Origin of the sequence: Rhizobium sophorae (genome assembly GCF_013087515.1) — a bacterium.
GTDB lineage: Bacteria > Pseudomonadota > Alphaproteobacteria > Rhizobiales > Rhizobiaceae > Rhizobium > Rhizobium sophorae.
Window position 1 is genome coordinate 170,750 of sequence record NZ_JABFCN010000003.1, and the last position, 57,671, is coordinate 228,420.

Consider the following 57,671-nt stretch of genomic DNA (forward strand, 5'->3'; position numbering starts at 1 on the left):
GCCGAGCGTCCGGCTCAGACTATAGTGAGTACCCTCCGATATCAGATGCAGATCTAGCTCTCCGAGCAGCAGACCGAAACTGTAGGGGTCCTCGGTGATTTGGACCGCATCGGGCCATGTGATCCGCAGCCGGTATCCCGTCCTAGAGGCGGCCGCCGCGGCAAACAGGCCGGACGGGTGGGCGATACTGAACGGCGTCACCACCCGGCCGCTTGTCGTATCGATGAGATCGACCGCTTCGGCGCCAGGCAGGTATACCCGCACGATCGTCATGCCGCCGCTTTCGTGAGGACCCAGGATCGAAAAGGGATCGCCGTGGCGGCCCTCTATCAGAGCCCAAAGCGCATCCTGTCCAATGCCTGCGAGAAGTTCCATGCGTTCAACATTCATGCCGTTACCCCCGCTAAGCGCGATGCGATTTCGGTAAGGCCGGCGAGCGGGATCGGCAGCCACTTCGGCCTGTTGCGCGCTTCGTAGGCGATTTCATAGGCAGCCTTTTCGAGAAGAAAGGCATCGAGGACCCTCCGTCGTTGGTCGGGCGGCATAGCGAGCGCCTTCGATGCGGCGACCTCCTGCCAATAGGCATTGAGAAAGGCTTCCTCGGCACCGCGCCCGAAGCGGGCGATGGCGTCCCGTCGCACCTCATTCTCGTGTTCGGTAACCGCGTCATTGTCGAGCTGCGCGGTGGCGACGAGATAGTTCAGTGATCTTAAAAGCCCGGCGACGTCGCGGAGCGGAACGGTCTTGGCTCGACGCTCGGCGAGATTTTTTGCGGGCTCGCCTTCGAAGTCGATGATGACGGCATCGCCTTCGCTGACCAGAATCTGGCCAAGATGGAAATCGCCATGCGTACGCGTCATCAACATGCCGCGAGTGCTCTCCGCCAGGCTTGCGCCAAGCTCGACGAGTTCGGCGCGGCGCTCCAAAAGCGGGTGAGCGAGCAGATCGACCGCGGGATCGGCATTTTCCTCGCGTTCGGCAAGCTTCGACATCGCATAGGCGATTTCGCCCGCCACCGCCTTCTTGATAGCCTTGACCTCGCCGTCGCCGGCGATGAGAGGGTTGAACGCCTCGTCCGCGCTCTCCCCCGCGAGGACAACATGCAATTCGCCGAGCCTCAGGCCCACCATTCCAACGAAGCTGATCAGTGACTGGAAGACATCATCACCTGGTTCCACCGCCGGATCGTTCATCACGAGCTCGTCGGCCGCGCGGCGCAGATTGCTCAACATCCAGTTCCAGGCGTCGCCCTGATTGCGAATGGCGCCCTGAACGATGATCAAAGTCGAGCGACGCCCGGTGGAATCAGTGTGCGCCACCTCGCCAAGCAGCGGCGCGGTGTGGTCGTAACCGGCGCTGGTGAGAAACCGTGTCATCTCGACTTCCGGATGGACGCCGGGGAAAATATGTCTGATTAGCTTGATCATTGCGACGTCACCGACGATCATCGAGCTGTTGGATTGTTCGGCTGAAAGCCAACGGACTGGCATATCGTCGGTGATATTAAGCCGGTCGAGCCGCTCGGTGCCGAGGAATTCGAGCGTGCCGGTACGCCCGGTTATGCTGGAACGGTCGGCAAGCCCGCGCAGGACGCCGCGCGCCATCGGCTCTACGGCAAACCCGTCCGTCAGGAAGCCGACCCGCTTGCCGTGGCGAATCCGCCCGAGCGCAAGCTGCTGCGTCAAAGCAGAGGGTTGCGCATCGTCCCACGCGACCGCGAGCGGCAGCTGATAGGATTCGGTATGATCCGGCAGCACCGCTTCCAATTCGCCGAGAACGACACCATCTGCAAAGGGGATCGGTGTTGCCGAGATCAGCCGCGCCGCCTGGAGCGGCTGGTCCTTCGCCCCGAACCAGCGGCGCCTGGCGAGGTAAGCCGGCAGAATTTCGTTGCTGAGGACGCGTCCCAGCCGCGGCTCATCGACGAGATCGAGCAGGCCGCGGCGAATGACCATCGTCGTGAGGTCGGGCAATTGCTCGGGCGGCGCGGTGCGCCATGCCGGCGGATCGGCATCGGCCTCCAGCTGGAACCAGAAGAAGCCGTAGGGCGGCAATGTCAGGAGATAGGTCAGCTGCCCGATCGGCGGAAAGGGCGACATACCGGTCAGCTCGATCGGCACATGGCCCTCGAAAGCCGAGAGGTCGAGCTCGACTGCCTGAGGCAACCGGGAAAGGTTTGCGACGCACATCAGCGTCTCGCCGTCATATTCCCTCAGATAAGCGAGAATCTTTCGGTTCTCAGGCGAGAGGAAACGCAACGAGCCGCGCCCGAAGGCCGGATGCCTGCCGCGCAGCGCCAGCATCTTGCGCGTCCAGTTGAGCAGAGAATGGGCATCAGTGCTTTGGGCCTCGACGTTGACCGCCTCGTAACCGTATAGCGGATCGGCAATCAGCGGGAGGACGAGACGAGCCGGGTCCGTGCGTGAGAAGCCGCCATTGCGGTCCGGCGACCATTGCATCGGCGTCCGCACCCCGTCCCGGTCGCCGAGATAGATGTTGTCGCCCATGCCGATCTCGTCGCCGTAATAGATGACAGGTGTTCCGGGCATCGAGAGCAGAAGCGCGTTCATCAGTTCGATGCGCCGGCGGTCGCGCTCCATTAACGGCGCCAGCCGCCGCCTGATGCCGAGGTTGATGCGGGCGCGTTTGTCCGATGCATAGGTCTCCCAGAGATAGTCCCGCTCGGCGTCGGTCACCATTTCGAGGGTCAGCTCGTCGTGATTGCGCAGGAAGATCGCCCATTGGCAATTCTCGGGGATTTCGGGCGTCTGGCGCAGGATGTCGGTAATCGGGAACCGATCTTCCTTGGCGATCGCCATATACATGCGTGGCATCAGCGGGAAATGGAAGGCCATATGGCATTCGTCGCCCTCACCGAAATATTCGCGCGTGTCCTCTGGCCATTGATTAGCCTCGGCAAGCAGCATCACGCCGGGATGAGTGGCGTCGAGGGCGGCGCGGATCCGTTTGAGGATCGCATGGGTCTCGGGAAGATTTTCGTTGATCGTTCCCTCGCGCTCGACAAGGTAGGGAATGGCGTCGAGACGGAACCCGTCGATACCGGTTTCCAGCCAGAAGCGCATCACCTTCAGCAGTTCCTCCATGACGAGAGGACTGTCGAAATTAAGATCGGGCTGGTGGGAATAGAAGCGGTGCCAATAATAGGCGCCGGCAACGGCATCCCACGTCCAGTTGGATTTTTCCGTGTCGAGGAAGATGATGCGGGTTTCAGGAAATTTCTGGTCGCTGTCCGACCAGACGTAGAAGTCGCGCTCCGGCGACCCCACCGGGGCTTGGCGCGCGCGCTGGAACCAGGGATGCTGGTCGGAGGTATGGTTGATGACGAGCTCGATGATGACGCGGATATTGCGCTGATGGGCGGCGTCGACGAAAGCCCGGAAATCCTCCATCGTCCCGTAGTCGGGGCTGACATTGCCGTAATCGGCAATGTCGTAACCGTCGTCTCGGCGCGGTGAGGGAAAGAAGGGCAGCAGCCAGATGGCGTTGACGCCGAGGGCTGCGATGTGATCGAGCTTCTGGTGCAGGCCGGCGAAATCGCCGACCCCGTCACCATTGGCGTCGTAGAACGACTTGATGTGCAGCTGGTAGATGATAGCGTCTTTGTACCAGAGCGGCTGGTTCATACCATCAGGATTCAACGTGTCCATTCATGCCTCCGCTACGCGAACGCGCCAGATGGCAAAGGGCAGGATCTGAGGGTTGAAGCTCACTCTCTGCCACTTGCCATTCCATCTGAACCGATGCCCAGTGACCAGATCTTCGGCGTCGAGCGCTCCGCCGTCTCCGAGCGACCACTTCCAGAGCGGCAGCTCGACGTCGCTTTCCTGAAAGTTGTGTGGATCGAGACTGATGGCGATCAACAAAACATTGTCGCGGGCGCGGCTCGCCTTCTCGAAGAACAAAATGTTGTCGTTCGCGGCGTTTAGCAGCGTTAGCCCGAGATGCGAATGCAGGGCAAGATTTTCGTTCCGGATGCGGTTGAGCATCCTGATCTCGGCGATGATATTGCCTGGACGGTCGTAATCCCAGGCGCGGATCTCATACTTCTCGCTGTCGGCATATTCCTTGCGCTTGGCATCGGGACGCCCTTCGCAAAGTTCGAAGCCGTTATAGACGCCCCACAATCCGGAAAGCGTGGCAGCAAGTGCTGCGCGGATCAGGAAGGCCGGGCGCGGGGCGTTCTGCAGGAAATCCGGATTGATATCATGCGTGTTGACGAAGAAATGCGGACGGAAGAATTCCTTCGGCGCCGTTTCTGTCAGCTCCCGCATATATTGCTCAAGTTCCCACTTGGCATTGCGCCAGGTGAAGTAGGTGTAGGACTGGGAGAAGCCGATCTTCGCCAAGCGATACATCACCTTCGGCTTGGTGAAGGCTTCCGACAGGAAGACGACATCGGGATGACGGGCCCTGATATCACCGATCAGCCATTCCCAGAACGGAAAGGGCTTTGTGTGCGGATTGTCGACGCGAAACAGCTTGACGCCCTGGTCCACCCAAAGCTGGACGACATCCCTGAGCTCCACCCATAGTGAAGGCAGCGCATCTTTTGTGTAGAAATCGACGTTGACGATGTCCTCGTATTTCTTCGGCGGGTTTTCGGCATATTTGATCGTGCCGTCGGGACGCCAGTCGAACCAGCCGGGATGCTCCTTCAGCCAAGGGTGATCCGGCGACGCCTGGATCGCGAGGTCGAGAGCGATCTCCAAGCCATGCCGCCCTGCCGCCTCGACCAGCCGCCGGAAATCCTCGAACTCGCCGAGCTCGGGATGGATGGCGTCATGGCCGCCGTCCTCGGAGCCGATGGCATAGGGGCTTCCGGGGTCGTCGGGCGCGGCTTTCAGGCTGTTGTTGCGGCCTTTCCGGTTGGTCGAACCGATCGGATGAATCGGCGGGAAATAGAGCACGTCGAAGCCCATGTCACGGATGGCGGGCAGTCGAGGAATGACGTCCTCGAACGTGCCGTGCCGGTCCGGATCGCCGCTCTGCGAGCGCGGGAAGATCTGGTACCAGCTGGCAAAGGCAGCCTCCTTGCGTTCGGCATCGACGGCGCTTGCCGTCGAGCGAAGCCGAAACGGCCGCCTGTCCGCCTTGTTCATCAATTCAGATGTTCCGGCATCGAGCAGGATCGCCGTACGCTCGGCATCTGAGGCGCTTTCGAGATTGGCGAGCAGCGCCTTTAATTCGGCGCGGAGCGTGTCACCTGCATGGATCTCGGCCGAACGGACGAGCTCTATCCCCTCCTGGAGCTCAAGCTTCAGATCCAGCCTGGCATCGTTCTTCTTCATCAGTTCGTAGCGAAAAATCGCAAACGGGTTCTTCCATGCCTCGACGGCAAACTCATAGCGTCCGACCCGTTCCAATAGGAATTCGGTGCGCCAGCGGTCATTCTCGACCAATTGCATCTCCGTCTCGTTCCAGTCCGCCGCATCGAGCGGCCGCCAGAGCAGGACCGCGGCGATCGGGTCGTGGCCGTCGGCGAATATATCCGCCTCCACGGTGACGATGTCGCCGACCACCCGCTTCACGGGAAAGCGCCCGTCATCGACCCGCGGCATGATGCGCTCGATCGCGAGGCGCGGCGAAGCGACCGCCTGCTCGACATCGAGGATCGGCCGCGATGTGATCGGAGCCGGCGCCTTGCATTCGACCACCAGGGTCTCCCCTGCCCGCAGTCGCAGAGCCGTACCGTCGGCTGCGGCGGGAAGAAAACCGGAGGCCGCTTCACGCAGTGCGGTTACCGGAGCGGGCGCACTTTTCCGAAGGTCCCTGTTGAGCAGGATGAACCGCACATTCTCGGCGCCGCGAAGGTCTTCCGCCGCCGATTGCAGCAGCGCAGAGACAGGTCCATTGGCGTTGCGGATGAGCCGAAGCGAGGCAAGCGCAGAGGGAGCCTTGCCGACCTCGGTGTTCGCAAGGCGAATTTCGGAGGAGATATCGAAAGCGAGGTCATGACGCAGCCCCCGCAAACCCGTTCCGTTCCCATGGGTCGGATCAAGCGGCGCGGCTGCGCCATATTCGAAGCCCATCGGAACCATCAGGCCGCCGCCGAGCGAGGCAGCTAGGCGTAGCGCCCTTATGGCGCGCCGTTCAACGATTTCGCGGCTCTCGGTTCCGTGCGCGATCCGCCTGGCGAATGGCGGCTCCGGAAAAGCGATCTGCCAGCCAAGCTGCTTCTGGACGCGGTGTTCTTCGACGAACCATCTCTCGTCAAAATCCCACCAGGCCATCGATGAAAAACATCCATCAAAGCCTGTATTCTTGACCGCGACTCTGGCTCCAAAATCAGTGCCGGGCGTCCAGGCGAAGAATTGCGCGTCCGCCTTCTCGCGCACCGCCGCAATCAGCGCTTTGAAAACCGCCGGCGCAATGCGATCGATCCCGAGGGTCCGGTAGCCGGAGAGGCCGAGACCGGCAAGTTCTTGCAACCGTTCTGTCCACTCTTCCAACAGCCGGGACTCCGCCTCCATCGCGATCATCGGCTCTGCCGGATCCAATGGTGAGCGTCTTGGGTCGACGGGGCGAAAGCCCGCCTCGGAATTCTGGGCCTTGCCGTCGAGCATCAGGTCCATCATCAAGGCGACGCCGCTCTTGCGGGCAGCCTCCGCCAGGCGTCCCACCCCGTCCTCGATTGCGCTTCCGAGCGACAGTTGAGGATCAAGGCGATTTAGATCCTGGGATGCAAAGATACTGCGCTCCCCGCCCCGATCGAAGAGAGGTGCCGTCAGCACGCGGTCGAAACCGGTATCCGCCGCATGGTCGAAAACCTCGCGCCACGCATCGATACCCTGAAGTAGGAGTGGATTGACATAATAGATCCGGGGTGGGGTGCTCAACACACCCTGGTTCGCAGAGAATAACATCGTCCGCCGCCTCGAGTTGGTTTTGAGGCAAACTTTTCTTGGCGGCGGTTGTTCCACCAAAACTGGCAATTCGCGATGCGCCAGATACCGTAGACCGCATTGGCGCGGGATCGATGGGGCGCGTTCCGAGGCGCTCGCACTGCGGTGAGGCCTTGAAGGTTCGTGCCGTATTTGGGTAGTCTTCCGCCTCCCGGGAGGGTGACTCATTTGGCTGCTGACGGCGCACCATTGCTTCGATCGATACTCTTTGGCACTGCCCTTTCGGCTTGCGCCTTCGGCCTGGCTTCCTGGGGCATCGAGACTGATCGCTCCACGGAGCACACGCATGGCCTGTTCGAAGTCCGCGCGGAGGCCAGGCGCTTCATTTCGCACGAAAACGCCAAGGGGCATCAGCAATGGGAGGTGCTGGAGCCCAACCTGAAGACACTGGTTCCCCGATGTAAGGTCTCGCTCGAAGTGGACGCCGAAGAGCTACGACCGCTCGAAACCGAGCGTGATGGTAATATGCACGGTCGCGGTGTCGAACGCCGTGATGAGACGCTGGGATGTCCACGTTCCCGTCGAGCCGAAGCCAAATCAGACGGGAAGCCCCGCGGCTGGCTCTCACCATTCTGAAAGAGCAGGCGCCCGAACGAGACTTGATGTATCCGAATGAAATCACTGTGATTGCAATAGAGGCGACCAGACGTGAATCCATCGGTGGAATTGTGTTCATACCCCGAACTCGATGATCGAATCGTGATCGTCAGGGCGGAAGACGAAGTTGATGCAGTGTTCGTCCGGACCGAGAGGTTCAATGTCCTGATCGACACGCTCGGCACGCCCGAACTCTGCAAGGCGGCGCTGGACCTGCTCGCGGTACAGACGAACGCCCGCCCGCTGATCGTTATCAATTCGCACATGGATTGGGATCATTTCTGGGGGAATGCCGCCGTTGCGGGGCGCGCGTCCATTATCGCGCATGCCGCCGCGCTCGACCGTTTACGCGACCCTTCCGCACGCGAAGTCCTGAGGGACAAGGCGAGCCAGGAGTCGAGGTTTCGGAATGTCGACCTCATCGGTCCCGATATCACGTTCGCCGGCTCGATGGCCCTCAACGGCGGCGATCTGACACTGGAGCTCATTCATACACCGGGACACACTCCCGACCATATCGCAGTGTGGATTCCCGAACTTCGCATCTGCCTAGCCGTCGATGCGGTGGAATACCCCATTCCCGAAGTCTGGAGCAAAAATGCAGGCGACCTCCGCCTGATCCGTTCCTCGCTCGAGCGGATACGTGACCTCAATGCCAGACTGGTCATCCCTGCGCACGGTCGGACCTACTCTCCTTCGGCGGTGGATGAGAACCTCGCCTATTTCCAAGCCCTGGCCGATCGTGTCGGCAGCTTGAGCGAGAGCCAACTGGCGGATCCGCAACTCGACGGTTCCAGCGGCCTGCGGCTTGAAGACTTCGTCCCCATCCCCGACGGAATGATTTCCGACGTGGTGGCTTTCTATCGGAAATGCCATGAGACAAACCTCGGCGCCACGGTTCAGGCCCATATCGCAAAGGCCGGACAATGAAACTGTTGGAGGGCGGGCGAACCGGGCAGATCTGGCTTGACGGCAACACCGTGATCAGGCCTTCCGGCGCATGGACGCCGACGGTCCACCGGTTCTTGCGCCATCTCAGGAACAGAGGTTTTCCGGGAGCGCCGGATCCCATTGAGATAACCGGAAACCAGGAAGTCGTCAGTTATGTCAGCGGGCGCGTCTGCGAAGACCTGAGCGACCAATTTGTCGGATCGGAGCGCATGCTGCTTTCCGCAGCCAAGCTCCTGCGCGAATTTCATTCGGCATCTCAAGGGTTTCTCGAATCGGATCGCGAGATCCAGACATGGATGCTGCCGCCGCGCGAACCGTGCGAGATCGTATGCCACGGTGACTATGCGCCCTATAACGTCGCCACGGCAGGTCATGCGGCTGTCGGGATCATCGATTTCGATGCCGCCCATCCCGCGCCGCGCATATGGGATCTGGCCTACTCGGTTTACCGCTGGGCGCCTCTATCCAATCCCGTCAACTCACATCTGGGGTTCAGCCTTGACGAACAGCTGCGGCGAGCAGAACTCTTCTGCACGGCATATGGAGCGACGGTGGAAGAACGGCTCCAGCTCCCCGAAATGATTTGCAGGCGGCTTGAGGCGCTCGTCGATTTCATGCTGGCGAGTGCCTCGGCGGGAGAGGCGACATTCGCGGAGGACGTCGCTACAGGAGATGCCCGGCTGTATTTGAGCGATACGGACTATGTTCAAAGCCATCGGGACCGGCTGCTGAAAGCCCTGTGCTGACGCGCCTTCGCCAAGCTCAGGCTTGATGTCTAGAGCCACTTCCTCCGACGGAAGAAAGTGAAGAGGAACAGGCACAAGAAGGCGATAACGCCGAGCACGACAAAATAGCCATATTGGAATTTCAGTTCCGGCATATCGTTGAAATTCATCCCGTAAATACCGGCAATCGCGGTGGGAACGGCGAGGATCGCCGCCCAGGCGGCGAGCTTGCGGGCGATCGCCGTCTGCTCCGTCTGGCCGATCATCACGCTGGCCTCGAAGGCAAAGGCGAGAACCTCACGCAGCGCGTCGATATCCTCCTGAACCCGGCGCACATGATCGGTTACATCGCGAAACAGCGACTGGAGCGTCGGGTCCATCCCGGGAAGATCGATATGCTCGTACCGCCGACAGACGTCGACGAGCGGCACCACAGCGTTGCGCAACCGCAGCAGCTTGCGCCGCAACAGGTAAAGCCGCTCGATATCGGACTTTTCCAGCTGTTCGCGCAGCACCAGATCCTCGAGCTTCTCGACTTCCTCCTGCACGACCTCGATCACCGGCATGTAGTTGTCGACGATGAAATCGAGGATGGAATAGAGAATATAGTTCTCGCCGTGGGCAAGTGCCGCCGGCGTGGCCTCGCATCGCTGCCGCACCGCCAGATAGGAGGATGAATCCCCGTGGCGAACGGAGACGACGTAACCGCGACCGACGAACAAATGCGTTTCGCCGAAGACGATTTCTTCATCCTTCATATGGGCAGTCCGGGCGACGATGAACATCGCGTCCCCATAAATCTCCAGCTTTGGGCGCTGGTGAGGCTGTGCTGCGTCCTCGATCGCCAGAGCATGGAGATTGAACTCGGCCTGAACCTGGTGCAGCAGCACTTCATCCGGCTCGTGCAGGCCAATCCAGACGACGGCATTCTCCCGGCTTCGCCATTCGCCGGCCTCTTCTATCCTGATGTCGCGAATGCGTTGCCCATGCTGGTAAACGGCGGCGGCCACGACGCCGGGCCGTTCATACGGAGGCGATGTGGAACCGCCATCTGCCCGCGCGAGAGCACTATCCAGATCCTTCAGCCGTTCCAAATCCAGCTATCCTCTCCATTCCCGCACGGGATCATATATCCGCGGGCCAATCCCTTCGCCGGTCAGGCGCTCAGCCGATCATAATGCTATTTCGTAAAACATGCATCACCGCGTCGGTGCGGGGTCTCACCAGCCGTGGCCAGGCGCCAGCCTAGCATCACGTGTCCGTGGAAATATCGTCCACCATATGGATTCGATCGCCACCTCTGCGGAAGTGCAGCCGATGGACCAGGCCACGCAGCAGAATGCAACCAAAGTGCAACAATTGACCGAAGCATCCGATTCTCTCGCCCAGGAAGCCCCGATGCATCGCGAACTCATCGCCCAGTTCAGCTCGACGATGCGGTCAGTCATTCCTCGGCCCTTCGCTCGACGGCGAGAACGATGGCGCAGCCCGCGGCCCGTGCAGCCGTGCATCCGGTTGCCGCTCGCCGCTGAAGCGGGCGGCGACAGGAAACCCCGACTTAAAAGGCGCCCGGCCATTGCCGGGCGCTTTTCATTCGGTCAGGACGCGAAGGCCGGATTGCGCCGCGCGCCCATTCTCAACACGAAACGCCGATCACGACGCCGAAGGACCAGCCGTAGGTGCCCCACCATGCAGGCAGGATGGTGGTGAAAGTCGGCAGGATCGAGGAGAACAGCGCCTAGCTCTCGTCACTGCGAGCCGACGACACGCCCGGCCAGACGAAACGGACTTGCGACTGCGGCGCCGGCGGCATTGAAGACATAGGCGCCAACATCTCCGGCGGTCGACCGTCTTCCGCTTTCGAAGGAGGCAAGCTGCGCTCCGAACTTGGCGAGCGATGCGTAGCGGTCATGCCCCAGCCCGTCGGATGCGTGGATCGACGTGATGTCGATGACCCGAAGCCTTTCCTTCAAAGCAGCCTCCCTGATGACGGGATCGTCGATATCGAGGCGTCCGACACGCGCCCGCTCTCCCGCTATGAAGCTCGAGGCCACCAGCGCCCGGTCGTCCTTCGAAACGAGAAGGGATATGGGGATAGGCATCCGCCCGATATCCTTCAGCTGGGACCGGAAAACATCGACGTCAATGTCAGGGGCTGCCAGGATCACCGCCAGTTTGCCGATGACGTCGTCGCGATGCTGCAGTTTGAGCTGGCGCACCGTTTCCATCACCAGGAAGCCACCCATGCTGTGGCCGAAAAGGATGATGCGTTTCACCTTCCGGGAAGCCGAAAGCGATCTGACGAGAGAGTCGAGGTCGCTGCGCGAGGAGAGCGCCGCATCGCGGTCGGCGACATAGCCGGCGACGGCCGCGGCCGAAGGCCACGAAAACAGAATCGGAGAGCCTGGAATATTGGCATCCGCGGCGATCTGCGCGGTGCGAAACAGTGCCTCCTGATAGCTATAGTTATAGCCATGCACGAAGATGCCGACGGTGCCGTCGGACTGCGTGGAGCGGAGCGCCTCCTCTACGAAGGCGTCCCTTGCAAGCTGCTTGCGCCTGATGACGGCAAATTGGCGCTCGGGATCCGGCCTCGAGGTCGGATATGTGATCGCGGTGTCCTTCCGGTCGGGAGGGACCGAAAACGCATATTGCTCGTAGGTGAGATTGTCAGCCCAGGTGCTCCCGAACCCGCCGCGCGCGGTGTCGAGGCTCCTGTTCGTCGCGGCGAGCACGTTCACCCGGCTTGGGGCGGCTTTATCGGAATGAAGCGATGCATTCAGATGAGCTGGGAGATGAACGGGCTGATGGACCGGGTTCAACACATCAGGCGACGGTCTCGTGGCGCAACCGGCGAGCATCGCCAGGCCGATTGCGACCAGCATCGCCTTGGCTCCCATTGGAAACCCGTTCAAACGCTGTTCCGTCATCGAGCTCTCTCCTCGGAGACCAGGATATGCAGCGGCGGCCGCCGCGGCGGCGGCCGCATGTGATGGATGTCGAAGCCTGTCCTCATGCCTTTGCCACAGCATCAGCCTGAACGCCTTCATCCTTCGGAATCCTGAACCACGCGACGTAGAGAGCCGGCAGGAACAGCAGGGTGAGCGCGGTTCCGACGACGATGCCGCCCATCATGGCGTAGGCCATCGGCCCCCAGAAGATCTCGCGCGAGATCGGGATCAGCGCCAGCGTGGCTGCCGCCGCCGTCAGCATGATCGGCCGCATGCGGTGTTCGGTGGCCTCGATGACCGCCTGCCAGGGCGCCATTCCTTCACTTCGCAGATGTTCGATCTGGACGACCAGAATGACGGAGTTGCGGATCAGGATGCCGATGAGCGCCAGCACGCCGAGGATCGCGACGAAGCCCATAGGAGCATTGCTCAACAAGAGTGCTGCGACCACGCCGATCAGAGCCGTCGGGGCGACGGCGAATACCAGGAAGAGGCGGCTGAAGCTTTGCAGCTGGATCATCAGGATCGTCGCCATCGTAAACAGCATCAGCGGTGCGACCGCTGCGATCGGCCCCTGGGCTTCAGCGCTGGATTCGACCGCGCCGCCCACTTCCACCTTGTATCCCACTGGAAGGCTTTTCTGGAACTCTTCCACCTTGGGCTTCAGCTGGTCGACGATCGTGGCCGGTTGCGTCGGACCGACGACGGCTGCCTTGACCGTTATCGTGGGTTGCCTGTCGCGACGCCAGATCGTCGGCTGCTCGAGCTCGTAGCGGAAATTCGCCACGGCAGAGAGAGGCACGACCTTACCGTTGGAGGTGGAGAGCTGCAGGTTCTGCAGCGTTTGGATGGAGTCACGTTCGGATGCCCTGGCGCGGCCGATGACGTTGACCAGGTAGATGTCGTCTCGAACCTGGGTGGCTGTCGAGCCTTCGACGATGCCGTTGAGGGCGGTGGCGATGTCTTCGGAGGATACGCCGAGCTGGCGCGCCTTGTCCTGCAGGACATCGACCTTCACCACCCGAGAGGGCTCGTTCCAGTCCAGGACCATGTTTGCCAGAAGCGGGTGCGATCCCATGACGCCGGCAAACTGCTGCGAGAGGTCGCGGACCTTTTGAATATCGGGACCGCTGATCCGGTACTGGACCGGCTTGCCCACCGGCGGACCGATGTCGAGAAGCTTGACGAAGGCGTCGGTGCCGGGGAAGGTTTTCGTCAGATAGGCCTGCAGTTCCGCCCGCACCTTGTCGCGCACGTCAAGCCCATTCGTGACAATGATCGTCTGTCCGAACGACACGTCAGGCGTCTGCACGTCAAAGGACAGGATGAAGCGTGGTGCGCCTTGGCCCACATAGGTCGTCCAGTGATCGATATCCTTGTTATCGGCCAGCATCTCCTTTTCGAACCTGGTCATCTGCCTATTGGTTTCGGCGATCGAGCTGTTGTGGGGAAGGCTCCAGTCGATGACGAGCTCGGTCCTGTCCGAGTTGGGGAAGAACTGTTGCTGCACCAGCCCCATGCCGCCGATAGAAAGGCCGAAGACGCCGACCGTCAGGATGATAGTGACCCAGCGCCAGCGCATCGCCAGCCCCAGAAGCCAGGAGAAGATGGAAGCGAAGCGGCCCTTCTTCTCGTGATGCGATTTCATCGTCTTTGGCAGGATCGTAACGCCGAGAAGCGGCGTGAACAGCACCGCCACCACCCAAGAGACGATCAGCGAAACTGCGATGACCACGAAAAGCGTGAAAGTGAATTCACCGGCAGCACTGTTGTTGAGACCAACCGGAATGAAGCCGGCAACGGTGACGAGCGTTCCCGTCAGCATCGGGAAGGCGGTCGATGTATAAACGTGGGTGGCGGCTTTCCTGAGATCGTCGCCCGCCTCGAGGCGGGCTACCATCATCTCGACGGCGATCATGGCGTCGTCGACAAGCAGTCCGAGCGCGATGATGAGCGCGCCGAGCGAGATGCGCTGAAGCGAAATGCCGGAATATTCCATCACCACGAAGGTGATGGCGAGCACGAGAGGTATGGAGATCGCCACCACCATGCCGGCGCGCAGGCCGAGGCTGATGAAGCTGATGACGAGCACGATGACGATCGCTTCGAAGAGCGCCCGCGTAAAGCCCGAGACGGCTTCGTCGACGACATGTGGCTGGTCGGAAACGCGGTGGACATCCACACCAACAGGAAGATCGGCAACGACACGTTTCATCTGCGCGTCCAGCCCCTCGCCGAACTCCAGCAGGTTGGCGCCCTGCTTCATGCCGATGGCAAGACCAATCGCCGGCTCTCCGTTGAAGCGGAACAGTGCCGAGGGTGGATCGACATAGCCGCGCTTGATCGTAGCGACGTCGGTCAGCGGGAAGAAGCGGTCGTTGATGCGAAGGTTGATCGAGCGCAGACTCTCCTCCGAGGAAAACTGTCCGCTCACCCGCAAGGCAATGCGCTCCGGCCCGGCATCGACGAAGCCGGACTGGGTGACGGCATTCTGGGCCTGCAGGGTCTGGATGACCGACTGCTGGTCGATACCGAGCGCTGCGATCTGGCGCGTGGAGAATTCCAGATAGATCGCCTCGTCCTGGGCGCCGATCACGTCGACCTTGCCGACGTTCGGCACCGTCAGGACCTCGGAGCGGGCATTTTCCACGAGATCGCGAAGCTGGCGCTGGGTCAGCCCGTCGCTCGTGAAGGCGTAGATGTTTCCGAACACATCGCCGAAGCGGTCATTGAAGAATGGACCGACGACCCCACTCGGGAAATCGCCCTGGATATCGGCGATCATGTTGCGGATTCGCAGCCAGGTCGGCGCCACGTCTTTCGCCTTGGTCGTCGGTAGCAGCTCGACGAAGACGGTCGTCTGGCCGGCAACGGTCTGGCTTTTGGTGTAGTCAAGCGATTCCAGTTCCTGGAGCTTCTTCTCGATCCTGTCGGTCACCTGCCGTGTCACTTCCTCAGCGGAAGCGCCCGGCCACTGAGCGGTGATGACCATGGTCTTGATGGTAAAGTTGGGATCTTCCTCGCGGCCGAGGTTCAGATAGGAGAAGGCGCCTGCGAGAATGAAGACGATCATGAAGTACCAGACGAGCGAACGGTGTTCGAGCGCCCAGTCGGAAAGATTGAAGGACTTCACTGGCTGATCTCCTGGTCGATCCTGATGGCCTGGCCATCTTCAAGTTTATGCACGCCCGCTACGACCACCCGCTCTCCCGGAGCGAGCCCTTCAGTGACGCGGACGGTGCCGCCGTCTTCGACGTCGCCGTCGATCTTCACGCGGCGAAGCGATACCTTCCCGGCAGGCGCATCGACGATCCAGACGCTCGGGCCGTCGCTGCCGATAAGGATTGCAGAGGCAGGCAGGACGATCTGCGGATCGGCGGCAATGGTTGCCGAGGCTGTGATGACCGAACCGAGCCTGAAGGCTTCGGGCGGATTGGTGAGCGCGATCTTGGTCCTGCTCGTGCGGGTAGAGGTCTCCGCCTCCGGTGCTATTTCACGCACGATCCCGGACGTGCGGATGGTCGGATCGAGCTGCAGCGTCACCTCGAAGGGCGCGCCGATTTTCAGTTTCTGAACGGCGGCCTGCGGCACATCGACCACGGCGTCGCGCTTGTCCGGCCGGGCGATGGTCACGACTGTCTGACCGGCCGACACGACCTGCCCGACTTCGGCCGAGGTCGCCGTCACGACCCCATCGAATTCCGCCCGAAGCTGCGCATAACCGAGCTGCTCCTTGGCCTTGTCGAGGTTGGCCTGCGCCTTGGCGACGGCGGCGGCCGCCGTTCGCCTTGCCTGCTCAGCCTCTTCGAGCGAGGCTTCCGTGCCAGAGCGCGACTCCAGCAGCGCGCGCTGGCGCTGCTCCGTGGTCACCGCATTCCTGAGTTGGGCGTCGCTGTTCTCGACGTCGGACTGCGCGTTGCGCACGGCAAGCTCCAGCGCCAGCGGATCGATGGCGGCAACGACGTCATCCTTCTTGACGAGATCGCCGACGTTGACGTTGCGCGCGATCATCCGCCCGAGAATCCGGAACCCGAGTTCGGTCTCGATCGTCGGGTCGATCGTGCCGGTCAGGCTCAAGCTGGAGGCCGAAGTCGGCTTGACTGTCATCGACAGCACGGGACGGGGCGCTTCCCCCTTCTCCTCATCCTGCGGCGCGCAGGAGGAGATCAGGGCCGTGCCCATCATCAGTGCGACTATGTTGAGACGAATACTCACTTGGAAGCTTCCTTGACATAAGACACGATTTCACCTGCCCTGAGGAACTTGGTCCCGTCGGTCACCACGACATCTCCTTCCGACACGCCTGACTTCACGATGAAGCTGCCGGTCTCGTAGCCCGCGACATCCACTGCCCTTGCCGAAACCGCAGACGATGCGGGATCGACGATCCAGACGGCCGGCTTGCCGCCCTTGGACGTCATGGCCGACCAGGGAAGCTGGATGACGTCCTGCGAGACGTAATTGAATCTTCCGACGACAGGAGCGCCGAGCGGGATCGGAGCGTCGCTCGATATCGCGACCTTGACCTTGATGGTTCCGGTGGAGGAATCGATCGTCGGCGAAATCTCGCGAACCTTCGCCGTAATTTTCTGCGTCGGGTCCGACAGAAGGGTCACGGTGCCGTCGCCGTCGATCGGGCGCAGGAAGGCGCTTTCGACCACCTCAAAGACGGCATCCCGGTCGCCGTCATGGGCAAGGGTGAAGACGACCTGGGCGGCCTGCGCCACCTGCCCGACCTCGGCGTTGCGGGCGGTGATCACTCCGTCGGCATCCGCCTTCAACTCCGTATAAGACAGGGTATCCTGAGCGGTTTCGAAGAGTGCCTGCGCCGACTTCGTCGATGCCTGCGCGGTCAGAAGCGCCTCCTGCGCCTGGTCGAGTGCCGCACGCGTCGTCACCTGGGTTCGAAACAGGCTCTGCTGGCGGTCGTATGCGAGCTGCGCCTGAGTCTGCTGCGCCTCGGCCGACTGAAGATTGGCTGCGGCCACATCCAGGTCTGCCTTCTGTTCTTCCGGATCGATGCGCGCGAGGAGCTGCCCCGCCTTCACGGACTGTCCGACTTCCACCAGCCGCTCGGTGATCTTGCCGCTGACGCGGAAGGACAGATCGGTCTGGACACGGGCGCGGACTTCTCCGGTGATTGCGCCACCTTGGACCAGCGGCTCAGGCTTGGCGACGATGATCCCGACCTGCCGTGGGGTTGGCTCAGTCGGCCCGCGCTCATCGCTGCATGATCCGAGACCGATGGCGCATGCGATCGCTGTGGCGACCAGAATGGTTCTCATAGTTGACCTCTTGCTCTCAACGGCAGCTCCTATATAATTGACTGACGAATTAGTCAATGAAACTTTGTGCCGCAGGGACGAGGGCGTGCGCAACAAGGGAGGCGAGGCAAATGGCAGCTCAAAAGAAGATCACACGCGCGGAGCAGAAAGCGCTGCGGCCCATCCAGATTCTCGATGCCGCCTTCGAGGAATTCGTGAGAAGCGGTTTCACGGGCACGCGCGTCGAAGACATCGCCGACAGGGTCGGCGTCACCAAGGGTACGGTCTACGTCTACTTCGAGACGAAGGAAAAGCTTTTCGAAGCCATGATCCACCATTTCTCCGTGCCGTTTCAGGAACTGCTGGGGATCACCGAGGGTCTCAGCGGCAGCGCCACCGACCGGCTGCTTTCCATTCTCGGCCTGCTCTACGAACAAATCGCCGAGGATCGCACGACCCGCGAACTGACGCGGCTCGTCATTGCCGAAGGACACCGGTTCCCCGACCTGATCGACCGCCACCACGATCAGTTCATTGAGCCGATCATCGCCAAGGTCGACGCTCTCATTCTGGAGGGTGTGGCGTCGGGGGAGTTTCGCGAAATTCCGGTGGAATTCTCCGAAATCGTGGTCGCGCCCATCCTGACGACGACAGTTCTGCGGCTGATATTCGACGACCGCCGCGTGCCCACTCCCAACAAGGAGGCCTTCCTGCGGGTCTATTTCGACCTGTTGCTCAACGGCCTGCTCGCCAAACCTCACTGATCGCCGAATGATGAAAAAACCGCGCCAGGCACGTAGCTTTTCTCAAGTTTTTATGTGAAAACATCGAGTTAGCCATACCTTCGAAGGTACAGCCTCAATTCGCGACGGAAAAAGTGGAACGCAAAGTCAATCTCAAGGATGTCGCGCGCGATGCTGACGTATCGCTGAGCACGGCCTCGCACGCACTGAACGGAACCGCGCCGCTGACGATCGAGGTGCGTGAAAGGGTTCTGGATTCGGCAAAACGCCTGGGTTACCTCGACCGCCGCAGGAAGAAGGCGACGATTGCGGCCTTGCGCGTCCTGCTTCTTGCGATTCCCGACGATGCCGCTCCGGAGAGCGACCTCAACCTGGTGAGCTGGACGATCCTCAACGGTCTTCGCAGGGAGTGCGAACGCCGCGGCATCCGGATCGTACCCTTCGTCAGCACCGGCCGGCGTATCGACGGCGCCCAGGTCAGGCAGATCGCGCTCTCGGAACGTGCCGACGGCATCGTGGTCCTGAACGACGATCAGCCGGAACTGATCCGTAGCCTCGCCTCCCCTGATATGCCGGTCGTCATCGTCAACGGCGAAGACCCCGCCATGCTGGTCGATACGGTCACTCCCGAAAACCGCTTCGGAGCGCGGCTCGGCATCGAGCACCTGCTGGCGCTCGGGCATCGCCGTATCCTGCACCTGACCTGGAAGGGCCGCACGACGATCCAGCGCCGATACGACGGCTTTTCCGATGCCTATTTCGCCGCGCAGCTTCCCGTGCCTGATAATATGATCGTCGAGGCCGAGGGATATGAACCCCGGCACGGCGAGGCTGCGATCAACGCACTGCTCGACCGCGATCCGACGATGAAAGGGGCGACCGCCGTCTTCTGCGCGGCCGACAATCTGGCGCTCGGCTGCCTGAAGGCATTGGCCGATCGCGACATCCGCGTGCCCGAAGCGATTTCCGTCCTGGGGTTCGACGACATCGTCCCCGGCGAATTCAGCCGTCCGCCGCTGTCGACGGTCAGTGTTCCCACAGACAAGCTCGGGGCTGCCGCTTTGGCGCTCATCGAACAGAGGCTGATCGCCAACGATCCGCAGCGGCCGGCCCATCGCCTGGAACTCGGATGCCATCTCGTCCTGCGCGGCAGCATCGCACCGCCGCGCCCCTAGAGCATAGTGCCGAAAAGTGGGCGCGGTTTTCGGACGACATCATGCTAGCGCAAGCGCTCAGCCCGCAGGCGCGTATCGCGCGGGCTTTCTCCAAAGGCGCTGCGGTAGATGATAGAGAACCTGCCGGCATGAGAAAAACCCCACATCGCGCAGATTTCACGGACGGACCGCTGATTCATCGGATCCCGCAATTGGTCGCGGGCTGCTTGCAGCCTGATCGTGCGCAAGTAGCCGCCCGGTGAAGTTCCCCGGAAGGCTCTGAAACCGGTTTGCAGCGCGCGAAGTGAAACCCCGACATCATCGGCGACCATCGCCATAGTGAGCGGCTCTGCGATATTGGCGTGCATATAATCGATAGCACGCCGGACATGCCACGGCGCGATCAATGACACTTTCTGTTTTTCCAAATGGCCGGAAAGACGATGGCGGCCAAATCGGATCACGAGGTTAGCAAGCGTTTCGCTCATCGCCGCCACGGCAAGAGGTGAAGACAGAAGCGGACCGTCATTGCGCATGCCCTGCACGATCGTCTGCACCAGGCTGCCGATAAGCTGACCTGACGGGGTTGCGAGATCCACAACGGGCTCGAGGTCAAGCGACTCGAGGACCGGCGTGTCCACCAGTGAAACAAGCATTCGCCTCACAACTTTCCAGTCCAGGAAGAGAGCGTCCGAGCAATGTGGGCCATGGATGAGACGATCGCCAGCCTCATGGTTGTTGGCCATGAGAAGATAACCCGCCCCACTTTCAACGACCCTTTTTCCAATGGACAGCCGAAAGGATCCCGAGTGCGGAATGTAAAACGCAAGGTGTTGCGGGGTCTCATCGAGCGTCCGAATTGTCCAGGAACTCTGATAAACCGAATGAAGCACCGTAAATGCCTCACTTGTTCTCAGGTCCGCTGCCCAGGCAAAGGTCCGATCGTTGCTCAACGGCTTGGCGCCGAAGACCCCGTAGCCTGCCGAATAGGCTCGAACCATCGACTCGAAGTCAGTGCCTTCATGCGTCGGCGCAAACCCATATGCTTCACGCTCGGGAGCGCGCGCCCTATTTTCGGATCTCAACGATATCTGCAACTCGGTTCTTTCCCTTTCCACCCCACCGGCTAACCGCCTATCAAGCGCTCCATCTCGTTTGAAATCGCTGCGCCGCCGATATCGTGCCTTCCAAACGCTTGGGGCACGATCACCTCCACCTTCGTGAATTGCTGTCATTCCGGCTGGCTTGGCCAACCTCGATGAAGTAAGCAGGGCCGGCAAACCGGGGATCGAATTCCCTGTTTGACAGAAGCAAAATGCCCTCCCAATGTGGTTCACACTCACAGTGTAAATCAAAACGAACCGAAAATGAAGTATGATCCGTTAAACCATGTTGCGGCGCATTTTTTGCGAGACACGCAACCCGTGCGCGTAGCCTCCCGCAACGAACGCGACCTGTTGCGGCTGATCTGGAAGTCTCCGGGGATCGAGCGCTCCGACCTGACAGAACCGCTCGATCTCACCCAGCAATCGTTGCACAGGATCGTCGCGCGGCTTCATGAGCGAGGAATGCTCGTCTTTTCCCATTCGGAAACCCGGCGGCCGGGACCGCCCAGCCCGGAGCTGACCCTTCGCAAGGAATGGTGTTTAACCCTGGGCATCTCCGTGAATGTCGGTTCGATCGGCCTTTGCCTCATGGGTTTCGGCGAGCCTTTGGAAAAAATGGAAATCCAACAGGCGGGCTCCTCGCTATCCGTAGAAATGGAGCAGATCGAAGCGGCGGTCGAAGAGCTTCTTGCCCGCCGGGGCGCCGAACGGCGAGACGTCCTCGGCGTCGGCCTGGCCGTCGCCGGCCACCGCATGCTGGAGACGGCCTTCAATTGCCCCTTGCCGCTCGCTCATTGGTCGTTGATCGACCTGGCACCTTTGCTTGGAGAGCAACTTGGCCTGCCGGTCTGGGCAGACAATGTCGCCAGGACCGCAGCCTTGGCGGAAGCCATTTTCGGCGTCGGCCGGGATGTCGCGGATTTCGCCTATATCGCCCATCTTCATGGCTATGGCGGCGGCCTGGTTTCCGGAGGCATTCCGTTTCGCGGCAATTTCGGCAACGCCGGCGAATTTTCCGTTCTCTTCGGGCGTCAGGACTACGAGGAGCGCCCTGCACTTGGTGTCCTGCTTGAACATCTTCGTGCCAAGGGGCGTTTGAACTTGACCCTGAAAGACCTGAAGAACGAGAAGCTGATGGACTGGGATGGTGTTACGGAGTGGGTCGACCGCGTCACGCCGGCGCACAATCGAGCCATTAATGCGATCTGCGCAATATTTGATCCGGCATTGATCGTCCTTGGCGGCGAGCTTCCGCACTCACTCGCGAGAATGCTGATCGAACGGACAGAATTTAACAATCTGCCTCGGCATGGCGTTTTGCGTGACGTCCCCAGGCTTGCCGTGGCACAGATAATCGATGCCCCCGGCGCAATCGGCGCGGCCTTGATCCCGCTCTTCGAAACCGTTTTGTGAAATGTGTGGGACGCCTTAGCATTTTGAAATCGACGTCAACATAGCCTAAAACGGCCGCCCATCAGGTCGCGGAGGCGGCCGGCCCCAGTGGCAAGCGCTACGCTCGCCGCGGCGCATACCGCCCACAAAATGGGCGACGATTTTGGGAGCAGCGCACGAAGACAAAAACCGAAACGCGCCGCATGAACCACGTTCAATGCGACGCGCCTCAGTCGGGAGGAAGACCTGGTATGGGTCGTTCGGCGATTGCGGGGAGGTCTAGCTCCACGCCTCGCCGTTCACTTCATGCCTGTTCCGGCAATGCCCGTGGTGATGTACTTCTGCAGGAACAGGAAAACGACGGTGACAGGCAGCAGGCTGAGGAACGTCATCGCCAGGATATAGTGCCACTGCACTGAGAACTCTCCCTGGAATGCATTCAGGCCGACTTGCAGCGTGAAATTCTCGCGGCTGTTGAGGACGATGAGCGGCCAGAGGAAATCGTTCCATCGCCAGAGCACGGAGAAGATCGCCAACACCGCAAGCGCCGGCGCCGTCAACGGCAGGATGATCCGCCAGAAGATGCAGAATTCGCTCGCCGCATCGACGCGCGCCGCCTCGATCAGCTCGTCAGGTATGGTCAGCATATATTGCCGCAGCAGGAAGACGGCGGTCGGAGAGGCGATCGTCGGCAGGATGACGCCCCAGAGATTGTCGGCAAGCCCGACCCCGACGATGACGAGATAGGCCGGGACCATGACGACGGCGAGCGGGATCATCAGGGTCGAGATGATGATGACGAAAACCGTCGTGTCGCCGCGAAATTTGTATTTCGACAGCGCAAAGGCCGCCATGGCGTTGACGATCAGAGTCAGCAACGTAGCGACGAAGGTGACGAACACTGAATTCTTGAGAAAGGTCAGGAAGTTGAAGCGCGTCAGCGGATCGGTGTAATTCTCGGTGGCGACGGTCAGATGCTGCACCGGCGTGATCCCCTTCACGTCGACGCTGACCGGCTGTCCCGGATTTGCAGGATCGACCATCTGGGCCTTGAGACCGATGCGCCGCACCATGGCCATTTCGCGCGAGCGGCCGTCGATGGTGACCTGCCAGAGACTGAGCGGTTTATCGAAGCCGGGCACTGTCTGCTCCACGGCGGCGCGCGGCAGCAGGGTCGGCGGAAAACGGGTGATTTCGGCCGCCGGCTTCAGCGAGGAGAGGCCGGCCCAGACGACGGGAACGAGCACCGCCAATGTTCCGCCGATCAGCCAGACCCATGACAAAATATCGGTGATGTCGATGCGTCCGGCCCGGCGCGTGCGCGTCATGAAGCGGACCGGGTTCATAGAGCTGTTCATCTCAGGACTCCATGCGCTTGCCGAGGCGCAGCTGTATGAGGGTGAGAACCAGAAGCACCAATCCCATGAGAACCGATGCGGCAGAGGCCAGTCCGAAGAGACGCAGATCGCTGCTGAATGCCATCTGGTAGATATATTGGACGATGAAGCTATTGGCCGTGCCGGGGCCGCCACCATTGGTCAGAACCCAGGCCTCGTCGAAGATCTGCACGGACTTGATCATCAGAAGGATGAAGACGACGAGCAGGTTCGGCGCCAGGAGCGGCAGCGTGATCCTGAAAAGGGTGCGGCGCGGCGAAGCGGCGTCGATGGAGGCGGCCTCGTACAGCTCCTTCGGGATCGCCTGGAGACCGGCCAGCAGGATGAGCGTGTAAAAGCCCATATGAAACCAGACCGACACCACGACGACGAAGAAGCGCGACCAGCCGACATCCAGCAGGAAAATCTCCGGGGGGACGCCAATCATCTGAAAGAAGGCGTTCAGCAGCCCGTTGCGATCGAGGAACCATTTCCAGATCAGGCCGATGACGACGGGCGACAGCAGGACGGGATAGAAGAACATCGCCCGGAAGAAGCCGCGCGCAAAAATCGCCCGATTGAGGATTAGCGCCGTGATCAACGCCACTAGCAATGTGGCGGTGACGTTCAATGCCACGAACCAGAGCGTGTTCCACACTGCCGTCCAGAACAGCGATTCCTGGCAGGTTCCCGGCTGCAGATAATTGCTGCAGGAAAGCAGCGTGCGGAAATTGTCCAAGCCGACGAAAGGCCGCTCCGAGACGAAAAGATTGGTGCCGCCGGTGAAGGCGTAACCGACCGCGATGGCGATGGGCAGGAAGGTAAAGATGGCGAACAGAACAAGGTTCGGCGCCAGGAACAGCCATGGCATGCGTTTACGGCCGAAGATGCGCTCGATCACATTGATCGGGGCCTCGACCACCCGCATCGCTGTTTCGCCTGCCTGCGACAGCAATGCACCTGCGCTGAGCGCCACCATGTTCAGCGCCTCCCCTGTCCGGGCCGTCGGGCAAAAGCCAGGCCGCTTTCGGAATCGAACAGATGAACCCGCCCCGGGGCGGCATCGATCAGGATGTGATCACCTGGCGCCGGCGCGAAATGGCCGGCCTCATGAATGATGATCTGCTCGTCCTGCCCTGCAAGGTTGCCATAGACATAGGTCTCGGTCCCGAGTCCTTCGTGATACTGGACCATGAACGGCAGGCCTTGCTCGCTTGACCGTGAAAAATGCGCGGGCCGGATACCGGCGAGAACGGCCTGGCCGACCGCGATGCCGGCGAGATCGACATCGCTGACGATGCTGCCGCCGTTGCCGACATCGATGACGACGCCGCTTTCGCCGATGCCTGATACCTTACCCTTGATGATGTTCATGCGCGGCGAGCCGAGGAAGCCGGCGACGAACAGATTGCAAGGGCTATCGAACAGGTCCAGCGGTGCCCCGACCTGCTCGACCCGCCCGGCGCGCAGCACGACGATCTTGTCGGCCATGGTCATCGCCTCGACCTGGTCATGCGTGACATAGATCATCGTCGTCTTGATCTCGCGGTGGAGCTTGGTGATCTCGGCCCGGGTCTGGACGCGCAGCGCCGCGTCGAGATTCGACAGCGGCTCGTCGAAGAGGAAAATGTCCGGTTCGCGCACGATGGCCCGCCCGATTGCCACGCGCTGGCGCTGGCCGCCCGATAGCTGCTTCGGGCGCCGGTCGAGATAAGGTTCGATCGCCAGCATCCTGGCGGCCTCGGCAATCCGCGCCTCGATCTCGGCGCGCTTGAATTTCAGGTTCTCCAGGCCGAAAGCGAGATTCTTGCGAACGCTCATATGCGGATAGAGCGCGTAGGACTGGAAAACCATGGCGATCTTGCGTTCGGCCGGCGAGAGCGCGCTGACGTCGCGGCTCCCGATCGCGATGGCACCCGACGTGACCTCTTCGAGACCGGCAATGACACGCAGCAGGGTCGACTTGCCGCATCCCGACGGACCGACGAAGACCACGAACTCGCCGTCCTTGATATCGAGTTCGACGTCATGCAGGACTTTGACCGAGCCATACGATTTGTTGACGTTGGAAAGTTTCAGTTCTGCCATGCCCTACTCCCATCAGGTGTCGCCGTTTCGAAGACGGCGTCGTTTTTGTTCCAGCCTTGCGGCAGCGGTGTCGGTCTTGTGATCCGCACCTCATTCATTAAGATCCCGGTGACATCCGCCACGTAGACGGCCGGCATTCCTCCCGGATAGTTCTCAAGACCGATCACCCGCCCGTCCGACCCGCGGGTCCAGGCATTGGCGCGGCCGCCGCCATCGGCTTTCGGGGAAAGGTCGGCGTTCGTCGGACGCAGGTCGTAGGACCGCGCCGTGCCGAGTTGCCCCGGCTGCTGGTCTATGGCGATACGCGCCAACGATGCGTTGCGGATGCCGGCCGATGAGGTCGAAATGACTGTGATCGCCCCCTCCATCCGCCCGGTGATGTCCTCGACGATGAGATTTTCGATGGCGCCTGCCGGGCGTTCCGTAACTCGGTCAACGACATTGACGGTCAGCGCCTCCCCCGAGCCCCAGAAACCATCGGGCGTCTCGCGGCAGTCTACCGCAATTCTCGAAAACCTTACGTTCGATATCCGGCCGCCGTCGCGGGAAAAGACGCCGAGCGCCCTGTTGGAGGATGAGACGCTGCAATCCTCGAACACGACATTGGTGACGTCGCCATGGGTTTCCGTGCCGATCTTCAGCGCACAGCTGAGGCTCTGAACGGCGCAGCGACGGACGAGAATATTTTCGCATCGCCCGATGGCGACACGATCAGGACCAATGCTCGTCTTCAGGCATATGCCGTCGTCGGCCGTCGATATCCGGCAGTCCTCGATCACGGCGCCGCGGCAGGCATCCAGCACAATGCCGTCGGTGTTGGGAAGGCGGCGGTCGTTGTCGATGGTCACGTTTCTGACCGCGACATCGGTGCAATTGACGAAGTGCAGCGTCCACATCGGCGAGCGGCTGATATGGATGGAATTGATCTCAACCTCGTCGCAGCCCTCGAAGACGACGACGCGGGGACGAAATTCGGCCGGGATGAAGGTTCCCACCGTCTCGTCGTCTCCCACAATGAAGCTCTCGCAACCGGCCTCGATGCGGCCCGCCCCCGTCAGGCTGATCCGCCGCGCATCCTTGGCGACGATCATGCCGCGGTCCGATTTTTCGGCGATCACCGAAACACTTGTATGCGCATAGGCTGCATAGTCCGGAACGGGACGCAGGATCGCGCCGGCGGCCAGATGAAGGTCGACGCCGGATCTGAGCTGGAGCCCGCGGCAGATATGAATGCCGGCCATGAGCTCCACGCGTCCGCCGCCCGAAGCCGACAGGCCGTCGATAGCCGCTTGCAGGCGGATTGTATCGTCACCCTGCGCCGGCTCGATCGCGACAAGAGACACAGGGCTCATTGGCGCTCGCCGTTCTCGAGAAAGACTTCCGTCAGGAGCAGCATGGTCAGCGCCTGGCCATAAGGCGTCGGCACGTTGGGGATGCGCCGGTAGAAATCGAGGTCATGGCCCATCGGCGTGCCATCCGAGACGCCGTGGACGACGCCTTCTTCGTCGATCTGCGTCAGCACCGCCGCAAGCGCGCGCTCCGCATAGGCCCTGTCGTCCTTGTCGAGAATGCCGGCATCGATGGCGCGCAATATGCCGTAGGCAATGCCTGCCGTGGCCGAGGTTTCCAGCGGCGAGGACGGATCGTCCAGAAGCGTCGTGAACATCCCGTCCGACCGCTGGCATTCCTTCAACGTGCGCACCTGGCTGACGAGAACGTTCGACAGAAAACGTCGGTCCTTTTCGCCCAGCGTCGGAACGAGATCGAAGAGCTCGGGGATGGCGACGGTGATCCAGGCATTGCCACGCGCCCAGAAGGCATTGGCGAAATTGTGCCGCCCGTTGAATGTCCAGCCATGATACCAGAGCCCGCTGACCGGATCGGAGAGATAGCGGGTGTGGATCACGAACTGATAGACGGCCTCGTCGATCCATTCACTGCGCTCGCAGAGCACGCCGGCCCGGGCGAGAAACAGGCAGGCCATGAACAGCGTATCGTCCCACAATTCGCCATCGTTGAGGCGCTCCTTGACGACGTGCTGAAAACCGCCGTCTTCTGTCTTCGGCAGTTCCTTGACGAGCCATTCGGCCCAGTCCTCGACGAGAGCGCGAAAATCGGGACGGTCGACATGCTGGACGAGGATTGCAAGCGGCAGCATCGGCGCCGTGCTGTTGATCTGGCGTGGCGGCAGGCCGCGTTCGATCTGGCCGGCATACCAGGCGACGAGTTCCTGCAGCGCTTTCTGATCATTGGTGGAAATGGCACGCCGCAGGAAGCCGTAAAGACCGACGCCGACTTCCCAGTCCCATTCGTCGAACTGGATTCCGGAGGCGGAATTTCCCGTCACGAGACCTTCCTTGATGCCCCTGAGCCGGCTGAAAGCCGTTGCCACACGATCGATCGTCGTCAGAAGGGCGGCGTTATCGACAGATGTTGTGTTCATGCTGGAGACCTATGTTTTTACGAGTAGAACGGCCCGTCAGTGCCGGCGCCGGAGGCTGCACTGTCGTGGGTGAGGATCGGGTGCGGCTGATCGTGGGTGAAGGGCCTCGCCTCGCCGCCGATCGAAAGACCGTCGGCATAGGACAGGCCAATCGCTGGGCCGCCCGGTGGCGTCAGCGCGAGACGCCGAAGCTCTGGGTCGAAGGAAACCGTTGTCTGGCACAGGCGTTCGATGAACGCCTTGAAGGCGTCACTGTTGCCGCATCCGACGATCGCCGCCCAGCCGCAAAGCGATCCGTGGGAGCGCGCCTCGCGGCCGGCGGTCGGGCCGTCGATGATCAATCCCAGACCGTTCGACGCCCAGAGGGCGGCAAATCCTCGGCCCGATCGCGCGATCAGCCACTTATCTTCGACGATGAGATCGTCCAGGCCGTCGCGGCCGATATAGGCATGCGTCCACGCATGGCGTGCGTCGCTTGTGTCCTCGATCAGGAGGGCGACGTCGCGATGCTGGGCGACACGCGGCAGGATGCCGTTGCCGGCCCAATAGGATGGCCTTTGATTGCCCCAGGGATCGTCCTCACCGGGATGGTTGACCCACAGCCTCGCCATCGGATGGCCGGCCAGCCGGATGTCGATGACATGCTGCTGGTGCCCCTTCTGGCCGGTCTTGTGATCGACGACAGTCGAAAGCTGCGCCGCTTCGTTCTTGAACAGCACGAGTTTTCCGCTCTCGAGTCCCTGGCTGTAACGCGCCTCGACGTTTCTGCCCCTGGGAAGGACGGCAAGCTCGGTCAGGTCGGCGGGGGGCTCGTAGCCGCCGGCACAGAACATGGTCAATGCCGCGACGCCGTTGTTCAGCCAGCCGGTCCCGAAGGCGACCTGGGCGAAGGGCGCAAGCTCGGTCAGCGGGCCGGCGCGCAGCTCCTTGTCGTAGGCACGGCCCTGCGAGCCGGCCGGAACGCCGGCAAGCGTATGAAGGGCGATCATGCGGAAGATGAGATCGATCTGGCCGCGGGCGCGATCGGCGATCTCGCTCTCGGCCCAGCGCTCCAGCGCGAGCAGGCCGATGAAATCGATCGGGTAATAGGCGGCCGAATTCCATTCCGCCAGGCCATGAGCCTCGACGCTGTCGAACCAGCGCCCGAGGCGCCTGACGGCGAGTTCCGCCTGCTGCCGTCCCGTCCGCCCCGAGGCCGAAAACAGCTCGTCGGGCAGAAGAAGTCCGGCCAGCAGCTGGCTGGTATGAAAGCAGAGCACATGGTTCTCGCTCCAGAACCACATCGCATCATTGCCCGGCTCGTCGACCCAGTAGCGATAGGAGAGAACGGAACGGCGGATGCGATCGACCGTGGCCTTGGGCATCCGGTCGCCATAGGCGCCGAGCAGCCACAGGAGAGGCACCATGATGAAGTCCGAACAATCCTCCCGCGCATCGATCGAGGCGAGCGTCGCTTCGACGATGCGGTCGAAGCTTTCCTGGTCGTCATGACCGGTTTCCATCATCGCGATCAGCCGCCCGGCGCGGTTGGCGCCGAAGCGGGCGCTGTATTCCAGCGCCTGCCGCTTGCGGGCGGAAAGCGGTGCCTCGGCCGGCAATGGCGAAAGGCTGCTCATGAAGGCGGCATCGATGACGCGGGTGACCAAACCCGGCCCGGAGCCGATCGTCATATGGATGCCGTGATAACCGTCCGCAATGCCGCAGACATCCTCGGCGATCAGGCGGCTCTGATGAGCATGCAGGGTCAGTTTCGAATGGGCGAGAATGGGCCGCTCATGGCCGTGGCCGACAACCTTGAGCTCCACCGGCAGGTCGCGCTCGGGCGCCGTGTCGAAGATGATTTCCAGCGGCTGGTTGACGAAGACGTCGCAGGCTGGGCGTACCCCGCGCGAAAGGGCTTCCAGTTCGCGCACCTCGTCCTGGTCGAGCGACACCGGCAGCAGCACCGAGAGCGGTTCGTCGTCCAGCATTTCAAGCTCGAAGAACCAGGTGGTGTCGCGCTCGGCAAGGTCTTCAGTATGGACGACAATCTCGTTGTCGCCGGCTTCGAGCGGCAGCGTTATCTCAGTCGCGCTTTCGACGTTGCGCTTGAATGGCTCGAAGCGCACCGCCTCCTGCCCGTTGACCCAGATGCGAACGCCGCCGCAGGTCTTGAGCGCGAGATGGAGCGTGCGCGGAGCGTCCGTCCTGAACGTGCCCTTCAGCCATCGCCTGACATGTGTGGGCACATGCCAGAAGCTGGTGAACTCGACGCGGCGGTTCGAGCCGGGAAGATAGAGGCTTTCGGTCGGCCAGGACGTGTCGGGTGCCAGCGGCCGCCCCACCATGGTCGACCAGAAGGCCTTGCGGCAAGGCAGGTCGCCGACATCGACGAAACCGTTGATGAAACGATAGTTCACGCGGTCTTCGGCTGGGGCCGGCTCGCCGGGAAAATAGCTGGCAATGAGGCCGGAAACGGCCCATGCCGTCACCGTCTGCCCCTCGGCCACGCTGTAGGCCGGCGCCATGTCGCTCGGCTGCTTGATGCTTTCCGTTTTCACAGATCGCCTCCTCCGCAATCCAATGAAAATATTTTCATTATGTCATTTAGCTGCGTGACTTTGGAAAATTGCCCAAAAACATCGCTATTCGGGTAGAAAATAGCTTGACGGAACGAATGTCAAGTATATGAAATTCACTTATCGATGGCTTAGGCCGCGATTGATGAAAATGTTTTCATGGGAGGATGAAAATGAAAACCTATCTTTCAGGGGCTTTCGCACTGGCGCTGGCCACCGTTTCTTTCGCATGGTCCAGCGTGGCGATGGCGGAAACCCAGACGATCACCTTTCTCTTCACCGACGACGACCAGGCTTATGTCGAGCGGATGGAAGCGCTGAGCAAGGAATTCGAGACGGCGCATCCCGACATCAAGGTGAATTTCGTTTCGTCGGGCTATGATGCCGTCGCCAAGCAGCTGCCGGTGCAGCTTGCCATCGGCGAAGGTCCCGACGTTGCCAAGATCACCGACTGGCAACTGGCGCCCTACTACCTCGACATGCGCCCGCTGATGAAGGATCCGGACGGCTTCGCCAAGCTGCACGGCGACAGCTTGAACACGCTTCGCTTCCCCGGCGTCAACGATCCGAACTCGATCAACGGCTATGTCGCCTCGCAGACCTTCAACCTGCCCTTCGTCAACAAGACGCTCTTCGAACAGGCCAGCGAACCGCTTCCGAAGCCCACCGCCACGCTGAAGGACATCGTCGAAGCCTCGGCGCGCGTCGCCAAGGCGACCGGCGCCCAGATCCCCTTCACCATGGATCGCTCGGGCCATCGCTTCTCCGGCGCGGCCTTCTCCTACGGCTCGAACTACGTCAAGGACGGCAAGTTCTCGTTCCCCGACGATGCCGCCAAGCACTACATCACCGATCTCTATAACTGGACGAAGGACGGATCCTTCCCGAAGGAAATGTGGGGCGCTGCCGGCGGAACCCAGTACAAGAACATGGGTGACGAGTTCGTCAACGGCAATGTCGTGACCTATCTCGCCGGCAACTGGATGGTCAATCCGTTCCAGAAGAAGATCGGCGACGCCTTCGACTGGACGGCGATCAGCGCACCCTGCGGCGATGCCGGCTGCTATGCGATGCCGGGGGGCACAGCGATCGTCGGATTCAAGCGCACCAAGTACCCACAGGCCGTAGCCTCGTTCATCGAGTTCCTCGGCTCTGAAAAGGTCCAGCGTGAAATCGCCGAAAACTACGTCATCCTGACCGGCGCCGACATCAAGGACCCGCAGTACAAGCTCGAGAGCAAGAACGCCAAGGAGGCCATGGCCGTCTTCCTCGCAAGCCGCAACAGCGCACCGAAGGCCGCCCGCGACCTCGAACGCCTCAAGGGATCCTCCGCCATCTATCAGCTCATCGTCCAGAGAATGAGCCAGCTTATCGTCGGCGAGCTTTCCCTCGACGATACGTTCAAGGCGATGAGCGCCGACGTCGACAAGGTCAACGTGGCCCTCGCCGCCAACAAGTAACCGGCCGCGCCTGTCTCCCACAGATTGCGCGCTGCGTCAGCCACGGCCCCGCAACGGGCCGTGGCTGATCGTTTTCGCCCCTGCCCACACCGCGTCCCCGACAGTTCGATCATTTTCGAATTGTCGAGGAACCACGCTACGTCCCGCAAGGAAGGCGCTCGGAACGATCTTCTCGGGAGAAGGCGAAGCCCGCCTTTCTCGCCGCGATGTCGACAGGCACTGCCGCTCAACTGCTCGGAAACGTCCTTGTCCGGCGCTCGCCCTGACAGCCAGCCAAGCCGACGCGGCATATCATCAGAGCGATTAGACAAGAGGGACCGTCTGGCGGTCGTGACACAGGGTCCAGGAGAGGCTATACGCGTTGTCGGCCTGCGCGGCGCGTCGGCTCAGGCTCAATTTAGTAACGTCGGCAAATCGGCGACAGTCCAGCCCATTGAGGTGCATTTTTCATGCCACTCGGCTCCGAGCATCCGCTGCGAAGGGAACTTCACAACGAGCTCCATGCGCGCCCGTCACTTTATTTCGATGGCGACACCGACGTCTGGCACATCGCCATCGTCGGCGAGAATGGCCCTCCTTTGCTGCCCAAGTCCCTGCCGGGATTGGAAGATGTCACCATGACCGGCGAGGGCAACCACGGCACCGGTCGCGTCGGCGACGGCCGACTGAAATGGGAAGCCCATACCGAGTTCCTGACCCTCACCTTCGTCGTGCCGGCATCGGCCGAACCCGGCAGCAATCCGCCGGCGGCCTTTCAGGCCTGCTGCCGCCAGATCGACGGAAAGGTCATCGCCGCAGTCCGGGTGCTGGTGCGCGACGAGACGGGCGGAAATCGTCCCGAAAAACCGAAACTGGACTATGTCGCATCCCAGGTTGGCGGCGGCGATGCGGAGGTGCATTCGAACTTCCGCCTGAGCGACAGCGGTTTCGTCGAGTTCCTATTCTTCAACCGCAACCTCAACGCCTACAGGACCGGACGTATGGTCCGGCGTTTCCTCGAAATCGAGACCTATAGGATGATGGCGCTTCTTGCGCTGCCGATGGCGCGCGAGACAGTATCGAAGCTTTCAACCTTCGACCGGCGCCTCGATCTCTTGATCGCGCATATGCAGAGCGCCGTCAAAGTCGACAAGGCGCTGCTGTCCGAGGTGACCAGGCTCTCCTCTGATGTGCTCAACTTCTCCGCCCTCGCCCGCCACCGGTTCGGCGCGACGAAAGCCTATGCTGAGATCGTGGCAAGCAGGCTGTCGGAACTTCGAGAAGAGCGGGTCGAGCAAAGGCAAAGGCTGGGTACGTTCATTGATCGGCGCTTCCAACCGGCTGTCCGCTCGGTCTATGCGGCAGAACGGCGCCTCGACGAACTGGCCGAACGCGTCAGTCTCGCCGGCGACCTGCTCAGAACCACCGTGCAGGTTCAGCTCGAAGATCAGAACGCCTCGCTGCTGACGTCCATGGAAGAGCGTGCGCGCATCCAGGTGCATATCCAGCAGGCGGTCGAAGGCTTCTCCGTCATCGCCATCACCTATTACACCGTCGGCCTGGCGAAGATCTGCCTCGAAAGTATTTCCGAACTGGGTGTCGATCCCCACGTGGCGAAGCTTGCCGTTCTCGGCGCCATCCCGCTGGTGCTCTTTGCCGTCTGGACGGCGGTTCGTCACGTTCGCAAGAGCATTGCCGGCCACTCCGCCGGTCCGGCATCCGGAAGCCACTGACGCGACGCCAGATATTCGCTCACCGCCGCCCTTACGAGGCGACGGCGTTTGCTTGCCTGCATCCGAACGTCAGGATGCCATCGCGTAGTGGCGATGCTCCGACGCCCGGCCGCTGCCCGTTCTGAACCGCCGCAGCAATTCGGCAAGGCCTTCGGTTTCATGTGTCAGGCTCTGGGCGGCGGCCGTCGTTTCCTCGACCATCGCGGCGTTCTGCTGCGTCACCTTGTCCATCTGGTCGCCGGCAGCCGAGACTTCGCGCAGGCTCGTCGCCTGTTCGCGGGCGGCAACGGCGATCTCGGCCACGGTTGCATTCATGGCGGTGACCTGCTCGACGATCTGTTCGAGCGAGAGGCCGGATTCACCCACCAGCTCGACGCCGGTCTTGACCTGCGCCGACGAGGTGGAGATCAGCTGCTTGATCTCCCTCGCTGCATTGGCGGAGCGCTGGGCGAGTTCGCGGACTTCCTGGGCGACGACAGCAAAGCCCTTGCCTGCCTCTCCGGCGCGCGCCGCTTCCACGCCGGCATTCAGCGCCAGCAGGTTGGTCTGGAAGGCGATCTCGTCGATGACGCTGATGATGTTACCGATCTTCGACGACGAATTTTGAATTTCCGTCATCGCATCGATGGCGCGGGCAACGATCTCTCCACCCTTTTCGGCGTTGGTTCGGGCGGTTGCCACGACAGCCTGAGCGCGGCTTGCGCCCTCCGCCGTTCCATTGACGCCGCGGGTCACGTCACCCAGCGCCGCGACGGTTTCTTCCAGCGAGGCTGCCTGCTGCTCGGTGCGGCGAGCGAGATCGTTGGACGCCGTGGAGATTTCCGCAAGGCCGGAGCGGATGGTGGCGACCGCGCGAATGACGGAATCGACCGCTTCTTCGAGGCTCGCGACCGAATTGTTGAAATGATCTCGGATCCTCACGTAGCGATGGTCGACTTCGCCGACGCGGACGGTGAGGTCACCCTTGGACAGCGCGTCCAGCCCGACGGAAATCTGCCGGAAGGCATGCTCCATCACCTGCGCATCGCTGAGCCGCTCAGCCTCCTGGCGCAGCCGCTCTTCTTCGGCCGCCAGGCGGGCGCGTTCGGCATTGGCTTCCGCGATCAGCTTGGCGCGGCCCGTTTCCTGGAAAACCTTCAGCGAACGCGCCATGGCCCCCAGCTCGTGGCGGTGCTCGACGCCCGTTACCACGATCCCTTCCTCGCCGCGGGCAAGCTGCTCCATGGACTGCGCCATGTTGCGCACCGCAGAGGAAATCAACCGGCCGACGAAATAGGAAAGCACGAGGCCGATGACGATCAGCAGCCCGCTGATGACAAGCGTCGTGCTGGTCGCGGAGGCAACCGTTGCGTCCACCGAACCATCAAGGGTCTTCTGCGCACCGGTAACGGTTGCCTGCAGATCCTTGAAGCCACCTGAGATTTTCGGCGCGAGCACGCTGAGCTGCGTCTGGCGGATATTGCCGGAAGCCTGCAGGACCTCCTTCATGTCGCCGAGACGGGCGGTGTAGTTTTGCATGAGCTGGCCGGCGCCCATCAGGCGCTTCTTCTGCAGCTCGTTCTTTGCGGCCTTGGCGGCGGCATCGTTGAGCGCCACCGCTTCGGCCAGTGCTGCCTGGGCCGTGTCGTAGGCGGCAAAATCATCGGAATGCACGAAGCGTTCGGAGAAATAGAGACTGCGGTTCAAGGCCTCCAGTGTCGCCGCCGTCATCTGCAGCAGCGGCACATCGTTCTGGCGCCAGGCGCTGCGCACGACATCGTTGAGCGCGATGCTGGTCCAGGGGCCGAATTCGGTGACCTTGGAGATCAAGGCATCACGCCTGGCCTGCAGGGCGACAATCTGTTCGAAAGCCTTGCCATAGGTGGCAATGTCCTGGCGGATTGCCGCAAGGCCGGACTGCAGGTCCCTGTTGCCGGCAAAACGCGGGTCGTCGGCGTCGAAGGCTTTCACGCCGGCGCGGAAGCGATCGACGACATCCTGCGTCGGCGTGGAGCGGAAGGCTTCCGCCGACATCTGAATCTCGTTCAGCTGGTCGCTGTAATCCGAGATGGCGAGACTTTGGCCGGCGGTGGCGCGATAAGACGAGAAGATCGAGGCGAGCCCGTTCATACCAGAGATCGCGCTGACCGTGAGCAGGCTCATCAACAGGATCAGCGGTACGAAGCCGGAGGTGATCTGTGCGCGAATGCCGAATTTATTCCAGAAATGCAACATCATAGTCCTCTTATGTCACTGGCTCTTCGGCAGATAGGTGGCAATGTTCTCAGGTGTGACGAGTTCGAAGGGAACGTTGTTTTCGCGCGGCACCTTCTCCTTGCGGATCAGCTTGACGGCAGCGTCGACAGCGGCAGCGCCCTGTCCGACGGCGCTTTGGAGAATGGTGACGTCGAGATCGCCGGCCACCATCGCGGCGAGCGCGTCGTCGGTCGCGTCGACGCCGGCGACGACGACGTTCTTCATCGGGATATTGTTCTTCTTCATGGCCCGGATCGCACCGAGCGCCATCTCGTCATTATTGGCGATGACCGCGTCGAACTTGACACCGGCCGACAGCCATTCCTGCATCTGCTGGTCGGCATAATCGCTCGACCAATAGGCGGCCTGCCGCTCGACGATCTGAAGACCCTGGCAATCCGGGGTGGCGATGACGTCGGAGATGTCCTGCGTGCGGGCGCGGGCGGCCGCGTGGAAGGGTTCGCCCATCAGCACGACGACGCGCCCTTTGCCTTTGAGGAGCGCGCAGACCTGCTTGGTCTCCAGTGTTCCAGATTCCTTCTCGTTGGAGGCGACCACTACCTGATTATCAGGCAGGTCCAGTAGGTTGGAAGGAACATTGTTGATGTAGACCAGCGGAATACCGGCATCTGCCGCCATCTTGGTCATTTGCGGCCCGAGGTCGCCATCGGAGACAGCAAGGATAATGGCGTCGACCTTGTCGGCAATGAGGTTCTGCACCTGCTGCTTCTGGAGCTCGTTGTCGCCCTTGGCACTTTCGGTGACGAGCTTGAGGCCTGATATCGTCTGCCCATGCGAGACGACGCCGTTCAGAAGCGCTGTTCTGAATTTGTCGAGATCGGACATCGAAACCCCGATCGTCTGGGCGTGGGCAGCAGAGATCGATATCGCCAAGGCGATGGATGCAAGCGTAGCCGTTTTCATGAATTCCCCTGCACAATTCGAATATGAAAGGGTTATTTCAAATTTTGGTTAAATTTTACTTTTCTTCCGAAAGCAAAAGTTAAGCGCGAGGGTATGATCTTGCGGCGGCAGGGAGCGCCTTCTTCGGCAGCGATCGACCGGACTTGAAGGACATCACGCCAAGCTTGATGGGATGCGCTTGAAGTCTTGTTCTTATGAAGATTAGCGCCCACCGAAGCCGGAGCTGACGGTGATACCCTTGTAGATCACCCTCTGCAGCACGATGGCCAGGATGACACCCGGCACCATGGAGATCGTCGCGCCGGCCATGATGTAGTTCCACGCAGTTCCCTGCTGTGTCTGGAACAGGGTGAGCCCGAGCGGCAGCGTGGCCATTTCGACGCCGCTGGTGGCGATCAGCGGCCAGAGGAAACTCTTCCATTGTGCGATGAAGGTGAACAGCGCCAGCAGGCCGATGGCCGGCATGGCAAGCGGAATGATGACCGTAACCAGGATGCGCAGGCGCGAAGCCCCGTCCATCATCGCCGCCTCGTCGAGATCCTTGGGAATGCCGAGGATGAACTGCCGCAGCAGAAAGGTACCGAAAGAGCTGAAGGCGACCGGCAGGATCATGCCGTGATAGGTGTTGATCCAGCCGAACGTACTGACGATGAGGAAGAGCGGGATGACCAGCATCACCTGCGGGATCATCAGCGTGGTGAGATAGGTGAGCAGCAGCCCCTCCCGGCCGGGAAACCTCAGCCGGGCGAAGGCGTAGGCAGACAGGCAGGAGACCGCAATCACGATCGCCGTAACGCCGCAGGCGACCACGAAGGAATTCAACAGGAAGGTTCCGAACGGCAGGGAAACCACGGCTTCGACGAATGTTCCCCAATGATATTCCTCGGGGAAGATGCGGACCGGCACGGCCATCACCTCGGCATTGGAGCGCACGGCGTTCGACACCATCCAGAAGAACGGGAAGAGGAAAAGCAGCGCAATCAGCGAAAGCCCCGTGTAACTGGCGAAGGAGCCGATGCGCCGCAATATGCGGTGACGATGCTGGGACACGGAATGCGGATGCCGTGAGGTCGGGTCAATCGTCATAATGCACCCATTTGCGCTGCATGTGGAATTGCAAGATGGTGAGCGCCATGATCATGACGAACATCACCCAGGCGAGAGCCGAGGCATAGCCCATCTGGAAATTGGTGAAGCCCTTCTGGTAGATGGCAAAGCCTAGCGTGGCCGTCGCCGAGCCCGGCCCGCCGCGCGTCATCGCGAATATCTCGTCGAAGATCTGCAGCGAGGTGATGGCCGTCATCACGGTGCCGAAGAAGATGGTCGGCGATATGAGCGGCAGGCGGATGCGCCAGAAGCGCTGCCAGGCATTGGCGCCGTCGATCGTCGCCGCCTCGAGATAGTGCTTCGGCACAAGGTCGAGCGCGGCGTTGAACATCACGACGTTGTAGCCGACATTCGCCCACAGGGTGACGAGCACGATCGCCTGCATGGCCCAGCTCGAGCTCAGCAGGAAATTCGGCAGACCGAGGCCGAGCGCGCGGATGATGGTGTCGGCCAGCCCGTCCGGTGTAAAGATGAGCAGCCACACCACCGACGCCGCGATGGTGGGCGTGAAGGTCGGCAGGAAGAAGATTACCCGGAAGATTGCCTTGCCGCGCTTCAGGCTCGATATCCAGACCGCCAGCGTCAACGAGATGACGAGGTTCAGCGCCAGATACTCGACGGCGAAGAGCAACGTGTTGCGCAATATGGTGTAGAAGGCCGGATCAACGGTGAAGAGCCTGATATAATTCTGAAAGCCGACGAAGGACGGCGTCGAGATCAGCTGCCAATTGGTAAAGCTGAGCGCCAGCGACGCCACGATCGGCAAGGCCATGAAGACCATGAAGCCGAGGAAGCTCGGCAACAGGAACAGCATGGCAGTTTGCGTCTCCGGCTTCAGGAAGCGCCGGGGCCGACCGGGCTGCAAGGAAACTTCGGCAACAGCGCTTTGCGACATGTCTTCCTCCATGCGCGGCAGGTCCTGCCACGGGCGGGCGCTAGCGCGTCCTGTCGGACGCGCTGGCTTTATTGCTGCGCAAGGCTCTGGATGGACTCCATCGTCTGCTTGGCATCGGCGCTACCGGCGAAAGCCGGCGGGAAATACTGGTTGAACAGGTTTTCCACCGCGGCCCAGTTGTTGGTGATCACGTAAGGCACGGAATGCGCCAGGGAATAGTCGATGGCCTCGCCGCCATTGGTGATGTCCTTGGCCGCCACCTTGTACCAGACGGATTGCGACGCCGTGCGCGCTGGCAAGGCACGGCCCTGCTCGGCGAGATAGGATAAGGCTTCCGGGCTGGTCAGCACCTGGATCGCCTGCCAGGCAGCATCCTTGTTTTTGCTTGACGTGGAAATGCCGAAGCCGGAGCCTGCTGTGACGGCCGAGAGTTCGCCTTTGTCGCGCGGCAGGGTGGTGAGGCCGATCTTGAACTTAGCCTGGTCCTTCATGCCGATAATAGACCAGGGACCATCGATATACATGGCGACGTTGCCCGAATTGAACCGGCCCTGGACGACATCACCGGGATCCGCGCCACCCGAGGGAACCAGCGGCGCGATCTTATCCTTGGCGGCAAAGCCGATCATCCTGTCGGCAGCGGCAACTGCGCTCGCACTGGTCAAGTCAAGCTCTCCGGCGTCGTTGACGTATTTATCGCCCCAGGCCGCGGCTAGGACCGAATAGTTGGTCGGAGTGATGCCGAAGCCATATTTGCCGTCTTTCGTCAGCTTCTTGGCGGCATCGGTGAACTCGGCAAGCGTCCAGCCAGGCTTCGGCAGCGGGACGCCGGCGGCTTCGAGCGCGTCCTGGTTATAATAGATGACCCACGGACCGACATCGTAGGGCAGACCGTAGAGCTGCTTGTCGACGGACATGCCGCCGATGATCGAAGGGGTGAAGGCGCTGACGTCGAACTTATCGGCCTCGATCCGGTCATTCAGGGGCTCGAGCAGCGAATAGAAGTTCGGCATGCGCAGCGACTGCATGGAAACAATGTCGGCGAGCTGTCCCGATGCCGCCAGCACCGGCAGCCTTGTCCAGTAATCGACCCAGCCCGTCGTCGTCAGCGTTACCTTGATGTCGGGATACTTGGCGGTCACCATCTCTGCCAGATGTTGCCAGCTCTTGGTGTCGGTTTCGGAGCCGGTCCACATCTGCCAGGTCAGGTTGACCTGTTCGGCCGATGCGGCTGTGGCAAAAAGGCTACCGCCGATTGCGGCAAGCATAAGCGTTTTCTTCAACACCTTCATGGGTTTCTCCTCCCTCCATGAACGCAATGGACACGCAAGTGCGATCGAGCTCACGCCTTCAGGACGATCTCGATCACCGGCACGGTAACGTCCGGGCGCCGGACCGGCAGTTCGAGCGTGATCATGCCTTCCGGCACCGTCACGCCGATATTGGAATCCACATCTTTGGCATGGTTCAGCCAGTGCACCTCGCTGGCATCATGCAGGAATTGCGCATAGGCGATCCTGTCGGCGAGACCTTCGATGTGGATGTGGCGGTAAGGCCAATTGTAGACGTGCAGATAAAGGCGGTTGCCGCGCTGGGTATAACGGCAGCCAGCCGGCACCGGATAGCGGGATGGCCCTGCCCCATAGATGGAACGTCCGTTGACTTCCATCCAGTTCTGATAGACCTCGAGCGCGCTGATGGCGCGCGCATCGAGCGTGCCCCGGCCGGTCGGGCCGACATTCATCAAGAGGTTGCCGCCGAGCGCGACGGAATCGATCAGCAGCTGGATGATCTGTTCCGGGCTCTTCCAGGTATCTTCGTCGCGGTGATAACCCCAGGAGCCGCTGAAGGTATGGCAGGCTTCCCAGAGCACCCCCTGGCTGGCGATGGCGGGGGCGACCCGCGGCGTATATTGCTCCGGCGTCGTCACGTCAGGCAGGGTGCCGGGCGGCAGATCGAGGCGGTTGTTGACGATGATGCCGGGCTGCAGCTCGCGAACCAGATCGACCAGCCGCTCGCTCTCCCAATCGGCGCGCCCCTTGCCGGGCAGCCCGTGATATTCCCGCCTTGGGTAGCTGAAATCGAACCAGATGATGTCGATGCGGCCAAAGCCGGTCAGAAGCTCGCGCACCTGTTCGCGCATATAGGCAGCGTAGTTGGCGATGTTACGGCCGGCATTCATCGCCTTGGCGTCGGGATGGTTGCGCAGCGGATGGTGAACGTCGATCGGGAAATCGGGATGGTGCCAGTCAAGCAGCGAATAGTAGAAGCCGATCTTCAGCCCTTCGGCACGGAAGGCTTCGACCAGCGGCGTGAGCAGATCTTTGCCGCAGGGCGTGTTCGGCGCCTTGTAGTCCGTCACCTTGCTGTCCCAGAGGCAGAAACCCTCATGATGCTTGGTCGTCACCACGACATATTTCATGCCGGCAAGACGCGCACGGCGGGCCCACTCCTTGGGATCGTAGAGATCGGGATCGAAATTGTCGAAATAGCGCTGGTAATGCTCGTCGGTCAGTTCCTCGCGGTTTTTCAACCACTCGTGCCGGGCGCCCAGCGCATAGAGGCCCCAATGAATGAACATGCCCAGGCGATCCTGGCTGAACCAGGCATGTTTCTCCGCCCCTCCCGATGCCGGATTTTCCGGCTGGCGTTCCGAACTCGTCACAGGTTTCTCCTCCCTGTTTTCCGGCTCGACATCATATCGAACCGGTTCGGTAAATGATCATCTCGCCTGATCCGATGTCTGTCAAGCCGAAATTCGCGATCACAAGATCAGAAAGGCAAGCCCCACAAAGCAACCGATTTGAAGCATGAATGTTGCGCCGAGCAATAAAATCGGACATAACAAGGTATTAGAACCGGTTCGACAGACATGACCACGATACGAGACGTAGCGCGCCTTGCGGGGGTTTCCATCTCGACCGTCTCGCTCGCGCTCAACAGCCCGAAGCGGGTCGGCGTCGAGACGCTCGACCGCATCCAGCGGGCGATAAAATCGACCGGTTACCGCATCGACCCGGTGGCCCAGACGCTGGCGCGCGGACGCAGCTCGCTGATCGGCTTCGTTTCGGCCAATCTCGGCAACATGTTCTTCGGCGACATCCGTCGAGAGATCGAGCACCAGGCGCTCGACCACGGTTATTTCGTCCTGATCGCCGACTCCTCCGGCAGGGCCGATCTCGAACGGGCGCTGCTGGAGCGGCTGGAAGCGCAGAAGATCGCCGGAATTGCGCTGGCGGCAAACGGGCACGGCGAGGAGTACGCGACGTTCCTGCGCGACTTCAAAACCCCGATCGTGATGTTCGACCAGAAGGTGGAAGGGGCGGAACGCGATTTTGTCGGTTCCGACAACCCGCTTACCACCACCATCCTGACCGAACATCTGCTGCAGCTCGGCCACAGGCGCATCGGTTTCATCTCCGGGCCGAGCGGCCTGCACACTGCCGACGAGCGCCTGAAGGGTTTCATGAACACAATGGCCGGCGCCGGTATGGACATCGATCCTTCGCTGGTGGTCGAAGGCGGCTACACCCGGACTGGCGGCCATGCACAGGCGATGCGCCTCTTGACCCGCCGCGACCGGCCGACCGCCATCATCGGCGCCAACAACATGACCGGCCTAGCAGCACTTCAGGTCATGCAGGAGATGGGCTTCCGCTGCCCTGACGACGTGTCGCTGGCGATGGTCGACGACGTGCCCTGGAGCAATGTCATCACGCCTCGCATCACCATGGTGGTGCAGGATGCGCAGAAGCTCGGGGAATTGGCGGCACAACGCCTCCTGGCAAGAATAGCAAGCCCCGAGGGCGCCGCCGCGCCGCCTGAAGATTTCATCCTGACGCCGAGATTCGTACGCGGAGAATCGACCAGGCGGTTGTGAGTGCTTCCACCGGTCCTCACGCATATGCCAAACCGGTGTCGAGAGATGTAAGCGCAGTGCCTGACTCTCTCTCGTCGGCCCTTATCCATTGAAAGGCGGCAAAATTTGTCATACATGTGTGATGAATCGTGAATTTCGCAATGCCGCGCGTTTGAACGGCATTCGGATCAAGGCCGATGCGGGGGTCAAGCGTGGCAATGCAGGTGAAGGATCGCAGCAAAGGCTCCGGGTCGCTGGTCTCACAGGTTGGCGAAAGCCTCCGGCAAGCCATATTGAGCGGCCAGTATTCCGCAGGCGACAAGCTTCCGAGCGAACACGAGCTGACCGAAACGCACAGCGTCAGCCGAACCGTCGTGCGTGAGGCGGTGGCAGCACTGCGCTCCGACGGGCTTGTCGAGGTGCGCCAGGGGGCCGGGATTTTCGTACTCGGCGCGGATCCGGCGCTTTCCGCGCGGAAAGTCGACAAGGCCCGCGTCGCCTCCGATCTTGAGGTCCTCGAGATCAGAACACCTGTCGAAATCGAGGCGGCGGGCCTAGCGGCCCTGCGCCGCTCGCCGGCACAGGAGGAAGCGATATTCGAATGTCATCGGAAAATCCTCCAGTGCATCGAGAGCGATCAATCCATTCGCGATGCGGATCTCGAGCTCCATGCCGCAATCGCCGAAGCCACGAACAATCCGCTGTTCAGGCAGTTCCTGGAATCGCAGGGCTCTGCGATCATCCCGCAGTCGAGGCTCGTCCCGGAATCGAGGACGGCCGAACAGACCGCCTATCGAAAGCTGATCCACAGGGAGCACGAGGCAATCGTCGTCGCCATCTCGGACAGGGACGAGCAGGCCGCCCGCAACGCCATGCGCGACCATCTGGTCGGCAGCCAGGCCAGGTACCGCAACCTGCTAAGAGATCTGCGAAGCTTTACGAGCTGATATCTGATCCGGAATTACGTGGGAAGTCAGACCGATTATGTGAGCACCGCCGGCAGGCGCCGGATGTGGCTCGAGGCTCTTGGCGCAAGGCCGCCCCTCAGTGTCGCTGTTGGCGCGAATTGTCCGTTATTTGTCCGGCGCGCGCATTTTCCCCTGTCTTCAAATCGCCGAATATGACTTCATGATCAACCTGCATGGAGCAAAAAATGTCCGGCCATGATACTGTCCTTCTCGTTATCGACGCCCAAGAGTCCTTCCGACACCGCAATTATTGGGATGAAAACCTCGCTTCCGGCTATATCGATCGTCAGCAGGCTCTGATCGACGGCGCCGAAGCCGATGGAATACCCATCATCCAGATCTTCCATGTCGATGAAAACGGTCCGTTCTCGGAAGCATCCGGGTTCGTCAGCACACTCGCCCCGCTCAGGATCGCGCCCAAGGCGACGTTCAGGAAGAACCGCCATAGCGCCCTGGTCGGTTCCGGTCTCGACGTGTGGCTGACCGAGAACGGCGTCCGCCGTATCCTCGTCTCCGGCATCCGCACCGAACAGTGCTGCGAGACCACGACCCGCCACGCCTCGGATCTCGGCTATCAAGTCGACTATGTCGGTGAAGCGACCCTGACCTTTCCGATGACCGACGCCGCAGGACGCACCTGGAGCGCCAAGGAAATCCGGGACCGGACCGAACTGGTCCTGTCGGGCCGTTTCGCTCGGATCGCGACCGTCGAAGAGGCCCTGGCTGGGCGCGGAAAGTCGCTCGCCGCATGACGGTCGCCGCGCAACCCTTCGATATTCCGGTCTTCGTCGTCGTGCCGCCGCGCGTGCTGCTGCTCGACGTGGCCGGCCCGATCGAAGTGCTGCGCAAGGCGAACCTCGAACAGCCCACGGTGCGTTTTACCGTGACCTATATCGGCCCATCGGCGACGGTCGGCAGCTCGATCGGTCTTGCCGTTACGGGCGTCGCCGCGTTACCCGAGCGCTTGCCCGATTCCGCGCTTGTCGTCATTGCCGGCAGCGCCGATGCCCCGATGGATAACAACCGCCCGTGGGACGAACAGGAACGCGCCGAGCAGGCCGCCATCGTCGCATGGCTGAAGCACGCCATTCTTCCGGGAATTCGTCTGGTCTCGATCTGCTCGGGCGCATTGCTCGCTGCCGAGGCCGGAATGCTCGACGGCTGCGAGTGCACCACGCATCACGGCTGTATGGAAGATCTGATCAGGCTCGCGCCCAGCGCGCGCGTCCGAGACAACCGGCTCTATGTCGAGGACGGAGACCGCCTCACCAGCGCCGGCATCACCGCCGGCATAGACCTCATGTTGCACATCGTTGCCGAAGCAGCAGGACATGCCTGCGCGCTTGCGGTGGCGCGATATCTTGTCGTCTATCTCAGGCGCGGCGGCTCGGATCCGCAGCTTTCGCCCTGGCTTGAAGGCCGCAACCATATTCACCCGGTCATTCACCGTGCGCAGGATGCGGTGGTCGCCAACCCCACTCAGGACTGGTCGGTGGCGTCCCTTGCCCGCCTCAGCGGTGCCAGCCCGCGCAACCTTTCACGACTGTTCAACGAACAGACGGGCATGAGCGTTACGGATTTCGTCAACCTTATGCGGGTCGCTCTCGCCCGCGAGATGCTCTCCGGTTCACGGATGGACATGGAGGCCGTCGCGATGCGCGCCGGCTTCGGCTCGGCGCGGCAGCTCCGCCGCGCCTGGAACCGTCTGAATGACGGCCCGCCGAGCGCGGCACGGTCAACGCTGCCCGTCGGTTGATAGACTGCTCGCCGCCGGTCACCAGATCGCGATGACGATCGCGGACATATTGTCTCGCACTTTTCACGTTGAAGCACTCGCCGCGATGGCTTGATGCTGCATGCTCGGAAAGAGATCCGTCTGGGACAGACATCTGTGGAAGGCACGGCGCATCTGGCTTAAGAAATGACTGCGCGCCCGTTGCGTCCAGTCGCTCCAGCGATGGGGGATGCATCGATGGAATTCGACGGGCTGCTGACCCATCCGCGACTGAAAGCTAGTTGAAAGCTTCGACGTCATAGGAAGGGGCAGCATCGTGGAGGAGACACGGGTCAAGGTGGCGAGGCGACGATGCTAGCAAACCACCGGAGGAGATTTCCATGCGTTCTTCACGCAGCCTTTTTCACACCGTCGCTTTTTCGACGCTTCTCGCCGCAGCACCTTTCGCGACCAGCGCCGCACATGCGGCCGATAAGATCACCATCATGGTCGGCGGTTATGAGAAGCAGATCTATCTGCCCGCCAAGCTTGCCGAATCGCTCGGATACTTCAAAGACGAGGGTCTCGACGTCGAGCTGCTGAACGAAGCTGCCGGCGTCGATGCCGAAAATCAGCTTCTGGCCGGCGCCGTCCAGGGCGTGGTCGGCTTCTACGACCACTGTGTGGACCTGCAGGCCAAAGGCAAATTCGTCGAATCCATCGTCCAGTTCAGCCAGGCGCCGGGCGAAGTCGAGATGGTTTCGAGCAAGTATCCTGACATCAAATCGCCGGCCGACTTCAAAGGTAAGACCCTCGGCGTCACCGGTCTCGGCTCGTCCACCAACTTCCTGACCCTCTTCATGGCCTCGAAGGCCGGGCTGAAGCCCGGCGACGTCGTGACGGTTCCGGTCGGCGCCGGCGGCACCTTCATCGCTGCCATGCAACAGGATCAGATCCAGGCCGGCATGACGACCGAGCCGACGATCTCGCGCATGATCAAGACCGGCGAGGCGAGCGTGCTCGTCGACATGCGCACGGTCGAGTCGACCCGTCAGGCGCTCGGCGGCACCTATCCGGCCGCCTCGCTCTACATGGAAGCCTCCTGGGTCGACGCGCACAAGGAAGAGGCACAGAAGCTCGCCAACGCCTTCGTCAAGACGTTGCGCTACATCAACACGCATTCGTCCGCCGAGATCGCGGACAAGATGCCGAAGGACTTCTACGTCGGCGACAAGGACGGCTACATCAAGGCTCTCGACGACGGCAAGGGCATGTTCACACCGGATGGCGTCATGCCGGAAGACGGTCCGAAGACCGTGCTTGCCGTGCTCTCGGAGTTCTCCAAGAACGTCAAGGGCAAGCAGATCGACCTTTCCAAGACCTACACGACGGAATTCGTCAAGAACGTCAAGTAAGGCGTCGCATCCCGATCGATCCATGGGCATTGCGTGCACGCGCCCAAAGCACGCCTCAGGTATCATCATGCAAAATGACAAGAACCAGATCCCGGCGATCGAGCTGATCAACGTCAGCCGCCGCTTCGTCTCACCCACCGGCAAGTCCCTTACGGCCTTGCGCGATTTCAACATGACAGTCGCCCGCGGAGAGTTCGTCGCCGTCGTCGGCCCCACCGGATGCGGCAAATCGACGACGCTCAACCTCGTGACGGGTCTCGCACGCCCGAGCGCCGGTGAAGTGCGGTTGATGGGCGGTCCGATCACCGGCATTGACCCGCGTGTCGGCTTCGCGTTCCAGACCGACGCGCTCTTTCCCTGGAAGAACGTCATCGACAACGTCATGGCCGGTCCGCTGTTTCGGGGCAAGTCGCGCACTGAAGCGGAAAAGAGCGCACGCGACTGGTTGGCCCGTGTCGGCCTTTCGAAGTTTGTCCATCACTATCCCCACCAGCTTTCCGGCGGCATGCGCAAGCGCGTCTCACTGGCACAGACCTTCATCAATGAGCCGGAAATCCTGCTGATGGACGAGCCGTTTTCGGCCCTCGACGTGCAGACCCGCACGGTCATGCATGAAGAACTCTTGAAGCTGTGGGCGGAGCGCAAGGCCTCGGTGGTGTTCGTGACCCACGACCTCGAAGAGGCTGTCGCCCTTGCCGACAAGGTCTATGTGCTGACCGCCGGCCCCGCGACGGTAAAGTCGGTCTACACGATCGATCTCCCCCGTCCGCGCGTCGTGTCGGAGATCCGCTACGAGCAGAACTTCATCGACTATTGCAAGACGATCTGGGAGGACCTCCGCGAGGAAGTCGAGACCAGCTACCGCCGCGCAAGCGAAGCGGCCTGAGGGAGGATATCATGGCACACATTACACTTGAGGCCGGTTCGGCCACCATGTTTCGGCCGGGCACGTCGGACACGGAAATCGAGGCATCGGCGCTGAAGGCAATGCGCCGGCGCAAGACGCTGGTGCGCTTTTGGCAGATCGCTATCCTGGTCTTCGTGATCGGCATGTGGGAGCTGTCTTCCAACATGCAATGGATCGATCCGTTCTTCTATTCGAGCCCGAGCGGCGTCGTTCAGCGCCTCTACGAATGGGCAACCGAAGGCACCACGGAAGGTTCGCTCTGGTATAATCTATGGGTGACGATGGAGGAGGCCTTGATCGGCTTCTTCGCGGGTTCGATCACCGGCGTCTTCGTCGGCATCGGTCTTGGCCGCAACCGCTTCCTGTCGGACATCTTCTCCGTCTATATCAAGGCGATCAACTCGATACCGCGCGTCGTTCTTGCCCCCATCTTCATCATGATCATGGGTCTCGGCCTGCCCTCCAAGGTTGCTCTCGCCTTCATCATGGTGTTCTTCGTCGTCTTTGCAAACGCCTTCCAGGGCGTGCGCGAGGCCGACCGCAATATGATCGCCAATGCCCGCATTCTCGGCGCCTCGGACTGGCAGGTCACCCGCACGGTGGTCATCCCGTCGGCGATGAGCTGGATCTTCGCCAGTCTGCACGTGTCCTTCGGTTTCGCGATCATCGGCGCAATCGTCGGCGAATTCGTCGGCGCCCGCTTCGGGATCGGCCAGCTCATCTCGATCGCCAAGGGTACGTTCGATGCCGCCGGCATGTTCGCGGCAATCCTCCTCGTCATGGTCGTCACGCTTTTTGCCGAATACATCATGACATTGATCGAGAACCGCCTGGCGAAATGGCGTCCGCAGCAGCACCTCGATACCCAGTGATCAAATCAACCTCTTCCCAAAGCAGGCCGGGCGCCCATGTCCGGCCTTCCTTCATTTGATGCACTTGGGTCTAAGCGAGCGGAAGCCGGACCGTCACGACGAGCCCACCGCCTTCCGCATCTTCGAGTGAGACTGAACCTCCAGCGCCTTCGACAACCTCCCGAACGATCGCAAGCCCCAGACCGCTCCCCTCGGCTTCGGTCCCCATGATCCGGTAGAATCGCTCGAAAACCTGCTCGCGCTCGCCGCTCGGAATACCCGGCCCGTTATCCTCGACGGTCACCACGGCGTTGCCATCCGCCTGCCCGACTGCGACGGTCACCCGTCCATTCGGGCGGGTGTAGCGGATCGCATTGTCTATGAGGTTGACCAGCATCTCGCGCAACATCGTCGCGTCGCCGTCGACAATGACCGGGCGGACGGCTTCCAGGCCGACGTCGATGTTGCGCCTCAGCGCCTCTTCGGCATGTGCTTCCAGGATCTCGCGGGCAGCCTTGCTAAGGTCGGTCGCATCGCTGCGCGGGCGCCGGCTTCCGGGCTCGGCCCGCGACAAGGTAAGCAGCTGGCTGGCGAGACGCGAAATCTGCTTCGTGCTGGTGCGAAGGGCGAAAAGCGCCTCGTCGCGGCGAGCCGCATCGGCTTCGCGGGCCGCCACGCTCGCCTGCGTCGAAATCAGCGCCAGGGGGGTTCGCAGTTGATGCGCAGCATTCGATACGAACCGTCGCTGTGCGGCCATCTGGTTCTGGACGCGCTCCATGTAGTCGTTCAGGGCGTGAACGAGCGGCTGCAGCTCGCTCTGCACCATCTCCGGCGGCAGCGGATCGAGACGGTTGCGCCCGCGCTGGCGCAGGGCATCCCGCAGTCTCAGCGCAGGTGCCAGGCCCCGCTGAAGGCCGAGGATGGTCACCAGGCTTGCGACGAAGACAAGCACGAACTGCTTCGAAAAGTCTGAGAGCCACAATTGCCTTCGCATCGCATACTGGCTGTTATGCGTAACGGCGACGGTGACGGAGATCGTGCCGTCATCGGGAAGGCCGACGACAGGATGGTCGAGCATCAGGACGCGCACATCGGCACCATGGAACGTGCGATCCTCACCGGTGCGCTGGACGGCCGGCAACGGCAAGTCGGGAAAGCCGCTGAGCAAACTGCCCCATGCGGTGATGACCTGATAGGATACCCGGTCGCCGAAGCCCGTATCAAACATCTCCAGCGCGGAAGGCGGCACATCCACCTGAACATTGCCGCCCTCGTCGACGCGGACGGCTTCGGCAATGACGCGCGTCGAGGCCAGAAGTGTTCGATCCGTCACCAGCTTTGCTGTGGCATCCGCCGTCCAGAAGCTGTCGTAAAGATTGAAGCCGATCGCCCCGCACAGCGTCAGCAGCACCCAGCAGAGCAGTTGCGCCCTCAGGCTCTGGCTGAGCCGCGCGATCGTCGCACCCACCTTTGTGACGAGGCTACTGGACATGTCTGAGGAGATAACCAAGTCCGCGCAACGTGGCAATTTGAACCGAACTGCTCTCGAGTTTCTTTCGCAGCCTGTGGACGTAGATTTCGATGGCACTCGGATCCGCCTCGTCGTCGAAACCGAACACGCTTTCAGAAAGGGCGGCTTTCGAGATGGTGTTGCCGAGCTTCATCACAAGCTGTTCAAGAACGGCATATTCGCGCGGCGTCAATTGCAACGGCTCGCCTGCGACGAAAAACTGCCGCGTCCCGCCGGAGAAGCGCAGGTTGCCGACGGTAATCTCGGACGATGCCCGGTCTTGTCCGCGGCGGACCACTGCACGAATCCTTGCTTCGAGCTCGGCTATTTCGAAGGGTTTGGCGAGATAGTCGTCGGCGCCGCTATCAAGCCCTGCTACACGGCCGTCCAGGCTCGCATTGGCGGTCAAGATAATAACCGGCAGCTTGTTTCCGGACTGCCGCAATCGCTTCAAAAGCGTCAATCCGTCAAGCTTGGGCAACGCCAAGTCGAGGATCATCGCCGAATACTCCGCCACCTTGAGCATATGCTCCGCGTCCTCGCCGTCATGGGCAATGTCGATAGCGTATTGCGCCTGTCGCAGGGCTTTACCCAGCCAGGCCGCCAAATCCTTGTTGTCCTCCACCACAAGCAGTCGCATCCGACCTCCTTAGCATGTGCAGGCGGCCTGGCGGAAGCGCGACACGGTTTCCACAGCTGATGCTTGGCCTCTGTTCCCGACCGAAGCAGAAAGAGATGCTATCACCTGCGATCGCCCTAGGCGTCGTCAACGAGCGCCCCCGTCGGCGCTTCCGGTATGGCCTTCGACCGCAACCGCGACGTTTCGGTCTCCTGCGCCTCGGTTCCCCAGATTTCGATCTGGGTCAGCGCCGGATAGGGCGAGGCGTCCTCGGCCTTGATCAGACCGTGCAGTTCCACCCATTCGACGATGCAGGGCTCTATTGGAAAGGCCTGGGCGGCGCCCGATTTCACCAGCGGAAAACAGGTGGTCTTGCCATTCGAGAAGGTGACGCTGACCTTTTCCCACCAGGAATCATGCGGGAAGTCGGCCCGGAGATAGAAAGCGATCTCGTCGATCCTGACCGGCCTGCCGAATTCCACCGTCAACGCCGCTTGCGGATCGCGATTGATGCCCCAGCTCGTATAGGGCCAGAAGCCGTGATCATCGTTGGCCTTTTCGCCGTCGATCGCGTTGCGCGCGGCAAACACCGCTTCGCCCCGGGTCTCGACATTGGCGCGCGCATGCGGAAACAGAACCCGATTGGCGTGATCGTCCCAGGGATTCAGGGCGAGATTGCGCCGATGGACAATCTCGTCAGGGCGCGTGCTACGCGCTGAAAGCCGATGGATATCGCCCCTGAAGGCATTCGGCGAATAGGGCTTGCGTTTGTCGCCGAAGGGCACGGCGAGCGAATAGGCACATTCCTTCATATAGACCAGGCAGGGTTGGATCGCGCCATCGAGGGCGAGGAAGACATGTCCGGGCTCGGAGATCTCCACGACCACGCGATCGCCTTCGCGATAACTCTGGCGATAGACCAGGAACGTCTCGGCCCGGCCTGTGGAACTCGCCAGCACTGCCCCATCGGCATCCACGATCTTCAGCATCAATTCCATGCTCGCCTTCCTCATACGATCCGCAATCTCAGAAGCCGGCCGGCAAACGGCACGCGCAGCCGGTAGATTTTCCCGGGCCAGGCCGATCTCAGCCGCGCGTCCTCCACGCCGATTTCGTCGAGTTCGATCTCGCCGCCGCCATCGACGAAAATGCTGCCGAGATCGGCGAGATCGATCCTGACCGGGGCGACGGTCGGCGCCAGGCACGTCATCAGCGACAGAACCGCCGGCTCGCCTCCGTCATAGCTGTCGACGATCTCGACATGGCGGCCGCGCAGCAGCGAAACGACGCGCCGATAGCCGTGCAGCTGCGCTTCGGGGGGATAGGCGCCTGAAATATCGAGCGATATGCGCGCGCTCCCTTCGTCGAACCCGACCTCGACATCGCGCGCGCCAAAGGTTTCGCCAGCGGACTGCATGACACCTGCGAATGTCGGCAGGTTGTGGAACGCCGACTGCATCGTCCATATCTCGTAGCGCCGCGCCGAAAAGGTTTTTGCGGTATAGGTCTCGACGCCGACATCGATCAGGAACGGATGTCCGTTCTTGTAGAGCGTCACGCTCCCGACATCGTTGTGATTGTGGCCCTCGCCGTTGTTGCCGCCCTTGACGGCAAGCGAAAACTGCCCGTCGCTGGCAATGAACAGGCCGATGCCGGGATAGAAGATATCGCGCCGGGATGCAGGATGCGGCTCGGCGGCAGCGGGAAGCGTCGGGCCGGCCAGCAGTTCCTGCACGCGATACCAAAGGTTCCATTCCCCGGGCAGGTGCGGATTGTCGGAAGCGGCTCTGTCGGATGCAGCGAACTCAGCCAGCATCTCGGAGCCGACCGCCCGTCCGAACAGGTATTCCCGCGCGCTGCAGGGTTCGACCACAGCGGAGGAATCCGCGAAGTTGAAATAGTAGCGGCCGGCCACATGCATATGGGCAATATATTCGGCCATGTTGCGGATCTTCGGTTGCTGCCAGACCCCGGCGAATAGGCCGGGTGCCGCGGCATCCATGATGGTCAACGCACCATGCAGGCAGAGTGCGGCGTGGCGGTAGTAAAGCACGCCCTCTTCGCAGGCCCCGTCCTCGGCATAATCCTTCAGGAAGGCGTCGAGGCTGCCGAGTGCCTTTTCGACGACGGCGTGGCGCGTGGGCTGGTCGGTTTTCAGGGAGAAAACCGTCAACAGGACATTCTGGCTTATCCATGCCGTCCAGTTGTTCATCCGCTCCTCGCCGCGCCCCATCCACCAGAAATGCCGGCCGAGATAGGGCGAAAGGATGCGGGTTTCGATCTCGCGCTCTATGCGTGCCACAATCTCGGGGCTGATGCCGTCGAGCTCGTCGCCAAGCAATGCGACGATGGTGGCAAGCAGCGCCGCCGTTTCGGCGGCGAAGAGATCGACGACCGGCTGCGAATTGTCGGGAAGCGGCAGGCGCGCACCGCTTCGTTCATAGGCGTTGTGCGCCGGAAGCTGCCAGCCGCTCTCCTCCACAATCAGGAAAATGCCATCGACGATCTTCGGCAGGAACCGCGCCCTGCCTTCGATGAGTTCGCCGAGCACCAGATTGTTGAGCATCCGCCGCCGCGTGAAATAAAGCTCCTCGAAGCGCGAGCGGTTGCCCGTTGCGGTGAACTCCCGGTAGTCCGAGGCCGCAATCAGCGGCCAGGCGCGCGCAAGCGTCTCTTCGGCCTCACCAACGACCAGTTCCCGTACCGTTTGCGGCACAGCGCTCCAGCTGGCGCGATCGGAGCAGACCGCCCCGGGCGTGAAATCGCCCAGCACATCCGGCAGCTCCCCTGAAATCTCGCTGAACATGTCTCTCCCCGTACCGGAAAAGCATCGATGGGCATTTGGTCTGCATGCTCACCTATCATATGTGTTTTGCGCTTTCCATGAAATTCGTATGACCTATTCAGAACTTGTTTGACCAATACCGGATATGTGCTATGTCGTTGCAGGAGGAAGAGGAGGCATCGGTGTCCATATCGAATTCGGTCATCGCGACAGATGGTGCTCCGGCAATCCCAGGCCGAAAGGCCGCCGTCTTGTCCAAGCGCCAGCGCAGGATACGCAGCGCGCTCGTCGCCTATTCCTTCATTGCCCCGAATTTCATCGGCTTTGCCGTCTTCACGCTCGGCCCGATCCTGTTCGCCTTCGTGCTCGCCTTCATGCATTGGGACGGTTCGAATGCGATCACATTCGCCGGGCTGGATAATTTCTGGCGGCTCTTCGATGACAAGGCCTTTATCGCGGCGTTCTGGAACACAGTCACCTATACGGTCGCCTCCGTGCCGGCGACGCTCATCTGCGCGCTCGGCCTCGCCGTTCTCCTCAATCAGAAGATCGCGGGGCGCGATTTCTTCCGAACGGCGATGTTCTTCCCTTATGTCGCCTCGCTGGTGGCTGTCGCGGTGGTCTGGAACATGATCTTCAATCCCGAGATGGGACCGGTGAACATGATCCTCTACACGCTCGGCCTCGATCCCAAGAACATGCCGGGATGGGCGGCCGATCGCCACTGGGCGATGGTGACGGTGATCCTCTTCGGCATCTGGAAGAACATGGGCTATTACATGGTCATCTATCTGGCCGGCCTGCAGGGCATCAATGCGGAGCTCTACGAGGCCGCCGATCTCGACGGCGCCAATTCCTGGCAGAAATTCATTCATGTCACCGTGCCGCAGCTCGGGCCGACGACCTTCTTCGTCATCGTCATGCTGACGATCCAGTCCTTCAAAGTATTCGACCAGATCTACATGATCACCCAGGGCGGCCCCGGCACCTCGACGCTCGTTCTCGTCTACCACATCTATAACGAGGCCTTCATTTCCTGGGATCTCGGCTATTCCAGCATGGTTTCGCTGGTGCTGTTCTTCCTCGTGCTCGCCGTCACCGTCTTCCAGTTCCACCGCCAGAGGGAGGACGAGGCATGAGGATCGCCGGGCGCAAAATCACCATCAAAACGGTCCTCCTCTATGCAATCGTCATCACGGTGACGATCGTGATGACCATGCCCTTCGCCTGGATGCTCTCGGCGTCGCTGAAGCTCAGCCGCGACGTCTTCGCCTTCCCGATCGAGTGGATACCGTCGCAACCGCAATGGCAGAACTACGTCGACATCTGGACAAAGATCCCGCTTGCGCTTTTCATCTACAATACCTCGAAGCTGACGATCATCGTCACGCTGCTGCAGTTGCTGACCTCAAGCTTTGCGGCCTACGCCTTCGCCAAGCTGAATTTTCCCTACAAAAACACGCTGTTCCTCGGCTATATCGCCACCATCGCCATGCCCTGGCAGGTCTATATGGTGCCGCAATTCCTGCTGATGCGCGAATTTGGTCTCAACAACACCCATCTGGCGCTGATCTGCCTGCAGGCCTTCACCGCCTTCGGCGTGTTCCTGATGCGGCAGTTCTACATGTCGATCCCGACCGAGCTCTGCGAGGCGGCCCGCATCGACGGCATGAACGAATACCAGATCTGGGCGCGCATCATGCTGCCGCTGTCGAAACCCGCACTCTCGACGCTGACGATCTTCACCTTCGTCAGCACCTGGAACGATTTCCTCGGGCCGATGATCTATCTCACCAAGACAGAGCTGAAGACCGTCCAGATCGGCCTGCGCATGTTCATCTCGCAATATTCGGCCGAATACGGGCTGATCATGGCGGCTTCCGTCGTCGCCCTTATTCCGGTTCTCGTCGTCTTCCTCTCTCTCCAGCGCTTCTTCGTCGAAGGCATCGCCTCGACGGGACTGAAGGGTTAAAATTCATGAACGCCGTTTCCCCAGTCGCCCCGCAGCCGATCACCGACGAAGAGGTGAACGCCGCGCTCGATCTTGCCGTCGCCCAGATCCGGCGCAACCTTCCCGAGTTCACCTACGCTGCGCAGAACCATTCGAGCGTCGGCAATTTCTATCCCGCCGTGGCGAATACTCAATGGACCGCGGGCTTCTGGCCCGGCGAGCTGTGGCTCGCCTTCGAGCACAGCGGCGATCCGGTCTTCCGCTATGCAGCGCAGATCCAGGTCCAGTCTTTCCTGCACCGGATTGTGAACCGGATCGAGACCGATCATCACGATATGGGCTTTCTCTATTCGCCCTCCTGCATCGCGGCCTGGAAGCTCGTCGGAGACGAGGATGGCCGCAAGGCCGCCATCCTGGCCGCCGACCAGCTGATCGAACGCTTCCAACCGGTCGGCCAATTCATCCAGGCCTGGGGCCACAAGGGGAAGGCAGAAGAATACCGCTATATTATCGACTGCCTCTTGAACCTGCCGCTCCTCTATTGGGCAAGCCGCGAGACAGGCGATCCCAAATATCGCGAGATCGCGCTCACGCACGCCCGCACCACGCTTGCCAATTCGGTGCGAGCAGACGACTCTACCTACCACACCTTCTACATGGACCCGATCTCTGGCGCGCCGGTGCGTGGCGCCACCAAGCAGGGCTACCGGGACGACAGTGCTTGGGCGCGCGGCCAGGCCTGGGGCATCTCGGGAATGGCACTCTCCTATCGCTATGAGCGGATCGAGGTATATCGCCGGACTTTCGACCGGCTGCTCGCCTTCTATCTCAACCGCCTGCCGGCCGACATGGTGCCCTATTGGGATCTGGTTTTTTCGGACGGCGATGGCGAGCCGCGCGACAGCTCGTCAGCGTCCATCGTCGCCTGCGGCCTTCTGGAGATGGCCGATCTCGTCGAACCGGAGCCGGCCGCACGCTATCGCACGCTGGCGCGCCGCATGATGAAGAGCCTCGCGGATCATTATGGCGTCAAAGACCCGACCGTCTCGAACGGGCTGGTGCTGCACGCCACCTATTCGAAGAAATCGCCGTTCAACACCTGCCGCGGTGAGGGTGTCGATGAATGCGTCTCCTGGGGAGATTATTATTACATGGAAGCTTTGACGCGCCTTTCGCGCCGCTGGTCTTCCTATTGGTGAATTCAGGAGAACCCGATGGCCAGCATTTCACTTAAAGAGCTGAACAAGAGCTACGGTGCGCTCACCGTCGTCCACGACATCGACCTCGAGATCGCCGACAAGGAATTCATCATTCTGGTCGGCCCGTCGGGCTGCGGCAAATCGACGACGCTCAGGATGATCGCCGGTCTCGAGGAAATATCGGGAGGAGAGCTCAAGATCGGCGGCGACGTCATGAACGACGTCCCTTCCAAGGATCGGGATATCGCGATGGTTTTCCAGAACTATGCGCTCTATCCGCATATGACCGTCTACAAGAACATGGCTTTCGGCCTGCAACTGAGGAAGGTCTCGCGCGACTTCATCGACAAGCAGGTGCAGGACGCCGCCAGGATCCTCGACATCAGCCATCTCCTGAACCGCAAGCCGAAGGCGCTTTCGGGCGGCCAACGCCAGCGCGTCGCGCTCGGCCGCGCCATGGTACGCAATCCGGCGGTCTTCCTGCTCGACGAGCCGCTTTCCAACCTCGATGCCAAGCTGCGCGGCACGATGCGCTCCGAAATCACCAAGCTGCACAAGCGCCTCAACGCCACCTTCATCTACGTCACCCACGACCAGGTGGAAGCGATGACCATGGCGGATCGTATCGTCGTCATGAAGGACGGGCACATCCAGCAGGTCGACACGCCGCAGAACCTCTACGACCGTCCCGTCAACATGTTCGTCGCCGGCTTCATCGGCGCACCGCAGATGAACATGCTGCCCTCGACCATCCTGCGCCGAGGCGATGGCTATGTCGCGGTATTCGACGGCACGGAATTGCCGCTGCCCGCCCATTTCGACAAGGGCCGGATCGCGCTCTATGAGGGTCGCGAACTGGTGCTCGGCATCCGTCCGGAGAATTTCCACGAACTGCCGCCGGCCGACATTCCGCCCGAGAATCTGGCGCCGCTCAAGGCGGTGGTGGAGCTTGCCGAGCCCATGGGTTCGGAAGTGCACCTGAATATGGTCGCGGGCGGGCGCAATCTCATCGCCCGCGTCTCGCCGCGCTACCGGCCCGATATCGGCGAGGAGGCGACGCTGGTCGCCGATATGAGCAATGCGCAGCTGTTCGACAAGGAAACGGAACGCTCGATTCTATACTGAGACGCTCGCGGGAGATGGCTATGCAGTGGTTGCGGGACATGTGGACGAGGGAGGGACCGGGCATTCCGAAGGATGCGCCGAAGAGGACCGGCCTTGCCCTGTTCGCCGAAATCCTCGTCCGCGAGTGGTGGGAGATGGTCAAGCTCAACATCCTGTTCATCCTG

Annotated in this window: 44 protein-coding genes and 3 pseudogenes (2 of these 47 running past the window's edge); 21 read left to right on the forward strand and 26 right to left on the reverse strand. The window is 61.3% G+C overall.

Translation table 11 applies throughout. The annotated features are described in order from the left end of the window. The 3 genes in view from glgB to G9X64_RS02750 are tightly spaced (each overlapping or abutting the next) and all read right to left on the reverse strand, a layout consistent with a single transcriptional unit that may run on beyond the window. Positions 1 to 390: the start of a 1,4-alpha-glucan branching protein GlgB gene (gene glgB / locus G9X64_RS02740; RefSeq protein ID WP_168315996.1), read on the reverse strand. It extends 1,821 nt beyond the left edge of the window; the window shows 390 of its 2,211 coding nt (coding positions 1–390); it begins with the start codon at positions 388 to 390; its stop codon lies beyond the left edge, outside the window. Then, positions 387 to 3,668 carry a maltose alpha-D-glucosyltransferase gene (gene treS, locus G9X64_RS02745; RefSeq protein ID WP_168315995.1) on the reverse strand — a complete coding sequence of 1,094 codons (3,282 nt, stop codon included), beginning with the start codon at positions 3,666 to 3,668 and terminating at the stop codon, positions 387 to 389. Before treS ends, glgB begins: the two co-directional genes overlap by 4 nt. Continuing rightward, positions 3,669 to 6,884, reverse strand: a complete 3,216-nt coding sequence (locus G9X64_RS02750; protein WP_171375891.1) for an alpha-1,4-glucan--maltose-1-phosphate maltosyltransferase — start codon at positions 6,882 to 6,884, stop codon at positions 3,669 to 3,671. 228 nt (positions 6,885 to 7,112) lie between these two features. Here G9X64_RS02750 and G9X64_RS02755 point away from each other — a divergent pair. The 3 genes and pseudogenes from G9X64_RS02755 to G9X64_RS02765 all read left to right on the forward strand — a co-directional run bounded on the left by G9X64_RS02755 (position 7,113) and on the right by G9X64_RS02765 (position 9,217). Next, positions 7,113 to 7,539: pseudogene (locus G9X64_RS02755) on the forward strand (hypothetical protein). Between the two features lie 32 nt (positions 7,540 to 7,571). Then, positions 7,572 to 8,450 carry an MBL fold metallo-hydrolase gene (locus tag G9X64_RS02760; protein WP_168315993.1) on the forward strand — a complete coding sequence of 293 codons (879 nt, stop codon included), beginning with the start codon at positions 7,572 to 7,574 and terminating at the stop codon, positions 8,448 to 8,450. Beyond that, positions 8,447 to 9,217 (forward strand): phosphotransferase enzyme family protein, encoded by a 771-nt coding sequence (locus tag G9X64_RS02765; RefSeq protein ID WP_168315992.1) that lies wholly within the window; start codon positions 8,447 to 8,449, stop codon positions 9,215 to 9,217. The genes G9X64_RS02760 and G9X64_RS02765 overlap by 4 nt, the downstream gene beginning before the upstream one ends. A gap of 29 nt (positions 9,218 to 9,246) precedes the next feature. Here the strand turns inward: G9X64_RS02765 and G9X64_RS02770 are convergent, their stop codons facing one another. Continuing rightward, on the reverse strand, positions 9,247 to 10,290 hold the full coding sequence (locus G9X64_RS02770) for a magnesium and cobalt transport protein CorA (RefSeq protein WP_168308304.1): 1,044 nt from the start codon (positions 10,288 to 10,290) through the stop codon (positions 9,247 to 9,249). Between the two features lie 175 nt (positions 10,291 to 10,465). Between G9X64_RS02770 and G9X64_RS02775 the strand changes: the two are divergent. Continuing rightward, positions 10,466 to 10,728, forward strand: a pseudogene (locus G9X64_RS02775) (methyl-accepting chemotaxis protein); the annotation flags it as partial. Between the two features lie 66 nt (positions 10,729 to 10,794). Here the strand turns inward: G9X64_RS02775 and G9X64_RS36330 are convergent. From G9X64_RS36330 to G9X64_RS02800, 5 genes and pseudogenes are all read right to left on the reverse strand, one after another. Further along, positions 10,795 to 10,934: pseudogene (locus tag G9X64_RS36330) on the reverse strand (allantoin permease); the annotation flags it as partial. A gap of 10 nt (positions 10,935 to 10,944) precedes the next feature. Then, the gene (locus G9X64_RS02785) at positions 10,945 to 12,126 is read right to left on the reverse strand and encodes an alpha/beta hydrolase (RefSeq protein ID WP_168315991.1); all 1,182 of its coding nucleotides are present in this window, start codon (positions 12,124 to 12,126) and stop codon (positions 10,945 to 10,947) included. 82 nt (positions 12,127 to 12,208) lie between these two features. Then, the gene (locus G9X64_RS02790; RefSeq protein ID WP_168315990.1) at positions 12,209 to 15,280 is read right to left on the reverse strand and encodes an efflux RND transporter permease subunit; all 3,072 of its coding nucleotides are present in this window, start codon (positions 15,278 to 15,280) and stop codon (positions 12,209 to 12,211) included. Beyond that, a complete protein-coding gene (locus G9X64_RS02795; protein ID WP_168315989.1) occupies positions 15,277 to 16,362 on the reverse strand; it encodes an efflux RND transporter periplasmic adaptor subunit in 1,086 nt (361 codons plus the stop codon). The genes G9X64_RS02790 and G9X64_RS02795 overlap by 4 nt, the downstream gene beginning before the upstream one ends. After that, entirely contained in the window at positions 16,359 to 17,432 is a 1,074-nt protein-coding gene (locus tag G9X64_RS02800) for an efflux RND transporter periplasmic adaptor subunit (RefSeq protein WP_168315988.1), read from the reverse strand. The genes G9X64_RS02795 and G9X64_RS02800 overlap by 4 nt, the downstream gene beginning before the upstream one ends. A 110-nt stretch (positions 17,433 to 17,542) precedes the next feature. On the opposite strand from G9X64_RS02800, the gene G9X64_RS02805 reads away from it, so the two are divergent. Together G9X64_RS02805 and G9X64_RS02810 are read left to right on the forward strand one after the other, a co-directional pair. After that, positions 17,543 to 18,175 (forward strand): TetR/AcrR family transcriptional regulator, encoded by a 633-nt coding sequence (locus tag G9X64_RS02805; protein ID WP_168308309.1) that lies wholly within the window; start codon positions 17,543 to 17,545, stop codon positions 18,173 to 18,175. A gap of 113 nt (positions 18,176 to 18,288) precedes the next feature. Next, positions 18,289 to 19,329, forward strand: coding sequence for a LacI family DNA-binding transcriptional regulator (locus G9X64_RS02810; RefSeq protein WP_168315987.1), 1,041 nt, complete (start codon positions 18,289 to 18,291; stop codon positions 19,327 to 19,329). Between the two features lie 44 nt (positions 19,330 to 19,373). Here the strand turns inward: G9X64_RS02810 and G9X64_RS02815 are convergent, their stop codons facing one another. Continuing rightward, the gene (locus tag G9X64_RS02815) at positions 19,374 to 20,393 is read right to left on the reverse strand and encodes a helix-turn-helix transcriptional regulator (RefSeq protein WP_205920138.1); all 1,020 of its coding nucleotides are present in this window, start codon (positions 20,391 to 20,393) and stop codon (positions 19,374 to 19,376) included. A 282-nt stretch (positions 20,394 to 20,675) separates the two neighbouring features. Here G9X64_RS02815 and G9X64_RS02820 point away from each other — a divergent pair, with 282 nt between their 5' ends. After that, complete coding sequence (locus G9X64_RS02820; protein ID WP_168315986.1) at positions 20,676 to 21,827, forward strand: ROK family transcriptional regulator; 1,152 nt, start codon at positions 20,676 to 20,678, stop codon at positions 21,825 to 21,827. A 278-nt stretch (positions 21,828 to 22,105) separates the two neighbouring features. Here G9X64_RS02820 and G9X64_RS02825 read toward each other — a convergent pair whose 3' ends face one another. The 6 genes from G9X64_RS02825 to G9X64_RS02850 are packed head-to-tail and all read right to left on the reverse strand — an operon-like array spanning position 22,106 to position 30,253. Beyond that, the gene (locus G9X64_RS02825) at positions 22,106 to 23,152 is read right to left on the reverse strand and encodes a carbohydrate ABC transporter permease (protein WP_171375953.1); all 1,047 of its coding nucleotides are present in this window, start codon (positions 23,150 to 23,152) and stop codon (positions 22,106 to 22,108) included. Between the two features lie 13 nt (positions 23,153 to 23,165). After that, complete coding sequence (locus G9X64_RS02830; RefSeq protein WP_168315984.1) at positions 23,166 to 24,161, reverse strand: carbohydrate ABC transporter permease; 996 nt, start codon at positions 24,159 to 24,161, stop codon at positions 23,166 to 23,168. Between the two features lie 2 nt (positions 24,162 to 24,163). Beyond that, complete coding sequence (locus tag G9X64_RS02835; protein WP_168315983.1) at positions 24,164 to 25,270, reverse strand: ABC transporter ATP-binding protein; 1,107 nt, start codon at positions 25,268 to 25,270, stop codon at positions 24,164 to 24,166. Beyond that, complete coding sequence (pglB, locus tag G9X64_RS02840; RefSeq protein ID WP_168315982.1) at positions 25,258 to 26,622, reverse strand: polygalacturonase PglB; 1,365 nt, start codon at positions 26,620 to 26,622, stop codon at positions 25,258 to 25,260. Before pglB ends, G9X64_RS02835 begins: the two co-directional genes overlap by 13 nt. After that, a complete protein-coding gene (gene bglB / locus G9X64_RS02845; protein WP_168308317.1) occupies positions 26,619 to 27,713 on the reverse strand; it encodes a beta-galactosidase BglB in 1,095 nt (364 codons plus the stop codon). Before bglB ends, pglB begins: the two co-directional genes overlap by 4 nt. Positions 27,714 to 27,730: 17 nt before the next feature. Then, positions 27,731 to 30,253 (reverse strand): hypothetical protein, encoded by a 2,523-nt coding sequence (locus tag G9X64_RS02850; protein WP_168315981.1) that lies wholly within the window; start codon positions 30,251 to 30,253, stop codon positions 27,731 to 27,733. Between the two features lie 191 nt (positions 30,254 to 30,444). Between G9X64_RS02850 and G9X64_RS02855 the strand changes: the two genes are divergently transcribed. Beyond that, the gene (locus tag G9X64_RS02855) at positions 30,445 to 31,731 is read left to right on the forward strand and encodes an ABC transporter substrate-binding protein (RefSeq protein WP_168315980.1); all 1,287 of its coding nucleotides are present in this window, start codon (positions 30,445 to 30,447) and stop codon (positions 31,729 to 31,731) included. A gap of 449 nt (positions 31,732 to 32,180) precedes the next feature. After that, entirely contained in the window at positions 32,181 to 33,443 is a 1,263-nt protein-coding gene (locus G9X64_RS02860) for a DUF3422 domain-containing protein (RefSeq protein WP_168315979.1), read from the forward strand. Positions 33,444 to 33,512: 69 nt separating this feature from the next. Here the strand turns inward: G9X64_RS02860 and G9X64_RS02865 are convergent, their stop codons facing one another. The 6 genes from G9X64_RS02865 to G9X64_RS02890 all read right to left on the reverse strand — a co-directional run bounded on the left by G9X64_RS02865 (position 33,513) and on the right by G9X64_RS02890 (position 41,269). Next, positions 33,513 to 35,657: a methyl-accepting chemotaxis protein gene (locus G9X64_RS02865; RefSeq protein WP_168316083.1), complete on the reverse strand. Its 2,145-nt coding sequence runs from the start codon at positions 35,655 to 35,657 to the stop codon at positions 33,513 to 33,515. A 15-nt stretch (positions 35,658 to 35,672) separates the two neighbouring features. Beyond that, positions 35,673 to 36,602, reverse strand: coding sequence for a substrate-binding domain-containing protein (locus G9X64_RS02870; protein WP_168315978.1), 930 nt, complete (start codon positions 36,600 to 36,602; stop codon positions 35,673 to 35,675). Positions 36,603 to 36,803: 201 nt separating this feature from the next. Then, positions 36,804 to 37,688 (reverse strand): carbohydrate ABC transporter permease, encoded by an 885-nt coding sequence (locus tag G9X64_RS02875; protein WP_168315977.1) that lies wholly within the window; start codon positions 37,686 to 37,688, stop codon positions 36,804 to 36,806. Further along, a complete protein-coding gene (locus tag G9X64_RS02880) occupies positions 37,678 to 38,604 on the reverse strand; it encodes a carbohydrate ABC transporter permease (protein WP_168308323.1) in 927 nt (308 codons plus the stop codon). Before G9X64_RS02880 ends, G9X64_RS02875 begins: the two co-directional genes overlap by 11 nt. A gap of 68 nt (positions 38,605 to 38,672) precedes the next feature. Then, entirely contained in the window at positions 38,673 to 39,896 is a 1,224-nt protein-coding gene (locus tag G9X64_RS02885; RefSeq protein WP_168315976.1) for an ABC transporter substrate-binding protein, read from the reverse strand. Positions 39,897 to 39,946: 50 nt separating this feature from the next. Beyond that, positions 39,947 to 41,269, reverse strand: coding sequence for an alpha-L-fucosidase (locus tag G9X64_RS02890; RefSeq protein WP_168315975.1), 1,323 nt, complete (start codon positions 41,267 to 41,269; stop codon positions 39,947 to 39,949). Between the two features lie 207 nt (positions 41,270 to 41,476). Here G9X64_RS02890 and G9X64_RS02895 point away from each other — a divergent pair, with 207 nt between their 5' ends. From G9X64_RS02895 to G9X64_RS02925, 7 genes are all read left to right on the forward strand, one after another. Further along, positions 41,477 to 42,484 carry a LacI family DNA-binding transcriptional regulator gene (locus G9X64_RS02895; protein WP_168308326.1) on the forward strand — a complete coding sequence of 336 codons (1,008 nt, stop codon included), beginning with the start codon at positions 41,477 to 41,479 and terminating at the stop codon, positions 42,482 to 42,484. 176 nt (positions 42,485 to 42,660) lie between these two features. Continuing rightward, positions 42,661 to 43,410, forward strand: coding sequence for a FadR/GntR family transcriptional regulator (locus G9X64_RS02900; protein ID WP_131708063.1), 750 nt, complete (start codon positions 42,661 to 42,663; stop codon positions 43,408 to 43,410). Positions 43,411 to 43,604: 194 nt separating this feature from the next. After that, on the forward strand, positions 43,605 to 44,183 hold the full coding sequence (locus G9X64_RS02905) for an isochorismatase family protein (protein WP_171375892.1): 579 nt from the start codon (positions 43,605 to 43,607) through the stop codon (positions 44,181 to 44,183). Continuing rightward, positions 44,180 to 45,187: a GlxA family transcriptional regulator gene (locus G9X64_RS02910; protein ID WP_171375893.1), complete on the forward strand. Its 1,008-nt coding sequence runs from the start codon at positions 44,180 to 44,182 to the stop codon at positions 45,185 to 45,187. Before G9X64_RS02905 ends, G9X64_RS02910 begins: the two co-directional genes overlap by 4 nt. A 359-nt stretch (positions 45,188 to 45,546) precedes the next feature. After that, positions 45,547 to 46,560, forward strand: a complete 1,014-nt coding sequence (locus G9X64_RS02915; protein ID WP_168315972.1) for an ABC transporter substrate-binding protein — start codon at positions 45,547 to 45,549, stop codon at positions 46,558 to 46,560. Positions 46,561 to 46,627: 67 nt separating this feature from the next. Next, entirely contained in the window at positions 46,628 to 47,446 is an 819-nt protein-coding gene (locus G9X64_RS02920) for an ABC transporter ATP-binding protein (RefSeq protein ID WP_168308330.1), read from the forward strand. An 11-nt stretch (positions 47,447 to 47,457) separates the two neighbouring features. Further along, positions 47,458 to 48,339 carry an ABC transporter permease gene (locus G9X64_RS02925; RefSeq protein ID WP_062942872.1) on the forward strand — a complete coding sequence of 294 codons (882 nt, stop codon included), beginning with the start codon at positions 47,458 to 47,460 and terminating at the stop codon, positions 48,337 to 48,339. A gap of 70 nt (positions 48,340 to 48,409) precedes the next feature. Here G9X64_RS02925 and G9X64_RS02930 read toward each other — a convergent pair whose 3' ends face one another. From G9X64_RS02930 to G9X64_RS02945, 4 genes are all read right to left on the reverse strand, one after another. Beyond that, the gene (locus G9X64_RS02930; protein ID WP_171375894.1) at positions 48,410 to 49,810 is read right to left on the reverse strand and encodes a sensor histidine kinase; all 1,401 of its coding nucleotides are present in this window, start codon (positions 49,808 to 49,810) and stop codon (positions 48,410 to 48,412) included. Then, a complete protein-coding gene (locus G9X64_RS02935) occupies positions 49,800 to 50,468 on the reverse strand; it encodes a response regulator (RefSeq protein WP_168308332.1) in 669 nt (222 codons plus the stop codon). Before G9X64_RS02935 ends, G9X64_RS02930 begins: the two co-directional genes overlap by 11 nt. Before the next feature lie 116 nt (positions 50,469 to 50,584). Further along, positions 50,585 to 51,445 (reverse strand): carbohydrate-binding protein, encoded by an 861-nt coding sequence (locus tag G9X64_RS02940; protein ID WP_168315971.1) that lies wholly within the window; start codon positions 51,443 to 51,445, stop codon positions 50,585 to 50,587. A gap of 11 nt (positions 51,446 to 51,456) precedes the next feature. Then, positions 51,457 to 53,253 (reverse strand): heparinase II/III domain-containing protein, encoded by a 1,797-nt coding sequence (locus G9X64_RS02945; protein WP_171375895.1) that lies wholly within the window; start codon positions 53,251 to 53,253, stop codon positions 51,457 to 51,459. A gap of 131 nt (positions 53,254 to 53,384) precedes the next feature. Here G9X64_RS02945 and G9X64_RS02950 point away from each other — a divergent pair, with 131 nt between their 5' ends. The 5 genes in view from G9X64_RS02950 to G9X64_RS02970 are tightly spaced (at most 20 nt apart) and all read left to right on the forward strand, a layout consistent with a single transcriptional unit that may run on beyond the window. After that, on the forward strand, positions 53,385 to 54,371 hold the full coding sequence (locus G9X64_RS02950; protein ID WP_168308335.1) for a carbohydrate ABC transporter permease: 987 nt from the start codon (positions 53,385 to 53,387) through the stop codon (positions 54,369 to 54,371). Further along, positions 54,368 to 55,204, forward strand: a complete 837-nt coding sequence (locus tag G9X64_RS02955; RefSeq protein WP_168308336.1) for a carbohydrate ABC transporter permease — start codon at positions 54,368 to 54,370, stop codon at positions 55,202 to 55,204. The genes G9X64_RS02950 and G9X64_RS02955 overlap by 4 nt, the downstream gene beginning before the upstream one ends. Positions 55,205 to 55,209: 5 nt before the next feature. Then, complete coding sequence (locus tag G9X64_RS02960) at positions 55,210 to 56,382, forward strand: glycoside hydrolase family 88 protein (protein ID WP_168315969.1); 1,173 nt, start codon at positions 55,210 to 55,212, stop codon at positions 56,380 to 56,382. 15 nt (positions 56,383 to 56,397) lie between these two features. Continuing rightward, complete coding sequence (locus tag G9X64_RS02965) at positions 56,398 to 57,507, forward strand: ABC transporter ATP-binding protein (RefSeq protein WP_168315968.1); 1,110 nt, start codon at positions 56,398 to 56,400, stop codon at positions 57,505 to 57,507. Between the two features lie 20 nt (positions 57,508 to 57,527). Further along, positions 57,528 to 57,671: the beginning of a DUF624 domain-containing protein gene (locus tag G9X64_RS02970; RefSeq protein WP_168308339.1), read on the forward strand. It continues 570 nt past the right edge of the window; 144 of the gene's 714 nt are visible here — the first part of the coding sequence; the start codon lies at positions 57,528 to 57,530; the stop codon falls past the right edge of the window.

What these genes read in the sequence shown, in the direction of transcription:
- G9X64_RS02935 (WP_168308332.1), bottom strand. Translation starts at nt 50,468, where the DNA reads ATGCGACTGCTTGTGGTGGAGGACAACAAGGATTTGGCGGCCTGGCTG.
- G9X64_RS02765 (WP_168315992.1), top strand. Translation starts at nt 8,447, where the DNA reads ATGAAACTGTTGGAGGGCGGGCGAACCGGGCAGATCTGGCTTGACGGC.
- G9X64_RS02895 (WP_168308326.1), top strand. Translation starts at nt 41,477, where the DNA reads ATGACCACGATACGAGACGTAGCGCGCCTTGCGGGGGTTTCCATCTCG.
- G9X64_RS02855 (WP_168315980.1), top strand. Translation starts at nt 30,445, where the DNA reads ATGAAAACCTATCTTTCAGGGGCTTTCGCACTGGCGCTGGCCACCGTT.
- G9X64_RS02830 (WP_168315984.1), bottom strand. Translation starts at nt 24,161, where the DNA reads ATGGTGGCGCTCAGCGCAGGTGCATTGCTGTCGCAGGCAGGCGAAACA.
- pglB (WP_168315982.1), bottom strand. Translation starts at nt 26,622, where the DNA reads ATGAGCCCTGTGTCTCTTGTCGCGATCGAGCCGGCGCAGGGTGACGAT.
- G9X64_RS02785 (WP_168315991.1), bottom strand. Translation starts at nt 12,126, where the DNA reads ATGACGGAACAGCGTTTGAACGGGTTTCCAATGGGAGCCAAGGCGATG.
- G9X64_RS02860 (WP_168315979.1), top strand. Translation starts at nt 32,181, where the DNA reads ATGCCACTCGGCTCCGAGCATCCGCTGCGAAGGGAACTTCACAACGAG.
- G9X64_RS02750 (WP_171375891.1), bottom strand. Translation starts at nt 6,884, where the DNA reads ATGTTATTCTCTGCGAACCAGGGTGTGTTGAGCACCCCACCCCGGATC.
- G9X64_RS02940 (WP_168315971.1), bottom strand. Translation starts at nt 51,445, where the DNA reads ATGGAATTGATGCTGAAGATCGTGGATGCCGATGGGGCAGTGCTGGCG.
- G9X64_RS02805 (WP_168308309.1), top strand. Translation starts at nt 17,543, where the DNA reads ATGGCAGCTCAAAAGAAGATCACACGCGCGGAGCAGAAAGCGCTGCGG.
- G9X64_RS02905 (WP_171375892.1), top strand. Translation starts at nt 43,605, where the DNA reads ATGGAGCAAAAAATGTCCGGCCATGATACTGTCCTTCTCGTTATCGAC.
- G9X64_RS02835 (WP_168315983.1), bottom strand. Translation starts at nt 25,270, where the DNA reads ATGGCAGAACTGAAACTTTCCAACGTCAACAAATCGTATGGCTCGGTC.
- G9X64_RS02930 (WP_171375894.1), bottom strand. Translation starts at nt 49,810, where the DNA reads ATGTCCAGTAGCCTCGTCACAAAGGTGGGTGCGACGATCGCGCGGCTC.
- G9X64_RS02820 (WP_168315986.1), top strand. Translation starts at nt 20,676, where the DNA reads ATGAAGTATGATCCGTTAAACCATGTTGCGGCGCATTTTTTGCGAGAC.
- G9X64_RS02955 (WP_168308336.1), top strand. Translation starts at nt 54,368, where the DNA reads ATGAGGATCGCCGGGCGCAAAATCACCATCAAAACGGTCCTCCTCTAT.
- G9X64_RS02960 (WP_168315969.1), top strand. Translation starts at nt 55,210, where the DNA reads ATGAACGCCGTTTCCCCAGTCGCCCCGCAGCCGATCACCGACGAAGAG.
- G9X64_RS02880 (WP_168308323.1), bottom strand. Translation starts at nt 38,604, where the DNA reads ATGTCGCAAAGCGCTGTTGCCGAAGTTTCCTTGCAGCCCGGTCGGCCC.
- G9X64_RS02945 (WP_171375895.1), bottom strand. Translation starts at nt 53,253, where the DNA reads ATGTTCAGCGAGATTTCAGGGGAGCTGCCGGATGTGCTGGGCGATTTC.
- G9X64_RS02950 (WP_168308335.1), top strand. Translation starts at nt 53,385, where the DNA reads ATGTCGTTGCAGGAGGAAGAGGAGGCATCGGTGTCCATATCGAATTCG.
- G9X64_RS02900 (WP_131708063.1), top strand. Translation starts at nt 42,661, where the DNA reads ATGCGGGGGTCAAGCGTGGCAATGCAGGTGAAGGATCGCAGCAAAGGC.
- treS (WP_168315995.1), bottom strand. Translation starts at nt 3,668, where the DNA reads ATGGACACGTTGAATCCTGATGGTATGAACCAGCCGCTCTGGTACAAA.
- G9X64_RS02920 (WP_168308330.1), top strand. Translation starts at nt 46,628, where the DNA reads ATGCAAAATGACAAGAACCAGATCCCGGCGATCGAGCTGATCAACGTC.
- G9X64_RS02885 (WP_168315976.1), bottom strand. Translation starts at nt 39,896, where the DNA reads ATGAAGGTGTTGAAGAAAACGCTTATGCTTGCCGCAATCGGCGGTAGC.
- G9X64_RS02875 (WP_168315977.1), bottom strand. Translation starts at nt 37,688, where the DNA reads ATGACGATTGACCCGACCTCACGGCATCCGCATTCCGTGTCCCAGCAT.
- G9X64_RS02965 (WP_168315968.1), top strand. Translation starts at nt 56,398, where the DNA reads ATGGCCAGCATTTCACTTAAAGAGCTGAACAAGAGCTACGGTGCGCTC.
- G9X64_RS02910 (WP_171375893.1), top strand. Translation starts at nt 44,180, where the DNA reads ATGACGGTCGCCGCGCAACCCTTCGATATTCCGGTCTTCGTCGTCGTG.
- bglB (WP_168308317.1), bottom strand. Translation starts at nt 27,713, where the DNA reads ATGAACACAACATCTGTCGATAACGCCGCCCTTCTGACGACGATCGAT.
- G9X64_RS02865 (WP_168316083.1), bottom strand. Translation starts at nt 35,657, where the DNA reads ATGTTGCATTTCTGGAATAAATTCGGCATTCGCGCACAGATCACCTCC.
- G9X64_RS02925 (WP_062942872.1), top strand. Translation starts at nt 47,458, where the DNA reads ATGGCACACATTACACTTGAGGCCGGTTCGGCCACCATGTTTCGGCCG.
- G9X64_RS02800 (WP_168315988.1), bottom strand. Translation starts at nt 17,432, where the DNA reads ATGAGAACCATTCTGGTCGCCACAGCGATCGCATGCGCCATCGGTCTC.
- G9X64_RS02915 (WP_168315972.1), top strand. Translation starts at nt 45,547, where the DNA reads ATGCGTTCTTCACGCAGCCTTTTTCACACCGTCGCTTTTTCGACGCTT.
- G9X64_RS02870 (WP_168315978.1), bottom strand. Translation starts at nt 36,602, where the DNA reads ATGAAAACGGCTACGCTTGCATCCATCGCCTTGGCGATATCGATCTCT.
- G9X64_RS02825 (WP_171375953.1), bottom strand. Translation starts at nt 23,152, where the DNA reads ATGAACCCGGTCCGCTTCATGACGCGCACGCGCCGGGCCGGACGCATC.